This is a genomic window from Variovorax sp. AC103 (genome assembly GCF_979254005.1).
In genome coordinates this window covers 1-56,400 of the sequence record NZ_CEEDFC010000030.1, presented here as the reverse complement: position 1 = coordinate 56,400, position 56,400 = coordinate 1, and the positions used below count along the sequence as shown (strand labels likewise).

Below are 56,400 nucleotides of genomic sequence, written 5' to 3'. Positions count from 1 at the left end.
ACCACCGCCTCCATGCACAACGCGCGGTCGGCCGCGTCGAGGTCGGAGAACTCCGGCGCATGGTCGCGCCACACCACGCGATAGAAAGCCGGAAAGCCCGCCTCCTCCGCATGAATGACGCGCAGCTTCGCGCCCTCGAACACCAGGCGGCCACCGACGCCTTCGCAGAGCACGCACCCTTGCATCCCCTTCACACCAGCACCCGCTCGATCCCGCCCTGGTTGGCAGCGGCCACGTACGTCGGCATCCAGTCGGCGCCGAGGATCTTGTTGGCCATCTCGACCACGATGTAGTCTGCTTCGAGCAGGCCGTTGTTCAGGTCGTTGCCGTAGCGCGAGAGGCCCTGCAGGCAGCTCGGGCAGCTGGTGAGGATCTTCACGTTGTCCTTCTCGCCGACGGCACCGGCGTCGCGCAACGCGGCCTCGCCCTTCTTGAGCTCCTCTTCCTTGCGAAAGCGGATCTGCGTCGAGATGTCCGGCCGCGACACGCCCAGCGTGCCCGACTCGCCGCAGCAGCGGTCGTTCTTGAGCACGTTGTCGCCGACCAGCGCCTTCACCGTCTTCATCGGGTCCTGCAGCTTCATCGGCGAATGGCAGGGGTCGTGGTACAGGTAGCCGCCACCGCCGGCATCGGCCAGGGTGATGCCCTTTTCGAGCAGGTACTCGTGGATGTCGATGATCCGGCAGCCCGGGAAGATCTTGTCGAACTGGTAGCCCTGCAGCTGGTCGTAGCAGGTGCCGCAGCTCACCACCACCGTCTTGATGTCCAGGTAGTTGAGCGTGTTGGCCACCCGGTGGAAGAGCACGCGGTTGTCCGTGATCATCTTCTCGGCCTTGTCGAACTGGCCGCTGCCGCGCTGCGGATAGCCGCAGCACAGGTAGCCCGGCGGCAGCACGGTCTGCACGCCCGCGTGCCAGAGCATCGCCTGCGTAGCCAGGCCGACCTGCGAGAACAGCCGCTCCGAGCCGCAACCCGGAAAGTAGAAGACCGCTTCGGTCTCCGAAGTCGTCGCCTTCGGATTGCGGATGATCGGCACGTAGTCGGCATCCTCGATGTCGAGCAGCGCGCGCGCCGTCTGCTTCGGCAGGTTGCCCGGCATCTTCTTGTTGATGAAGTGGATCACCTGCTCCTTGATCGGCGCCGGGCCCAGCGTGGCCGGTGGCGCGCCGGTCTGCTTCTTCGCCAGGCCACGCAGCAGGTCGTTGGCCAGGCGCTGCGCCTTGAAGCCCACGCCCACCATGCCCGCGCGCACCGCCTTGATGGTCTGCGGGTTGGTCGCGTTCAGGAAGAACATCGCGGCCGCGTTGCCCGGGCGGAAGCTCTTCTGGCCCATCTTGCGCAGCAGGTTGCGCATGTTCATCGACACGTCGCCGAAGTCGATCTTCACCGGGCACGGCGTCAGGCACTTGTGGCACACGGTGCAGTGGTCGGCCACGTCCTCGAACTCTTCCCAGTGCTTGATGCTGATGCCGCGCCGGGTCTGCTCTTCGTAGAGGAAGGCCTCCACCAGCAGCGAGGTCGCGAGGATCTTGTTGCGCGGGCTGTACAGCAGGTTGGCGCGCGGCACGTGCGTGGCGCACACCGGCTTGCACTTGCCGCAGCGCAGGCAGTCCTTCACGCTGTCGGCAATGGCGCCGATGTCGCTCTGCTGCATGATCAGCGACTCGTGGCCCATCAGGCCGAAGCTCGGCGTGTAGGCGTTGGTCAGGTCGGCATGCAGCGTGACGGCCTCACCTGCCGGCGCGCGAAGCAGCTTGCCCTTGTTGAAGCGGCCTTCGGGATCGACCCGGGCCTTGTATTCGGTGAAGGGGCGCAGCTCTTCGTCGGTCAGGAACTCGAGCTTGGTGATGCCGATGCCGTGCTCGCCCGAGATCACGCCGTCCAGGCTGCGCGCCAGCGCCATGATGCGCACCACCGCGGCATGCGCGGTCTGCAGCATGTCGTAGTTGTCGCTGTTCACGGGGATGTTGGTGTGCACGTTGCCGTCGCCCGCATGCATGTGCAGCGCGACCCACACGCGGCCCTTGAGCACGCGCTGGTGGATGGCCGTGCACTCGGCCAGGATGGGCGCGAACTCGGCGCCCGAGAAAATCTCCTGCAGCGGCTGGCGCAGCTGGGTCTTCCAGCTTGCGCGCAGCGAATGGTCCTGCAGCTGCACGAACTGCGCATCGACGTTCTGCAGCCAGCCGGCCCAGAGCGCCCGCACTTCCTGCACCAGCGTCACAGCCTGCGCCACGCGGTCTTCCAGCAGCTCGGCCGCCGGGATCTCGTGCGCGTCGTCGGTCTTGCCCAAGGGCAGGTTGCCGCGCGTGAGGAAGGTTTCGAGTTCGTCGGTGAGCGCGAGCTTGTTCTGCAGCGACAGCTCGATGTTGATGCGCTCGATGCCGTCGCTGTACTCGGCCATGCGCGGCAGCGGAATCACCACGTCCTCGTTGATCTTGAAGGCGTTGGTGTGCTTGCTGATGGCGGCCGTGCGCTTGCGGTCGAGCCAGAATTTCTTGCGCGCCTCGGGGCTGATGGCCACGAAGCCTTCGCCGCTGCGCGAGTTGGCGATGCGCACCACTTCCGAGGTGACGCGGGCCACATCGTCGGCGTTGTCGCCGGCAATGTCGCCGAACAGCACCATCTTCGGCAGGCCGCCGTGCTTCTTCGACTTGGTGGCGTAGCCCACCGCCTTCAGGTAGCGGTCGTCCAGGTGCTCCAGGCCGGCCAGCAGCACGCCCGAGCGCTTCTGCTCGGCGAACATGAAGTCCTTGATCTCGACGATGCTGGGCACCGCGTCCTTGGCGTTGCCGAAAAATTCGAGGCACACGGTGCGCGTGTGCGCGGGCATCTTGTGCACCACCCAGCGGCAGCTGGTGATCAGGCCGTCGCAGCCTTCCTTCTGGATGCCCGGCAGCCCCGAGAGGAACTTGTCGGTCACGTCCTTGCCGAGGCCCTCCTTGCGGAAGCTGCGGCCCGGAATGTCGAGGCGCTCGGTGCGCAATTTGGTCTTGCCGTCGGCGGCGTAGTACTGCAGCTCGAACACGGCGCGCTCGGCGTCGTGGATCTTTCCGAGGTTGTGGCCGATGCGCGTGACCTCGAGCCACTCGGCCTGCGGCGTCACCATGCGCCACGAGGCGAGGTTGTCCAGCGCCGTGCCCCACAGCACGGCCTTCTTGCCGCCCGCGTTCATGGCCACGTTGCCGCCGACGCAAGACGCCTCTGCCGAGGTCGGGTCGACCGCGAACACGAAGCCCGCGCGCTCCGCCGCGTCGGCGACGCGCTGCGTGACCACGCCGGCCTCCGTCCAGATGGTGGGCACGGGGTCGGCCAGTCCCGGCAGCGGCATGTGCTCGACCTCGGTCATCGCCTCGAGCTTCTCGGTGTTGATGACCACGCTGTTCCAAGTCAGCGGAATCGCGCCGCCGGTGTAGCCGGTGCCGCCGCCGCGCGGAATGATGGTCAGGCCCAGCTCGATGCAGCCCTTGACCAGCAGGGCCATCTCGGCCTCGGTGTCGGGGCACAGCACCACGAAGGGGTATTCCACGCGCCAGTCGGTGGCGTCCGTCACGTGCGACACGCGCGACAGGCCGTCGAACTTGATGTTGTCCTTGGCCGTGAGGCGGCGCAGCACGCGCGTGGCCTTGCGGCGCAGGGCGGCGACGTCGCGGAAGTTGGTGTCGAAGGCAGAGACGGCGTCGCCCACGAGGCGGGTGAGCTCGCCCACGAACTGGTCGCGCGTCAGGTCGCTGTCGGGGGTGCGGCGCTTCTGGACTTCGCCCAGGCGGTGCTTCAGGGCTTCGACCAGCTGGCCGCGGCGGCGCGGGTTGTCGAGCAGGTCGTCGACCAGGTAGGGATTGCGCTGGACCACCCAGATGTCGCCCAGCACCTCGTAGAGCATGCGGGCCGATCGGCCGGTGCGGCGCTCGGCCCGCAGGGTCTGCAGCAGTTCCCAGCCGCGTTCGCCCAGCAGGCGAATCACGATCTCTCGGTCGGAGAAGCTGGTGTAGTTGTACGGGATCTCGCGCAGTCGGACAGGCTCTGCGGCCTGTGCCAACAGCGTGTTCAACGCGGTCGGAGCATTCATCGGGTGGGGCGCCTCGGCCGGGCGCTGCGCACCCATAGCCGGGCTGGGGATTTTAGGGCAGGCCTCGGGGTCTTGCCTCGGGCGGGGCGCTTGCCCTTGTGCCAGGGGCGCCGGCGGGGAGTTGATGCCGCCGCCCTCACCCGACCCTCTCCCCAAAGGGAGAGGGCGCAAGTCAGGGGCTCAGAACAGCACGCGGCTGCGAATCGTCCCGTTCACCTTTGCCAGCTTCTCCAGCGCGAGGTCGGAAGAAGCAGCCTCGATGTCCATCACCACATACCCGACCTTCTCGTTCGTCTGCAGGAACTGGGAGGCGATGTTGATGTGGTTGTCCGAGAAGATCTTGTTGATCTCCGACAGCACGCCCGGCACGTTGCGGTGCACATGCAGCAGCCGGTGCTTGCCCGGGTGCGCCGGCAGCGCCACCTCGGGGAAGTTGACGGACGAGGTCGAGGTGCCGTTGTCGCTGTACTTGACCAGCTTTTCAGCCACTTCCAGCCCGATGTTGGCCTGCGCCTCCATGGTCGAGCCGCCGATGTGGGGCGTCAGGATCACGTTGTCCAGCCCGCGCAGGGGCGACAGGAACTCGTCCTTGTTGCTGCGCGGCTCCACCGGGAACACGTCGATGGCGGCGCCCAGAAGCTTCTTGGCCTTCAGGGCGTCGGCCAGCGCGTCGATCTCGACCACCGTACCGCGCGACGCGTTGATCAGGATGGAACCCGCCTTCATGGCCGCGATTTCGGCCGCGCCGATCATCCATTGCGTGGCCTGCGTCTCGGGCACGTGCAGCGTCACGATGTCGCTCTGCCCCAGCAACTGGTGCAGGTCGCGCACCTGGCGCGCATTGCCCAGCGGCAGCTTGGTGACCACGTCGTAGAAGGCCACGTGCATGCCCAGCGCCTCGGCCAGGACCGACAGCTGCGCGCCGATCGAGCCGTAGCCCACGATGCCCAGCGTCTTGCCGCGGATCTCGAAGGCGTTGTCGGCCGACTTGAGCCAGCCGCCGCGGTGCGCCACCGCGCTCTTCTCGGGCACGCCGCGCAGCAGCAGGATGGCCTCGGCCAGCACCAGCTCGGCCACGGAGCGGGTGTTCGAATACGGGGCGTTGAACACCGCCACGCCGTGCTCGCGGGCGGCTTCCAGGTCGACCTGGTTGGTGCCGATGCAAAAGCACCCGGCTGCCACCAGCTTGTGGGCGGCGGCGAACACCTCGGCGGTGAGTTGCGTGCGGGAGCGAATGCCCAGGAAGTGCACGTCGGCGATCTTGGCCTTCAGTTCCGCGTCGGGCAGCGCGCCCGGCAGCGACTCGATGTTGGTGTAGCCGGCGGCGCGCAGCACCTCCAGCGCCGAGGGGTGGATGCCCTCGAGCAAGAGGAACTTGATCCTGCTTTTGTCGAGGGAAGTTTTGCTGCTCATGGCGGTCTCGCGGAAGCCCCGGCCGTGGCGACAAGCTGGGCCAAAAAAGGGAGGGCGATGCTAGCATGGTGCGCTGCACCATGCAGGGCCGCGGGCCGCCCCGGGCTTGATGCAAACAGGGCCAAAGGGGTTTCCCCGATTGGAAGAAACCCGTGGTCCGTGCGCCAATGTGACGCGGCTGTGTCACGCACATGCCCTAGCATCCGCGCTTTCTCTTTTCCCTTCAGGAGTCTTCATGCGATTCAAGACGCTCGCGCTGGCATCGGCGCTGGCTGCGACCACGCTGTTCAACGTGGCACACGCCCAGACCGAAATCCAGTGGTGGCATTCCATGACCGCCGTCAACAACGAGTGGGTCAACGACCTGGCCAAGCAGTTCAACGAGAGCCAGAAGGAATACAAGATCGTCCCGACCTTCAAGGGCACGTACGACGAATCCATGACCGCCTCCATCGCGGCCTTCCGCGCCGGCAACGCACCGCACATCCTGCAGGTGTTCGAAGTGGGCACCGCCACCATGATGGCCAGCAAGGGCGCGATCATTCCCGTCGGCCAGGTCATGAAGGACGCCGGCGAGAAGTTCGACCCGGCCGCCTACATCCCCGCCGTGGCCGGTTACTACACCGCCCCCAACGGCCAGATGCTGAGCTTCCCGTTCAACAGCTCGACCACCATCTTCTATTTCAACAAGGACGCCTTCAAGGCGGCCGGCCTGCCCACCGACAAGGCCCCCTCGACCTGGCCCGAAGTGGTGGCCGCGGCCGCCAAGCTCAAGGCCAGCGGCCACAAGTGCCCGTTCACCACCGCTTGGCAGAACTGGACGCAGGTCGAGAGCTTCTCGGCCTGGCACAACGTGGAATTCGCGAGCAAGGCCAACGGCCTGCAGGGCCTGGACGCACGGCTGAAGGTGAATTCGCCGCTGCACCAGCGCCACATCGAGAACCTGGCCAGCATGGCCAAGCAGGGCCTGTTCGTCTACAAGGGCCGCGGCAACGTGCCTGAAGCCTCGTTCGTGTCGGGCGAGTGCGCCATGATCAACACGTCGTCGGGCTTCTACGGCAACGTGGCCAAGAACGCCAAGTTCGCCTACGGCCTGGCTCCCCTGCCCTACTACCCGGACGTGCCCGGCGCACCGCAGAACACCGTGATCGGCGGCGCCAGCCTGTGGGTCATGTCGGGCAAGAAGGCCGCCGAATACAAGGGCGTGGCCAAGTTCTTCAGCTTCATCTCGACGCCTGAAGTGCAGTCCGCCAGCCACAAGCGCACGGGCTACCTGCCCGTGACCACGGCGTCGTACAAGCTCACCGAAGACTCGGGTTTCTACAAGCAGAATCCCGGCACCGACGTGGCCGTGACGCAGATGATCCGCAAGGTCACCGACAAGAGCCGCGGCATCCGCCTGGGCAACTACGTGCAGATCCGCGCCATCGAGGACGAAGAGCTGGAACAGGTCTGGAGCGGCAAGAAGACGGCCAAGGAAGCCCTGGACGCCATCGTGACCCGCGGCAACGAGCAGCTCGAACGCTTCCAGAAGGCAAACAAAAGCTAACGATTGAAGTTCGGGCCTCCGTGTCCGGCTAATATCGCCCGCCCGCGTCCACTCTTGTAGAAGAGTGGACCCGGCGGGATTTTTTACGTAGAGGGGTACGAGGGGCTCATGGAAAAACGCGTCTTCTTTCGCTCGGGCTGGTTGCCCTGGCTGCTGCTGACACCGCAAATGGCGGTGATCCTGGTGTTTTTCTTCTGGCCGGCGGGGCAGGCCGTGCTGCAGTCGCTGCAGCAGCAAGACGCGTTCGGCACATCGGTCGAGTTCGTCGGGTTCGACAACTTCAGGCACTTGTGGGGCGACTCGAGCTACGCCGAGTCGTTCAAGACGACGGCCGTGTTCTCGGTGCTGGTGGCCAGCATCGGCATCAGCCTGTCGCTCGTGCTGGCCGTGTTCGCCGACCGCATCACGCGCGGCGGCACCTTCTACAAGACCATGCTGATCGTGCCGTACGCCGTGGCGCCCGCCGTGGCGGCCGTGCTGTGGGTCTTCATGTTCTCGCCCTCGCTGGGCGTGGTGGCCTATGCGCTGGGCAAGATCGGCATCAACTGGAACCACCTGCTCGACTCCGGCCACGCCATGACGCTGATCGTCATGGCCTCGGTGTGGAAGCAGATTTCCTACAACTTCCTGTTCTTCCTGGCCGGCCTGCAGTCGATTCCGAAGTCGCTGATCGAGGCCGCCGCCATCGACGGCGCGCGCCCGTGGCGCCGGTTCTGGACGGTGCAGTTCCCGCTGCTGTCGCCCACCACGTTCTTCCTGCTGGTGATCAACGTGGTCTACGCCTTCTTCGACACCTTCGCGATCGTCGATGCGGCCACCCAGGGCGGCCCGGGCCAGGACACCACCATCCTGGTCTACAAGGTCTACCACGACGGCTTCAAGAGCCTGGACCTCGGCGGTTCGGCCGCCCAGTCGGTCGTGCTGATGGTGATCGTGGTGGCGCTGACCGTCATCCAGTTCCGCTACGTCGAGAAGAAGGTTCAGTACTGAAGATGAAACAACAACAGAAAACCCCAACCGGCGGAGCGCGACATGGTTGAACGACGCGGCACCCAGGGCATCCTGGCCCATGTGGTGATGATCCTCGGCGTCCTGATCGTCGCCTTCCCGCTGTACCTGGCGTTCGTGGCTTCCACGCACACCGCGCAGGAGATCGTGCAGGCGCCCATGCCGCTGCTGCCCGGCTCGAACATGATCGACAGCTACAAGGGCGCGCTCTTCGGGCGCGAGAACAGCGCGGGCTCCAACGCCCCGGTGGCGCACATGATGTGGGTGAGCTTCGTGACGGCCATGGTGATCGCCATCGGCAAGATCTCGATCTCGCTGCTGTCGGCCTTCGCCATCGTGTATTTCCGCTTCCCGTTCAAGAAGATCTGCTTCTGGGCCATCTTCGTGACGCTGATGCTGCCGGTGGAGGTGCGCATCCTGCCGACCTACAAGGTGCTGTCGGACCTGAACATGCTGAATTCGTACGCGGGCCTGACGGTGCCGCTGATCGCGTCGGCCACGGCGACCTTCCTGTTCCGCCAGTTCTTCCTGACCGTGCCGGACGAGCTCACCGAAGCTTCTCGCATGGACGGCGCGAGCCCCATGCGCTTTTTCTTCGATGTGCTGCTGCCGTTGTCGAAGACCTCGATTGCGGCGCTGTTCGTGATCCAGTTCATCTACGGCTGGAACCAGTACCTGTGGCCGCTGCTCGCGACCACGAGCGAAGACATGTACCCCGTGGTGGTCGGCATCAAGCGAATGATTGCCGGCGGCGACGGGCAGAACGAATGGAACGTCGTGATGGCCACCGCCATTCTCGCGATGCTGCCACCCGCGCTGGTGGTGATCCTGATGCAAAAGTGGTTCGTCAAGGGCCTCGTGGACACTGAAAAATAACTATGGCTGCTCTCTCTCTTCGCAACGTCATCAAGCGCTACGGCCACGGGCCGAAAGCCAACCAGGTCATCCACGGCGTGAGCGCCGAGATCGCCGACCATGAATTCATCGTGATCGTGGGCCCCTCGGGCTGCGGCAAGTCGACGCTGCTGCGCATGGTGGCCGGCCTGGAAGAAATTTCCGCCGGCGAGATTGCCATCGGCAACAAGGTCGTCAACCAGCTCGAACCCTCCGAGCGCGACATCGCCATGGTGTTCCAGAACTACGCGCTGTACCCGCACATGAGCGTGTTCGCGAACATGGCCTACGGCCTGAAGATCGCCAAGGTGCCGGTGCCCGAGATCAAGGTGCGGGTCGACAAGGCCGCCAAGATCCTCGAACTCGGCCACCTGCTGGAGCGCAAGCCGCGCGAACTCTCCGGCGGCCAGCGCCAGCGCGTGGCGATGGGCCGCGCCATCGTGCGCCAGCCGCAGGTGTTCCTGTTCGACGAACCGCTGTCCAACCTGGACGCCAAGCTGCGCGCGCAGACCCGCCTGGAAATCCAGAAGCTGCACCGCGAGCTCGGCATCACCTCGCTGTTCGTCACGCACGACCAGGTCGAGGCCATGACGCTGGCGCAGCGCATCATCGTGATGAACGGCGGCGTGATGGACCAGTTCGCCACGCCCGAGGAGGTGTACAACCGCCCCGCCACCACCTTCGTGGCCAGCTTCATCGGCTCGCCGCCGATGAACCTGCTCAGGCAGGCGCCGGGCGTGCGCCCGGGCCAGATCCTGGGCATCCGCCCCGAGCACATGAAGCTCGACGAAAGCGGCTGGACGGTGCAGGTCGAGCAGGTCGAGCTGCTGGGCGCCGAGCGCCTGGTGTACGGCCGCATCGGCGAGGAACAGATCATCATGCGCACCGACGAGGGCGACCGTCCGCCCGTGCCGGGCGACACCGTGAAGATCGCGGCGCGCGAAGAAAAACTGCACTGGTTCGACGCCGGTTCGGGCAAGCGCGCGGACTGAGCGATGGCCTTGTCTACACCCTGGCCCTACCCCCGCTGGGTGGCCCACCGCGGCGCCGGCAAGCTGGCGCCCGAGAACACGCTCGCGGCGTTCCGCCTCGGCGCCTCGCACGGCTACCGCATGTTCGAGTGCGACGCCAAGCTCAGCGCCGATGGCGTGCCGTTCCTGATGCATGACGACAAGCTCGAGCGCACCACCGGCGCCAAGGGCACCGGCGGGGCCCAACCCTGGAGCGCGCTGTCGCAACTGGATGCGGGCAGCTGGCACTCGCCCGGCTACGCGGGCGAGCCCTTGCCCACGCTGGAGAACCTCGCACGCTTCTGCCTGGCGAACGACCATCTGCTCAACATCGAGATCAAGCCCACGCCCGGCACCGAGCGCCAGACCGGCGAGGTGGTCGCGCAGCAGGCCGCGCGGTGGTGGCAAGGCGCGGCCGTCCCGCCGCTGCTGACCTCCTTCAAGGTCGAGTCGCTCGAAGGCGCGCAGGCCGCGCAACCCGAGTTGCCGCGCGGGCTGCTGCTCGACACCCTGTGGGCCGGCTGGCTCGAAGCCGCGCAACGACTGGGCTGCGTGGCCATCGTGTGCCAGCACACGCTGTGGGACGCGGCCGTGGTCGCGCTGGTGCACGGCGCGGGCATGCGCGCGCTGAGCTACACCGTCAACGAGGAGGCGCACGCGCAGCGGCTCATCACGCTGGGCACCGACGGCATCATCACCGACCGGGTCGACCTCTTCAGCCCGGCAGGCTGAGGCACACGTCTCTTACAGGCGCTTACCTCATGGCCGCTTCTATGATGCGGCCATGAAACGGACCTATCGCCTGGCGAGCTACTGCCTCGCCACCCTGCTGGCCCTGTCGATGTGCGGCCTTGCGCTGGCCCAGCCCGACGCCAGCATGAACGCCGGCAGCGGCAACCCCAACAACGCAGCCAACACAGCCACGGTGGCGCCCCCAGCGCCCACGGTGGCGGAATTGCGCACGCAGTTCAACAAGATCACGACCGAGGCGGCACGCGGCGACGGCACCGACGAGGACGCGCGCAAGCAGCTCGGGCTGATCAACGACATCGGCGCGCAGGCCGACAAGTTCGTGGCCGCACGCACCAGCGACCTCGCCGACCTCAATGCACGGCTGGGCGAACTCGGCAACGCCCCCGGCGCCGGCGCCACCGAAGACCCCGACATCACCCGCCAGCGCGCCAGCCTGACCAAGGAACGCAATGCGCTCGACGCGGACATCCGGCTCGCCAAGCTGCTGTCCATCGACGTGCGCCAGCGCGGCGCAGACCTCGTCGCGCAGCGGCGCGAACTGTTCGAGGCCCAGCTCACCGAGCGCGCGGCCTCGCCGCTCACCGGCGCCTTCTGGACCGCCCTGCGAGAGGCCTGGCCCGACGACATGGAGCGGCTGCAGGCCATGGGCTCGGCGCTCGACGACGGCTTTGCGCAGGCCCTGGCGCCCGCGTCGCGCACGCTGGTGATCGCCACGCTGGTCGGCGCGCTGCTGCTCGCCTTCGGGGGCATCTGGGGTGCCGAGCACGCGCTCACGCGCCTGGCGATGCGGGTGCTGCCTGCCGGACGGCTGCGGCGCTCGTTGCTGGTGATTGCCATCGTCGCGAGCCACATTCTGCTGGTGGCGGTGGCCGCGCACGGCTTCGTGGAAGTGCTCAAGGCCCACGCCACATGGGACGCGCAGGCGCGCAAGGCGCTGCAGTCGACCGCGCAGGCGCTGACGTTCATGGCCTTCGTCATCGGCCTGGGCCGCGCGCTGCTGGCCACCTCCCGCCCTTCGTGGCGGTTGCCGCCCATTCCGGACGCCACGGCCAGCAAGCTCGCCGTGCTGCCGTGGCTGGTGGCGCTGGTGGCGGCGCTGGCCTGGACGCCGGCCGAGATCAATGCGCTGGTCGACGCCAGCTTTGCAGCCGTGGTGGCCACGCACGTGCTGACGGCGCTCGTCCTCACCGCGCTGGTAGGCACCGTGATCTACCGGCTCAAGGCGCTGCGCGCCAACGCGCCGGAGGCCGGACTGCCCGAGCGGCCGATGTGGGTCGGCCTGCTGGTCGCGCTGATCGGCGTGCTGATGATCGCCATCTGGGTGCTGGTGGCCCTGGGCTATGTGGCGCTGGGCAGCTTCCTGGCCTCGCAGCTGACCTGGACCGGCATCGTGGCCGCGGCCTTCTACGTGCTGTTCAAGTTCGCCGACGACGTGTTCACGGCCGTGGTGTCGTCGCGCAGCGCCTTCGGCCAGAAGCTGCAGAAAAGCTTCGGGCTCGCGCCGCAGACGCTGGACCAGGCGGCCACGGTGCTCTCGGGCATCAGCCGGGTGGCGCTGTTCGTGTACATGCTGATCGCGCTGGCCGCGCCCCTGGGCACTTCGCCGGGCGAGGTATTCCAGCGCAGCGGCAAGCTGGGCTCCGGCGTGAAGGTGGGCGAATTCCAGCTGGTGCCGGGCGCCATCCTGAGCGCCCTTGCGGTGGCGGTCATCGGGTTCATCGTGCTGCGGGTGTTCAAGCGCTGGCTCGAACGCAGCTACCTGCCCAACACGCAGCTCGAGCCGGGCATGCAGAGCTCAATCACCACGCTGCTGGGCTACGTGGGCGGCATTCTGGTGGTGGCCTTCACGCTCTCGGCGATGGGCATCGGCATCGAGCGCATTGCGTGGGTGGCGAGCGCACTGTCGGTGGGCATCGGCTTCGGCCTGCAGGCGATCGTGCAGAACTTCATCTCGGGCCTGATCCTGCTGGCCGAACAGCCGGTGAAGGTGGGCGACTGGGTGGTGCTGGGCACAGCCGAGGGGGACGTGCGGCGCATCAACGTGCGGGCCACGGAAATCGTGCTGGGCGACCGTTCGACGCTGATCGTGCCGAACTCGGAGTTCATCACCAAGACCGTGCGCAACATGACGCTGTCCAACGCCGAGGGCCGCGTCCTGATCCGCCTGCCGATGCCGCTGACCACCGACGCGCAGCGCGTGCGCGAACTGATCCTCACTGCCTGCAGGGCGCACGAAGGCGTGCTGGAAACGCCGGCGCCCTCGCTCACCCTCGAAGGCATCGAGAACGGGCTGCTGATCTTCCAGGCCATCGCCTACGTGGCAAGCCCCCGGCTGGCGGGCGGCGTGCGCAGCGACCTGCTGTTCGTGATCCTCGACGAGCTGAAGAAGGCCTCGCTGCCGCTGGCGGTTCCGACGATGGTGATGGCGGCGACGGCGGCCGCACCGGAGCCGCTGGCCACGCCCACCGTGCCTTCTTCGACGGCGTCTCCGATTCCGGGCGTGCAAGGTTGAAAGGCGGCGCTGAAGCCATGGGCGCAGCTGGGGCCCTTGTCGTGCGCGCCATGCACGTGCACGACCTCGACGCGGTGCTGGCGATCCAGCTGGCCTGCTACGGCGCGGGGTTCGTGGAGGACGGCGCGTTGATCGCGCGCCGTCTCGCGGCCGCGCCGCACACGGGCTGGGTGGTGGAACACGGGGAACACGGGGGTGGGGTGCGGGCCTATCTGACGGGCTACCCGTCGGTGGTGGGCAAGCTGACGCCGCTGCACGGCGAGTTCGAGGTGGCCGCCGCGGCCGATACGCTGTACCTGCACGACTTGGCCGTGCACCCCGAAGCCTCGGGGCTGGGCCTCGGGCCGCGGCTGGTGCGCCATGCCTGGGCCCATGCGGCGCAGGCCGGCTGGCGGCATTCGACGCTGGTGTCGGTGCAGTCTTCGGTGGGTTTCTGGCTGCGCCAGGGCTACGGGGCCGGGCAACCCGCCGGCCCCGACCAGCAGGCCCGGCTCGCCACCTACCCTGGCGATCCGGTCTACATGGTCCGGGCGCTGGACTGAGCGGCTGTCAGCGGCGCCAGCCGCGCATCGCCAGCCACTGCACCGTGCCGCAGACCGCCACCAGCACGGCATAGGTCGCCATCGTCCCGTCGCGACCGGACACCACGAGACCGGCCACCGACACGACCACCCCGGCCAGGAAGGTGAAGGCGCATTGCACCCACCAGCGCGGCACGCCGACGCGCCGCCCGCCCAGGAAACGCCCGGCCAAGGCCAGCACCAGGGCCAGGAAAGCCGCGGGTGCCACAAAATTGAGCATGTGATTCAGGAGGGCCAGCAGGTCCATCGGGAGGGGGTATGCATGCGTCGGGTCATGCGGGCAGTGTTATGGCCGTCATAGGGAAAGCCATTTGTCCCTGCGCAAGCCAGGCGCGGCTGCTGATTTTATAATCACGCGCATGTCAGTCTGGGCTCTCGGCTTGAACCACACGACCGCGCCGCTTGATCTGCGCGGTCGTTTCGCGTTCGCGCTCGATCAGATCGCCCCCACGCTGCAGAGCTTGCGCAGCTCTTTCGGCACCGGCCGCCACCCCCAGGTCGAAGCCGCGATCATCTCCACCTGCAACCGCACCGAGATCTACTGTGCCTCGGAGCACATCGCGCTCGACCACACCTTCGGCTGGCTGGCGCAAAGCGGCGGCGTGGCCCCGGCCCTGCTGCGCTCGCATGCCTACACCCTGCATGACGACGAGGCTGCGCGCCATGCCTTCCGCGTGGCCAGCGGGCTCGACTCCATGGTGCTGGGCGAGGCGCAGATCCTCGGCCAGATGAAGGACGCCGTGCGCGCCGCCGAAACCGCCGGCGCGCTCGGCAGCACGCTCAACCAGCTGTTCCAGCGCTCGTTCGCCGTGGCGAAAGAGGTGCGCACCGCCACCGAGATCGGCGCCCACTCCATCAGCATGGCCGCCGCCGCGGTGCGCCTGGCCGGCCAGCTGTTCGAAGACCTGCGCAAGACGCGCGTGCTGTTCGTCGGCGCCGGCGAAATGATCGACCTCGCGGCCACGCACTTCGCGGCCAGGGAACCCAAGTCGATCGCCATCGCCAACCGCACGCTCGAACGCGGCGAAAAGCTGGCCTCGCGCTTCGGCGGCGAAGCGATGCGGCTGGCCGACCTGCCCGCGCGGCTGGCCGAGTTCGACATCGTCGTGAGCTGCACCGCCAGCACGCTGCCGATCATCGGCCTGGGTGCCGTGGAGCGCGCGCTCAAGGCGCGCAAGCACCGCCCGATGTTCATGGTCGACCTGGCCGTGCCGCGCGACATCGAGCCCGAAGTGAAGGCCCTCGAAGACATCTACCTCTACACGGTGGACGACCTCGCCCAGGTCGTGCAGCAGGGCCAGGCGAATCGCCAGGCCGCGGTGGCGCAGGCCGAAGTCATCATCGACGCCGGCGTGCAGAGCTTCATGCACTGGCTGGACCAGCGCGGCACCGTGCCGCTGATCCAGCAGCTCAACGCGCAGACCGACGAATGGCGCGCCGCCGAGCTGGCGCGCGCCCGCAAGCTGCTGGCCAAGGGCGAATCGGTCGAAGCCGTGCTCGAAGCCATGTCGCGCGGGCTCACGCAAAAAATGATGCATGGCGCCATGGCCGAGCTGCACGCGGGCGACGCCGCCTCGCGCGAGCAGACGGCGCAGACCATCTCGCGCCTGTTCCTGCGCAAAGAGCGTTAGCGACGCGGGCCACCGCCCGGCCCCGTGGCCGCAGCTTCCTTGCGCCCTGCAATCGCACGGCCGCAACCCCTCATTTTTCCGAGTCCCCTTCCGCCGTGAAATCCTTTCTGCGCCATCAACTCGAACGCTACGTCCAGCGCCTGGGCGAACTCGACTTCCTGCTCTCGCGCGAGGACATCATGAGCGACATGGCGCAGTACCGCACCATCTCGCGAGAGCACGCCGAGATCACGCAGATCGCCGGCCGCTACGAGCGCTACAGGCAGCGCGAGGCCGACATCGCCGGTGCGAAGGAGATGCTCGACGACCCCGACATGGCCGAGATGGCGAAGGAAGAAATTTCAGGCGCCGAGGCCGAGCTGCTCCAGCTCGAAGAGGAGCTGCAGCGCCTGCTGCTGCCCAAGGACCCCGACGACGCGCGCAACGCCTTCATGGAAATCCGCGCCGGCACCGGCGGCGACGAGTCGGCCCTGTTCGCGGGCGACCTGCTGCGCATGTACACGCGCTACTGCGAGCGCGCCGGCCTGCGCTGCGAGGTCGTGAGCGAGAGCGCGAGCGAGCTCGGCGGCTACAAGGAAGTGGTGATCCGCATCGTCGGCGACGACGTCTTCGGCAAGCTGCGCTTCGAATCCGGTGGCCACCGCGTGCAGCGCGTGCCGGCGACCGAGACGCAAGGCCGCATCCACACCAGCGCCTGCACCGTCGCCGTGCTGGCCGAGCCCGACGAGACCGTGGCGGTCCAGATCAACCCGGCCGACCTGCGCATCGACACCTATCGCGCGAGCGGCGCGGGCGGGCAGCACATCAACAAGACCGACTCGGCCGTGCGCATCACGCACATCCCGACCGGCATCGTGGCCGAGTGCCAGGACGACCGCAGCCAGCACCGCAACAAGGCCAAGGCGCTGCAGGTGCTGTCGGCGCGCATCCAGGAAAAGGACCGCAGCGAGCGCGCCGCCAAGGACGCGGCCATGCGCAAGGGGCTCATCGGCAGCGGCGACCGCTCCGACCGCATTCGCACGTACAACTTTCCGCAGGGGCGGCTCACCGACCACCGCATCAACCTCACGCTCTACAAGCTGCTGTCCATCATGGAAGGCGACCTGGGCGACGTGCTGGACGCGTTGCGGGCCGCGCGCGAGGCCGAGCAGTTGGCCGAGCTGGAATCGAGCCTGCCGGCGTGATGGGCACCGAAAACCCGTTGCCCTCGACCGTGGCGCAGGCGCTCGCGGCGGGCGTCGCGCTGGGCGTGGACCGGCTCGACGCACAGCTGCTGCTTCTGCACGCCCTGGGCCGCGCCCCGCACGACCGCGCCTGGCTGCTCGCGCACGACACCGATGCAATGCCCAGTGCCGCGTGGTCCGCACTGGCCGCGCAGCTGTCGCGCCGCCTGGCGGGCGAGCCGGTGGCCTACCTGCTGGGCGAAAAGGAATTCCACGGGCTCGACCTGCGGGTCGATGCGCGCGTGCTGGTGCCCCGCCCGGACACCGAGACGCTGGTCGAATGGGCCCTGCAGTGCCTCGAAGGCCGCGCCGCGCCGCGCGTGCTCGACCTGGGCACGGGAAGCGGCGCGATCGCGCTGGCCCTGCAGCACGCCCGCCCCGACGCACAGGTCGATGCGGTCGACGCCAGCGCCGACGCGCTTGCGGTGGCGCTGGCCAATGCCCGGCGCCTCGGCCTGCCGGTGCGCTTCGCCCAGGCGAACTGGCTCGATGGCGCGGGCAGCGGCTACACGGTCATCGCCAGCAACCCGCCTTACATCGCCGCTGGCGACCCGCACCTGCCCGCCTTGCGCCACGAGCCGGTTTCCGCGCTGGTGGCGGGGGCCGACGGCCTCGACGACATCCGCCGGATCGTGCAGCACGCCCCCGATCACCTCGCACAAGACGGCTGGCTGCTGCTCGAACACGGCCACGACCAAGCCCCGGCGGTGAGGCAGCTGCTCGCCGGGCGCGGTTTTGCCGAGGTGCAAAGCCGCGACGACCTTGCCGGCATCCCGCGCTGCTCGGGCGGAATCTGGCGCGCGGTGAAATAATCCCCTCAGCCCACTTTTCAGGAGTTCCCCATGTCCGACGCTCAGCAACGCATCGACGATCTCGTCAAAACCAACGAACTCGTGCTCTTCATGAAGGGGAATGCGAGTTTCCCGATGTGCGGTTTCTCGGGCCGCGCCATCCAGATCCTGAAGGCGGTCGGCGTCGACACCAAGGCGCTCAAGACCGTCAACGTGCTCGAAGACGACGGCATCCGCCAGGGCATCAAGGAATACAGCAACTGGCCCACCATTCCGCAGCTGTACGTGAAGGGCGAGTTCATCGGCGGCTCGGACATCATGATGGAGATGTACGAATCCGGTGAGCTGCAGCAAGTGGTGAACGGCAGCCCCGCCTGATTTCACGAGGACTGCAATGAGCCACGATCACGGCCATTCGCACACTCACGACGACCATCCGGGCGATTCGGCCGAACCGGCCTGGAAGCACGACGGCGTGCGCGTGGTCGCGGCCAACCAGCTCGACGTCAATACCGCGCAGACGCCCGGCATGAACCGGGCGGCAGCCATCAACTTCGCGCGCGTCGGCGCACAGAAGCTGTGGGCCGGCACGGTGACCATCCACGCCGATGCCAAGACCGGCGCCCACCACCACGGCCACCTCGAATCGGTGATCTACGTGGTGCGCGGCCGGGCTCGCATGCGCTGGGGCGAGAAGCTTGAGTTCACGGCAGAGGCCGGACCCGGCGATTTCATCTACGTGCCGCCTTTCGTGCCGCACCAGGAAATCAACGCGAGCGCGACCGAGTCGCTGGAATGCGTGTTGTGCCGCAGCGATGGCGAAGCGGTGGCTGTGAACCTCGACATCGAACCCGTCGAAAAGCCCGAATCGGTGCTGTGGGTCGACCCCACGCACCCGCACGGCGGCGTCTGAGCGCTTTTCCGGGGCCGAGTCATGGCACCATGGCGCTCTTCGCCGTGCCACCATGAACCTGACCCAAAGCCTGCTCATCATCGTCTTGCTGATCGCGTTGAGCGCGTTCTTCTCCCTCGCCGAAATCACGCTGGCCGCCTCGCGCCGCCTGCGCCTGCGCCAGATGGCCGACGAAGGCGACCCGCGGGCGGAAAAGGTGCTGCGCGTGCAGGAGCAGCCAGGCCACTACTTCACGGTGGTGCAGATCGGCCTGAACGCCGTGGCCATCCTCGGCGGTGTGGTCGGCGAGGGCTCGCTCAGCCCCTACTTCGCGGTGTTCTTCGAGCGCTGGTTGAGCGTCGAGGCCTCCGCCAACTTCGCGTTCCTGTGCTCGTTCGTCATCGTCATCGCGGTGTTCCTGGTGTTCGCCGACCTGTTCCCCAAGCGCCTGGGCATGAGCAATCCCGAACAGCTCGCGGTGCGCATGGTCGGGCCGATGCAGGTGCTCATCACCACCTTCAAGCCGCTGGTGTGGTTCTTCACCCGCTCGACCGACATGCTCTTCAAGCTGCTGGGCATGCCGCTGGTTCGCGACGACAAGATCACCTCGGCCGACATCCTGGCCATGACCGAAGCCGGCGCGCGTGCGGGCGTGCTCGCGGTGCGCGAGCAGCAGGTGATCGCCAATGTGTTCGAGCTGGAAACGCGCCTGGTGAGCAGTGTGATGACGGCCCGCGAGAGCATCGCCTGGTTCCTGCACGACGACCCCGAGTCGGTGCTGCGTGCGCGCATCGTGGCCGAGCCCTTCTCGGCGTATCCGGTGTGCGACGGCGACATCGACCACGTGCTGGGCTATGTCGACGCCAAGGACATGTTCCAGCGCGTGCTCAGCGGCCAGCCGCTGGCCTTCGACCAGGGGCTGCCGCTGCACAAGGCGCTGGTCATTCCCGACCGGCTCTCGTTGACCGAGGTCCTCGAGCAGTTCCAGCAGGCGCATGAAGACTTCGCGATCATCGTCAACGAGTACAGCCTGGTGGTGGGCGTGATCACGCTCAACGACGTGATGAGCACGGTGATGGGCGACCTGGTGACGATGCCCGACGAAGAGCAGATCGTGCGACGCGACGAGAACTCATGGCTCATCGACGGCATCACGCCCATCCAGGACGTGCAGCGCGCGCTGCACATCGACGAGTTGCCGCATTCGGAGGAATACGAAACGCTCGCGGGCTTCCTGATGGTGATGCTGCGCCGCGTGCCCAAGCGCACGGACAACGTGACCTGGGGCGGCTACACCTTCGAGGTGATGGACGTGGACAGCTACCGCATCGACCAGGTGATGGTCACGAAGGGCTCGGGCACCGCGAAGGCGCCGGCCGCCTGACGGGCGCTACAGGTTTCAGGCCGCCGAGCGGTCCTTGTCTTTCTCGCGCTCGCGTTCCTTGTCGTTGAACGCCCAGAGCCGCTGGTTCGCGAACACCGCGTTCGGGTACGGCGACTTGCCACGGCTGCCGTTGTAGCGGCCCAGCGTCATGTAGAGGTCGCCGTTCTCGCGGTCGAGGTAGTGGCGCAGGATCACGCAGCCGAAACGCAGGTTGGTCTGCATGTGGAAGAGCTTGGCCGAATCGCTGTCGCCGATCACGCGCGTCCAGAACGGCATGACCTGCATGTAGCCGCGCGCACCGGCGCTCGACACCGCGAACTTGCGGAAGTTGCTCTCGACCTGAACCAGCCCGAGCACCAGGCTCACCTCCAGCCCGGAGCGCTTGGCCTCGTACCACGCGGTTTGCAGGAACTCGATGCGCGAGGGCGCATCGGCCACCTTCTTCTTGAGCCGTTCGCTCATCTCGCCGAGCCAGCGCAGGTACGCCAGGCGAGCCTCGGTGTTCGCAAACTGGGGAACCGGGGGCGCCTTGTTGTGGATGGCCGAACTCAGCGCGGTGCGCACCGAGTCGATGAGCGGCTCCTCGATCTGCGCGCCGGCCAGGGCGGTCCGTGGCAGCGACAGCACCGTCAGGGCGCCCGCGCTCACGGCGCCGCCCAGGCACTGGCGCCGCGAGAGGCCGCCCTCAAGGCTCATGCAGCGAGCTTGCCGGTGATGAAGTCGGCGACGCCGGCCGACGGCACCTTGGTGGCTGCCGTGTCACGGCGGTGCTGGTATTCGAGCTGGCCCTCTTTCAGGCCGCGGTCGGAGATGACCACGCGGTGCGGCACACCGATGAGTTCCCAGTCGGCGAACATCGCGCCGGGGCGCTCGCCGCGGTCGTCGAGCAGCACGTCGACGCCCTTGGCGAGCAGCTCTTCGTAAAGCGCCTCGGCGGCGGTCTTGACCTCCGCGCTGCGGTCCATGCCGATCGGGCAGACCACCACGGTGAAGGGCGCGATGGCGTCGGGCCAGATGATGCCGCGCTCGTCGTGGTTCTGCTCGATGGCGGCGGCAGGCAGGCGCGTGATGCCGATGCCGTAGCAGCCCATCTCGAGAAACTGCGGCTTGCCGCCTTCGTCGAGATAGGTGGCATTCATGTCCTTGCTGTACTTGGTGCCGAGCACGAACACGTGGCCCACTTCGATGCCGCGCTCGATGGCCAGCACGCCCTTGCCGTCGGGCGAGGCGTCGCCGGCGACCACGTTGCGCAGGTCGGCCACGAGTTCGGGCTCGGGCAGGTCGCGGCCCCAGTTGACGCCGGTCATGTGGAAGTCGACCTCGTTGGCGCCCGTGATCCAGTCGGCCATGACGGCCACCTCGCGGTCGGCCACGAGCTTGACCGGCTTCTTCAGGTTCAGCGGCCCGAGGTAGCCGGGCTTGCAGCCGAAATGCTCGTCGATCTCGGCCAGGGTGGCGAAGCGGAAGCCCTTGTCCAGGCCCGGCAGCTTTCCGACCTTGATCTCGTTCATCTCGTGGTCGCCGCGCAGCAGCAGCAACCAGACCTGCGCGCCCTTGATGTTGCCGGCGGCGTCGACGATGTCGGTGGCCAGCACGAGCGACTTCACGGTGGTGGACAGCGGCACGCCGAGCAGCACGGCGACGTCCTCGCAGGTGCTCTTGGCCGGCGTGGGGGTCTTCTCGAGCGCCTTGGCGGCGGCGGGGCGCGGGCCGGCCGGTGCCAGCGCCTCGGCCTTTTCCATGTTGGCGGCGTAGTTGCTGTCGGGGCAGTAGACGATGGCGTCCTCGCCCGTCGCGGCGATCACCTGGAACTCTTCGCTCAGGTCGCCGCCGATGGCGCCGCTGTCGGCGGCCACGGCGCGGTAGCGCAGGCCGAAGCGATCGAAGATGTTGCGGTAGGCCTGCGCCATGACCTGGTAGCTGGCCTTGGCGGCGTCGAGGTCGCGGTCGAAGCTGTACGCGTCCTTCATGATGAACTCGCGTCCGCGCATGAGGCCGAAGCGCGGACGGCGCTCGTCGCGGAACTTGGTCTGGATCTGGTAGAAATTCCTGGGCAGCTGCTTGTAGCTGCGGATTTCCTGGCGCGCGATGTCGGTCACCACCTCTTCGCTGGTGGGCTGGATCACGAAGTCGCGGTCATGCCGGTCCTTGATGCGCAGCAGCTCGGGGCCCATCTTCTCGAAGCGGCCGGTCTCTTGCCAGAACTCGGCCGGCTGCACGACGGGCATCGCCATCTCGACGGCACCGGCGCGGTTCATTTCCTCGCGCACGATGGCCTCGACCTTTCGGATCACGCGCAGGCCCATGGGCATGTACGTGTAGATGCCCGTGCCGAGCTTCTTGATCATGCCGGCACGCGTCATGAGCCGGTGGCTCGCGACCTCGGCGTCAGCGGGCGCTTCCTTGAGGGTGGAGACAAAAAATCGGGAAGCTTTCATCGGGATCGTTCGGATGGATTCGCTGGACTCGAAAGTGGGAAGTGGGGGACTGCTCCCCCGGAGAGACCCTGAGAGCCTGGCATCGGCAGCTTGCCGGGGACACCCCGGCATGCATAATCGACTCAGTTCAAAAATTGGGGTTTGATTATGCTCGACCGGGACGGCTTCAGGCCCAACGTCGGCATCATCCTGCTCAACCAGAGAAACCAGGTTTTCTGGGGCAAGCGCATACGTACGCATTCCTGGCAGTTTCCGCAAGGCGGCATAGACCGCGGCGAAAGTCCCGAGCAAGCCATGTTCCGGGAACTGCACGAGGAGGTGGGTCTCCATCCGGAGCATGTGCGCATCGTTGCCCGTACCCGTGACTGGTTGCGCTACGAGGTGCCGGATCGGTTCATCCGCCGTGACGCACGGGGCCACTACAAAGGCCAGAAGCAAATCTGGTATTTGCTGCAACTTGTCGGTCACGACTGGGATCTGAACCTGCGTGCCACCGACCATCCCGAATTCGACGCTTGGCGCTGGCACGACTACTGGGTGCCGCTCGACGTGGTCGTCGAGTTCAAGCGCGGCGTCTACGAGATGGCGCTCACCGAGCTTGCTCGCTACCTGCCACGGCAGGATTTCCGAAATCGCTTCCTGCGCAGCAACGTGCGTGCTCGAGAGTTCGAGCGCCATTCGCTGGACGCCGGGGCGCCCCCCGGACTGGACCTGCCGCCCGGCGGCAGTTTCGATCCGCATCCCGACATTCCTTCCGCGAGCGATGAACCTCCTTCCCACCACAAAGCGCCCTTCCTTCCGACGCAACGCTGAACGGGTGCTTCTGCTTGCCTGCCTCGGCATCCTGGCTGGATGCGCATCGGGTCAATACGACACGGACAACCCCGATTGGGCCCAGTCGGGGATGCCGCTGCCGCCCAAGCGCTACGGCACCGAGAAAGAGTGGCAAGAAACCGCCGTGCCGCCGCCGCCGGCTTTCAGCGAAAACCGCCTGCTGCACATCCAGATGCCGCCGTACATGAGCCTGACCTTCGGTGTAGACCCCAGCACGATCGTCATCACGGACGACGGCATCGTGCGCTACGTGGTGGTGGCGCACAACCGCAGCGGACGTGCAGTCAATGCCTTCTACGAGGGTGTGCGCTGTTCGACAGCCGAAATGAAGAGCTATGCGCGCTTCAACAACGGCATCTGGCAAGAGACAGCGGCGCCGGAGTGGAAGCAGATCAACGCCATGAACTCCAGCTACACCCGTGCGCTGTCTACCCAGGCACTGTGCCGCGGCAATGCGCCGCGCTCCTCGGTGGGAGAAATGGTCCAGAACATCCGCAACCCGATTCGGGAAGTGCAGTAAACCGCGCTGCGCCGCGTCAATGAAAAACGGGGCCTCGCGCCCCGTTGTCGTTTTCAGCTCGGCATCAGCACCATGTTGTCGCGGTGGACCATTTCAGGTTCGGCGACATAGCCCAGCAAACGCTCGAATTCGGCCGAGGGCTTGCGGCAGAGCAGGCGCGCTTCCACGCTCGAATAGTTGGCCAGGCCCCGAGCCAGCTCGACGCCGTCGACATCGCGCACCGCGATCACGTCGCCGCGCGAAAACTCTCCCGACACGCTGGTCATGCCGATCGGCAACAGGCTCTTGCCTTCGGCGCGCACCTTGGCTGCGGCCCCCGCATCGACGACGACGGCGCCGCGCAATTGCAGATGGTCGGCCATCCAGCGCTTGCGGGCCTGGTGCTTGGCAGTTTGCGCCACCAGCAGCGTGCCGATGGACTCGCCGCGCGACAGGCGCAGCAGCGCGTCGGGCTCGCGGCCCCAGGCGATGACAGTGGAAGCGCCCGAACCGGCAGCGCGCTTGGCCGCGAGGATCTTGGTGATCATGCCGCCGCGGCCGATGCTGGAACCCGAACCACCGGCCATCGCCTCGAGCGCTGGATCGCCGGCGGCGGCCTCGTGCACGAACTTCGCGTCAGGGTCCTTGCGCGGATCGGCGGTGTACAAACCCTTCTGGTCCGTCAGGATCACCAGCGCGTCGGCCTCGACCAGGTTGGCCACGAGCGCACCGAGCGTGTCGTTGTCGCCGAACTTGATTTCGTCGTTCACGACCGTGTCGTTCTCGTTGATGACGGGCACGACCCCCAGCTTGAGCAAGGTGACCAGCGTCGAGCGGGCATTGAGGTAGCGCTCGCGATCGGCCAGGTCGGCGTGGGTCAGCAGCACCTGCGCGCTGCCGATTTCGTTCTCGCGCAGCTTGGTCTCGTACATCTGGGCCAGGCCCATCTGCCCGACGGCTGCTGCCGCCTGCAGCTCGTTGATTTCGTGCGGCCGCGTGCGCCAGCCGAGCCGCTTCATGCCCTCGGCAATCGCGCCGCTCGACACCATGACGACCTCGCGCCCGTCGCGCACCAGCGCCGCCAGTTGCCGACACCATTCGCCGATGGCCGCCTCGTCGAGACCACGGCCCTCGTTGGTCACGAGGCTGGAGCCCACCTTGACGACGATTCGGCGGGCATCCCGCAAGGCAGTGGATCCGGAGTTCGTGGTCATTTCTGGCAGTGCGATCTTGAATGCTGCGAGTTGTGCTGCTGTCTGTGTTTATGCAGCATCAGAGGGGCGATGCTGTGTTGTCGCTCAGGCGCTCTCGGGCGGCAACGGCGTGAAGCGCGGATCGACGACGACCGGCACCTGTTCGGCCAAATGCTGCGCCTTGACCTGCTGATAGACAGCCTGCACCAGGTGCTCGCAGCCTTCGCGCGTGAGTGCCGAGATTTCGAACACGGGCCCCTTGAAGCGCAGACGCTTCACGACGTCCTTGACCCGCGCCTGGCGCTCGTCGAGCGGCACCATGTCGAGCTTGTTGAGCACGAGCCAGCGCGGCTTTTCGTAGAGTGCGGCGTCGTACTTCTTGAGTTCGCCGACGATGGCCTTGGCCTGGGCGACCGGGTCGACAGCGTCGTCGAACGGCGCCATGTCGATCACGTGCAGCAGAAGGCGCGTGCGCTGCAGGTGGCGCAGGAAGAGATGGCCGAGGCCGGCGCCTTCGGCAGCACCTTCGATCAGGCCGGGAAGGTCGGCCACGACGAAGCTCTGTTCCGGACCGACGCGCACCACGCCAAGGTTCGGGTGCAGCGTGGTGAAGGGGTAGTCCGCAATGCGCGGGCGCGCATTGGAGATGGCGCTGATCAGCGTCGACTTGCCGGCATTCGGCATGCCGAGCAGACCGACGTCAGCCAACACCTTCAGTTCGAGCTTGACACTGCGCTTCTCGCCAGGCCACCCAGGCGTCTTCTGACGCGGTGCGCGGTTGATGGCGCTCTTGAAACGCATGTTGCCAAAGCCACCATCGCCGCCCTTGGCGATGGTGATGACTTCGCCTTCCTCCAGCAGCTCGAACAGGACCTCGCCCGTTTCCGCGTCGGAGATGATCGTGCCGACCGGCATCTTGAGCGTGATGTCGTCACCGGCGGCGCCGAACATGTCGGAGCCCATGCCGTGCTCTCCGCGCTTGGCCTCGTGGCGGCGCGAGTAGCGGAAATCGACCAGCGTGTTCAGGTTCGAATCGGCCACTGCGAAGACGTGGCCGCCGCGGCCGCCGTCACCGCCATTGGGGCCGCCGAATTCCTTGTACTTCTCATGACGGAACGACACGCAGCCGTTGCCGCCATCGCCGGCAGCGATGTCGATGAAGGCTTCGTCGACGAACTTCATGGGATGTCCAGTTTACAAATGAAGAAGCCCCGGCAATGCGGGGCCTCGGGTGATCGAAATGACTGCGAGGCTTACGCCGCGGGAGTCACGTTGACCGTGTGCTTGTTCAATGCACCCTTGAAACCGAACGACACATGGCCGTCGACCAGGGCAAACAGCGTGTGGTCCTTGCCCAGACCGACGTTCACGCCGGGGTGGAACTTGGTGCCGCGCTGGCGCACGATGATCGAGCCTGCGCTGATCAGTTCGCCGCCGAACGTCTTCACGCCGAGCATCTTGGGCTTGGAATCGCGCCCGTTTCGCGTTGAGCCGCCGCCTTTTTTCTGTGCCATGGAATGTGCTCCTTAGCCGGCGATCGCGCCGATTTGCAGTTCGGTGAACTGCTGGCGATGGCCTTGACGTTTCTGATAGTGCTTGCGACGGCGCATCTTGAAGATGCCAACCTTGTCGTGCTTGCCGTGCGACAGTACCGTGACTGTCACCGTTGCGCCGGACACCAGGGGCGTGCCAACCTTGATTTCAGCGCCGTTTCCGACAGCCAGAACCTGATCGATCACGATTTCCTGGCCTACGTCCGCAGCAATCTGTTCTACTTTAATTTTTTCGCCGGAAGCAACGCGATATTGCTTGCCGCCGGTTTTTATGACCGCGTACATGTAAACCTCTTAGAAATTGAGTCCCCACGGCGAATTCCGCAGAGCCCAAGATTATAGCGCGGTTTGCACTCGCCGCCCAGCCACAGGCCCGGCAGCATGGGGAAGCCACGGCGGCTCCCTATAATTTGGCATTTCCGGCCCTCCCTTCATAGAAGGGGGCCGCCATCATTTCCAGCAGCGCCCCGCGCCCACGCTTTGCCAGTTCCCGCCGCCGACACCTCCCCCACCGCCACTGTGCTGGACCTGATTGCAGGCGACATGGTCGAAGTCGACCGTGTGATTGCCCACCGCCTCGACACGGGCGTGCCGCTGGTCAGCCAAGTCTCGAAATACATCATCTCCGCGGGCGGCAAGCGCCTGCGGCCTGCGCTTTTGCTGCTGATGTCGGGGGCGCTGGGCTACACCGGCGAGCAACGCTTCAACCTGGCGGCTGTGGTGGAGTTCATTCACACGGCCACCCTGTTGCATGACGACGTGGTCGACGAGTCGACCCTTCGGCGCGGCCGGGCGACAGCCAATGAGTCCTTCGGCAACCCAGCGAGCGTGCTGGTCGGCGACTTCCTCTATTCGCGCGCTTTCCAGATGATGCTGGACGCCGACAACATGCGCGTGATGCAAATCCTGGCCGAGGCCACCAACATCATTGCCGAGGGCGAGGTGCTCCAGCTGATGAACATGCACGACGCGTCGCTGGACGAAGAGGCCTATCTGCGCGTGATCCGCTCGAAGACCGCCAAGCTTTTCGAAGCCAGCACCCGGCTCGCCGCCGTGCTCGCAGGCGCCTCTGCAGACACGGAGCAGGCATGCGCCACCTACGGCCAGGCGCTGGGTACCGCTTTCCAGGTGATCGACGACGTGCTCGACTACGCGGGCGATGCCCAGGAAACCGGGAAGAACGTGGGCGATGACCTGCGCGAAGGCAAGACCACGCTCCCACTCATCTTCGCGATGCAGCGCGGCACCCCTGCGCAGAGCGCACTCGTGCGTGCAGCCATCGAGGCTGGAGACACCGCCCAACTGGGAAAAATCGTCGAAATCGTTCGCGAAACGGGGGCGCTGGATGCGTCGCGTGCAGCGGCTGCCGCCGAGGCACAACGCGCGATTCACGCATTGAAAGACTTTCCGTCCAATTTGTACGCTTCAGGTTTGCTACAATTGGCGGCTCAGTTGCTTGAGCGACGTACCTGAACACCTCACTGAGTTGGCATCTAGGGCGATTACTTTTTTCTTGCAACCATCGGGGTGTAGCTTAGCCTGGTAGAGCGCTACGTTCGGGACGTAGAGGCCGGAGGTTCGAATCCTCTCACCCCGACCAGCCTTTGGCTGGCATAAATAAATGGCCGCGCCTGTTGCTGTATGGCGATTTACAGCGCAGGAGTGTTCAGCGATGATCGTGAAGCATTTTTTCACATCTTTTGCATTCGCTGAATGGCCGCTGCCGAACTTCCCGTCAAAGAACCTGCGCAGATTGCGCTCCCAGGGCTCGCACGTGCCCTGGTTTCGGCCGGCAAGCTTCCCGCCAAGTCCGCTGAGGACATTTATCAGAAGTCGCTGAGCGGGCGCACCAGCTTCATCGCCGAGCTCACCGGCTCTGGCGCCGTCTCGGCGGCCGATCTGGCCCACACGCTCTCGAGCGCCTTCGGCGCTCCGCTCCTCGACCTCGATGCGATCGATCCGCAGCGTCTGCCCAAGGACCTGCTCGACGTCAAGCTGTGCCACGCGTACCGCATCGTCGTCCTGAGCAAGCGCAACAACCGTCTGATTGTTGCAACAGCCGACCCGTCGGACCAGCAAGCGGCGGAAAAGATCAAGTTCGCATCCCAGATGGGCGTCGACTGGGTCATTGCGGAATACGACAAGCTTTCTCGAATGATCGAAGCCGCTGCAGTGAGCGCGGCGGAGACCATCAACAACATCGTCGGCAGCGAGTTCGAGTTCGACGAAGTCACTTCCGAAACTTCGAGCGAAGCCTCCGACCAGGCGATTGCCGAAGTCGAAGACGCGCCGGTCGTGCGCTTTCTTCACAAGATGCTGCTCGACGCGATCGGCATGCGGGCGTCGGACATCCATTTCGAGCCCTACGAGCACCAGTACCGCGTGCGGTTCCGGATCGACGGCGAGCTGCGCGAAATCGCCAGCCCGCCCACCGTCATCAAGGACAAGCTGGCGTCGCGCATCAAGGTCATCTCGCGGCTCGACATCTCCGAGAAGCGCGTGCCGCAAGACGGCCGCATGAAGCTCAAGATCGGCCCTGACCGCGTCATCGACTTTCGCGTGAGCACCCTGCCCACGCTGTTCGGCGAAAAGATCGTCATCCGTATTCTTGACCCCAGCAGCGCTCGCCTGGGCATCGATGCACTGGGCTATGACGCAGACGAAAAGGCGCGCCTGCTTCACGCCATCGGCCGCCCCTACGGAATGGTGCTGGTGACCGGCCCCACGGGCTCAGGCAAGACGGTGTCGCTGTACACCTGCCTGAACCTGCTGAATCAGCCGGGCGTGAACATCGCGACCGCGGAAGACCCCTCGGAAATCAACCTGCCCGGCGTCAACCAGGTCAACGTGAACGAAAAGGCGGGGCTCACCTTCGCGGCCGCGCTGCGCGCCTTCCTGCGCCAGGATCCGGACATCATCATGGTCGGCGAAATCCGCGACCTGGAAACTGCGGACATCTCGATCAAGGCCGCGCAAACAGGCCACCTGGTGCTCTCCACGCTGCACACCAACGACGCGCCGACCACGCTCACGCGGATGCGCAACATGGGCATCGCGCCATTCAATATTGCGTCCAGCGTGATCCTGATCACTGCGCAGCGCCTGGCCAGGCGGCTGTGCACCGTGTGCCGCGTGCCCACCGAAGTGCCGCGCGAAGCGCTGCTCGAAGCCGGATTCCAGCAAGAACAGCTGGACGGAACGTGGAAGCCCTATCGCCCCGTCGGCTGCTCCGCATGCAGCGGCGGCTACAAGGGGCGCGTGGGCATCTATCAGGTGATGCCGATCACGGAGGCGATCCAGGAAATCATCCTGCGCGACGGCAGCGCGCTCGACATCGCCCAGCAGTCCGAGGCCGAAGGCGTGCGCTCGCTGCGCCAGTCGGGGTTGCGCAAAGTCATGCAAGGTCTCACTTCGCTCGAAGAAGTGGTCGCCTGCACCAACCTGTAACGAACACACCGAGAAACCGGAGATCGAATGGCAACAGTGGCATCCCCCCGCTCCAAGCCCACGCACAAGGAGTTTGTCTTCGAGTGGGAGGGCAAGGACCGCAATGGCAAGATGGTGCGCGGCGAACTTCGGGCCGCCGGCGAGAACCAGGTGCAGGCGGCGTTGCGCCGCCAAGGCGTGCTTGCGTCGAAGATCAAGAAGCGCCGGATGCGCTCGGGCAAGGCCATCAAGCCCAAGGACATCGCGATCTTCACGCGCCAGCTGGCAACGATGATGAAGGCCGGCGTGCCTTTGATGCAGTCCTTCGACATCGTCGGACGCGGCAACGCGAACGCCAGCGTGGCCAAGCTGCTCAACGACATTCGCACCGACGTGGAAACCGGCACTTCGCTGTCGGCGGCCTTCCGGAAGTTTCCGAAGTACTTCGACAACCTTTACTGCAACCTGGTGGAAGCCGGCGAAGCCGCCGGTATTCTGGAAGACCTGCTGGACCGCCTTGCCACGTACATGGAAAAGACCGAGGCGATCAAGTCCAAGATCAAGTCGGCGCTGATGTACCCGACCTCCGTGGTCGTCGTGGCCTTCGTGGTGGTGGCCATCATCATGATCTTCGTGATTCCGGCGTTCAAGCAGGTGTTCACTTCTTTCGGCGCCGATCTGCCTGCGCCCACGCTGTTCGTGATGGCCATCAGCGAATTCTTCGTCTCGTACTGGTGGCTGATCTTCGGCGGCATCGGCGGAGGCCTCTACTTCTTCATCCAGGCGTGGAAACGCAATGAGCGTTTCCAGAAGGTCATGGACCGCGTCCTGTTGCGCATTCCCATCTTCGGCACATTGATCGAAAAATCCTGCGTGGCCCGCTGGACCCGAACGTTGGCAACCATGTTCGCCGCCGGCGTCCCCTTGGTCGAAGCCCTCGACTCGGTGGGCGGGGCCTCGGGCAACAGCGTCTACGGCGACGCCACGGCGAAGATCCAGCAGGAGGTTTCCACCGGCACCAGCCTCACCGCGGCCATGACCAATGCCAACCTCTTTCCCTCGATGGTCATCCAGATGACCGCCATTGGCGAAGAGTCCGGCTCCATCGACCACATGCTGGGCAAGGCGGCCGACTTCTACGAGTCCGAGGTGGACGACATGGTCGCGGGCCTGTCGAGCCTGATGGAGCCCATCATCATCGTGTTCTTGGGCACCATCATCGGCGGCATCGTGGTCTCGATGTACCTGCCCATCTTCAAGCTCGGCCAGGTCGTCTGATGCTCGTGTCGAGGGAATTCGACACCGCGTTCGCCGGTGTGCTGGGGCTATTGATCGGCAGTTTCCTCAACGTCGTCATCTACCGCACGCCGGTGATGATGTACCGCGACTGGCTCGCCGACGCCGTCGCGAACCTCATGTCGTCGAAGGATGCCCCCTCGCTGTGGTCGCTGGCCTTCGGTTCGAAGGTCGCGCCCCCCGCCGGGCTGGAGGCAGCGGCCGACAAGGCCGCGGCGGTCATCGAAGCGCAGCCCCCTTTCGACCTGGCGCGTCCCGCCTCGCGCTGCGGCGCCTGCGGCCACAGGATCCGCTGGTACGAGAACATCCCCGTGCTGAGCTACCTGGTGCTGCGTGGCCGCTGCGGCGCCTGCAAGACCGCCATCAGCCCGCGCTACCCGTTGGTCGAGCTCGTCACGGGCGCCCTGTTCGCCCTGTGCGCCTGGCGCTTCGGTGTCACGCCCGCGGGCGCGCTCTGGGCCGCCTTCGGCGCCTTGCTGGTCTGCCAGTTCCTGATCGATTTCGACACCCAGTTCCTGCCCGATTCGCTCAACTACCCCCTGCTGTGGCTTGGCCTGATCGGCGCGGCGGCGGGCTGGACCGGGGTGCCTTTGAGTTCAGCCGTCTGGGGCGCCGTGTTCGGCTACCTGAGCCTGTGGCTTGTGTACCATGCCTTTCGCCTGGTCACGGGCAAGGAGGGCATGGGCTATGGAGACTTCAAGCTGCTGGCTGCGCTGGGCGCCTGGCTCGGCGCCGACTACCTCATTGCGATCATCCTCGTCTCTTCGCTGGTGGGCGCCGTGATCGGCGTGACGCTGCGCGTGGCCGGCAAGCTGGCGCACAAGGACATCCCGATCGCCTTCGGCCCCTTCCTGGCCGGCGCGGGCCTCATCTGTCTGGTGGCGGGCCCGGGGGTCGTGAGGCAATGGATTCCGTTCGCCTTCCCACTGGGCGCGTGGGTCCGTTGACGCCGGCCATGGTGCGGCGCATCGGCCTGACCGGCGGCATCGGCAGCGGCAAGAGCACGGTGGCCGGCCTGCTGGTGCGGCAGGGAGCCGTGCTGGTGGACACCGACGCCATTGCGCGTGCCATCGCACAGCCCGGGGGCGTCGCGATGCCTGCCCTGGAGGCCGACTTCGGCCCCGGCGTCATCGCCCCGGACGGCGGCCTCGACAGGGCCGCCATGCGCCGGATCGTGTTCGCCGATGCCGGCGCCAAGCGTCGCCTGGAAGCCATCCTGCACCCCCTCATCGGCACCGAAACCGAGCGCCAGGCCGCGGCGGCCGGCGACGATGCGGTGGTGGTCTTCGACGTTCCCCTGCTGGTCGAATCCGGCCGCTGGCGCACCCTCGTCGACCGGGTGCTGGTGGTCGACGCCACCGAGGAAACGCAAATGAAACGCGTGGTCGCACGCTCAGGCTGGGCACCGGAAGCCGTGCAGGCAGTCATCGCCCAGCAGGCCCCGCGCAAGGCGCGCAGGGCGGCCGCGGACGCGGTTATTTACAACGAGTCCCTGACCCTGGAGCAACTCGGGGCGCAGGTGTGGGGTCTCTGGGAACGTTGGGTTGCGGCGGGCACGCGATAATTTGGCATTGACGCCGCAGCGGCGACACGACGGTCACGTCAAACGGCGCACGCCTTAGCGCCCCTCACGATGCTTTTCAATTCGTATCCCTTCATCTTCGTTTTCTTTCCGCTGGTCCTGATCGGCTTCTTCCTGATCGGCGCGCGCAGTCCCCGAGCGGCGGCGGGTTTCCTGGCACTGGCCTCGCTCTTCTTCTACGGCTGGTGGAGCGTCAAGGCGCTGCCCCTGCTGCTGGGGTCGATCTGCATCAACTACTGGTTCGGACTGCGACTCACCCCCTCCCCTAGCCGGGAAGACAAGCACCGCAAGGCCCTGCTGATCATTGCGCTGGTGGTCAACCTCGGGGTGCTGGCGGTCTTCAAGTACGCCAACTTCTTCCTGGAAAACATCGATGCCGGCCTGGCCGCTGCCGGCTTCGCGCAGATCGACCTAGTGCACATCGTGCTGCCGATCGGCATTTCGTTCTACACGTTCACCCAGATCGCCTTCCTGGTCGACTGCTGGCAGGGCAAGGTGCAAGAGCGCAGCTTCGTCCACTATGCGCTGTTCGTGACCTACTTCCCGCACCTGATCGCGGGCCCGGTGCTGCATCACGCGCAGATGATGCCGCAGTTCAACAACCCGGCCACCTACAAATTCAACGCCAACCACATGGCGCTGGGGCTGGGCATCTTCGTCTTCGGCCTGGCCAAGAAGATGCTCATCGCCGACCCGCTGGGGCAGTACGCCGACATGATGTTCAAGGGCGTGCACGAAGGCGTTCTGCCCTCGCTGTACACCGCGTGGTTCGGCGTGCTGGCCTATACGCTGCAGATCTATTTCGACTTCTCGGGCTACTCGGACATGGCGGTCGGCCTGTCGCTGTGCGTGGGCGTGCAGCTGCCGCTCAACTTCCGCTCGCCCTACAAGTCGACCAACATGATCGAGTTCTGGCGCCGCTGGCACATCTCGCTGTCGACCTTCCTGCGCGACTATCTCTACGTGCCGCTGGGCGGCAACCGCAAGGGGCCGGCGCGCCGCTACATCAATCTTTTCCTGACGATGCTGCTGGGCGGCCTGTGGCACGGTGCCGCCTGGACCTTCGTGATCTGGGGTGCGCTGCACGGCGCGTTCCTGATGGTCAACCACTTCTGGAACGCCAAGGTGCGCCGCGGCAAGACCGGCAGCTCGGTGGCGGGCCGCGTGGTCGGCTGGTTCATCACCTTCCTGTGCGTCATGATCGCCTGGGTGGTGTTCCGCGCCGACAGCCTGACGGCCGCCATCGAGATCTACAAGGGCATGCTGGGCCTGCATGGCGCGCCGGTTTCGGCTTTCAGCGAATTCCGCGTGCCGTTCCGCAAGCCCGAGTTCTTCCAGACCCTCCTGGTGGGCCTGGTGATCTGCCTGGCGCTTCCGCCCACCATCACGCTCGACCGCTGGATTCCCAACGTCGCGGGCCTGGCCGGACGGCCTCACCTGCAGCGCGTGGCCACCTGGGTCGCCGGGCTGGGATGCGTCTATCTTTTTGGCCTGTGCGTGTCGAAGTTCGGCAACTACAGCCCGTTCCTCTATTTCCAGTTCTGACATGGAAGACACGACATCGGCCAAGACCTGGCTTCGCATCTTCGCCGCGGGTTTCCTGGTGTGCTGCGCGTTGCTGGTCGTCAGCTTGTTCACTCCCATTCCCTATGGCGACCTGACCCGGATCGGGCGCATCTCCGAACGCGAGTTCGGCTGGCACGCGCCGCCCCCGCCCATTCCGGACGCAGACGTCAAGACCTGGCCCATCAACGAATCCGACGTCCTGGTGATCGGCGACAGCTTCTCGGTGCGCTACGCCTGGCAGGCGTCCCTCGTGGGCGCGGGCTACAAGCTCACGACCACCCACTGGGACAACCTGGGCGGCGTGGTGTGCGGCGACTTCTCGGGATGGCTCGAGAAATCCGGCTTCAAGGGCAAGGTGGTGATCATCGAGAGCATCGAGCGCCTGCTCGAAGACCGCATCGAGAAATCCGAAGGCTGCAAGACGATGACGCACGCCTTCAAGCCCACGCCGCCGCCCTTCGAGAACCCGGCCAAGCCCGCACCCGGCTTCCAGCTGAATTGGGACGCCGAACTGCTCAGCGGCTGGTACACGTACCGCAACACCAAGGCCATCCTGCGCTCCGACAGCTGGACCAACACGCCCGAGCGCTGGGGCCCGCTGATCGATGCGCGCGTGGTACCCGACGGCTGCAAGCAGTTCAGCCACCACGCCTGCGACAAGCTGCTGATGACCGCCGAAGACCGGGTCAACGCCCCGCTGTCGGTCAAGTCCGCGCGCTTCATGAAGAACTTCGAGGACACGGCCGCGCCGTACAAGGTCGTGTGGATGGTGGTCCCCAACAAGAGCACGGTGTATTTGCAACAAAACCATGCCGACGAATTCAGGGCGGCGTTCAACCCGCAGAATATCGGGCCGGACCTTTTCGAGCTGGCGCAACAGCACCGCTTCAAGGTGATGGACCTTTTCCCCGCCAACGAGACCCATGTCTCGACCCGGGGTTACATTCTTTTCGGTCAGCGTATGCTGGAGGCTGTGCGCCAGGTGCTGCCCGCACCGCCTGCCAGACCGCAATGAGCTCGAACCTGACGTGAAAAAACGATACGCGTGATCCTCTACGAGTACCCCTTCAACGAGCGCATCCGCACCTATCTGCGGCTGGAGCACCTGTTTCGCCGGCTCGGCGAGCTGGTGCCCTCTGAATCGCCGCTGTCCCATCACTTCGCCCTTATCACGATCTTCGAGATCATGGACGTCGCCGCGCGGGCCGACCTCAAGGCCGATGTGCTGCGCGACCTGGACAAGCACAAGAACGTCTTCAACAGCTACCGAGGCAATCCGGCCATCGCCGAGGCCGTGCTCGACCAGGTCGTCGGCCAGCTCGAGCGCAACTTCACGACGCTCAACGGCGTGTCCGGCAAGGCCGGCCAGGCGCTCACGGAGAACGAGTGGCTCATGAGCATTCGCAGCCGTGCCGGTATTCCGGGCGGCACCTGCGAGTTCGACCTGCCGGCCTACTACGCCTGGCAGCATCGCCCCGCCAAGGACCGCCGCGCCGACCTTGAACGCTGGTCGAACACCCTGTCCCCGCTGGCCTCGTCGATCTACCTGCTGCTCAAGCTCCTGCGCGATGCCGATGTGCCCTACAAGGTCATCGCCACCCACGGCCAGTTCCAGCAGAACCTGCCGCAGGGCCGCAGCTTCCAGCTGCTGCGTTTGCGCATCGACCCGCGGCTGGGGTTGGTTCCCGAAATCAGCGGCAACCGTCTCATGGTGTCGGTGCGCCTCATGCGCCACGACAAGGACGACCGCCTGCACCAAAGCTCGGACGACGCGCCCTTCGAGCTGACCCTCTGCGCATGAACGCCGCGGTGGGAAGCATGAAGGCAAGCCAATGAGCAAGCTGAACGCGAACGGCGAGCGCATCGTGCGTTGCCCCACGTGCGGCGGCGACAGCATCTACGCGCCGAGCAACGCCTACCGGCCGTTCTGCAGCGCGCGCTGCAAGGGCGTCGACCTCGGCGCCTGGGCCAGCGAAGAGTTCCGCATGCCGGCCGAGGCGCCACCCGACGACGACCCCTTCGGCGATCCGAAGATCCAGTAGCAGCCGCCAGGGCGCGGGCTACTTGCCGTCCGTTCCCTCGTCCAGCAGCGCGGGGTCGATGTACGTCGCGAAGCTGCGCGCATACCGCGGCCGCAGATGCCCGATGTCCTTGTAGGCCGGCGAGCCGTCGTCCGGCATGCTGCGGATGCACTGGCCGTCCGCGCACAAGCTGTCGAACGGCGCAATGACCTGCGCCCCGTTGGCTTCGGCCACCTGTTTCAGCCGCGCATTGAACTGCGCCTGGTCCCGCGGCATCGGCGCTTTCAGCTGCCCGCTGGCGGCCGTCATGCCGCCGAGCCGGCTGCCCTGGATCTGCCCGAGCGGATCGAAATCCATGCCGACCGGATTGCCGAGCACCAGGTAGACCTTCTTGTGCGCCGACAGGCGCTTGAGCACCTCGCCCAGCGACTTCAGCGACAGGTCGACGCCGTCTCCACCGAGGAACGGGTGCACCGCCTTCTTGTCGTCCACGAAATAGTTCACCGTGGGCCCGGCACCGGTGAAGTAGCAGCTCCAGCAGGCCCCGATCACCACCGAATCGATCTCCGGCTTGAGCGCCAGGTCGAGCACCGCCGCACGCCGCTCGTCGCAGCTGGTGTCGCTGCCGCTGAACAGCCCCGGCACCGGCGGGCAGGAGCCCTTGGTCGCGAAGTAGACGGTGCGGGCCTTGCCGGGCTGCGTGCGCATCAGCTCGAGCGCGCGCGGCGCGTACTGCTCGACGTGGCTGTCGCCTATCAGCAGCACGTTGTGCCTGCCGCTGCCGGCGCGGTAGACGAACTGCCCGCCCAGCGCGGACTCCTCGAAGCCGCCGTAGTAGTTGTCTTCGCGCGTGGCATCGGCCACCGCCTGCAGTGCCGGGCTGTCGTTGCGTGGCAGCGGCGTGCCCAGGAACACCAGCACGCCGGCCAGCGCCAGCGCCGCGCCGCCGCCCGCCAGGCCGCGCAGCATGCCCTGCGACAGATGCAGCTTCACGAAGCGCTCCAGGAAGCGGTAGGTGGCCCAGGCCAGGACGACGGACGCCACCACCATCGCGATGCGCATCTGCAGCGAAGGCTCGCCACCCGCGACGATGCGTGCGTACGACAGCAGCGGCCAGTGCCACAGGTACAGCGGGTAGCTGATCAGGCCGATCCACACCATCACCCGGTTCGACAGCAGGTAGCGGTTGAGCACGCCGTTCGGTCCCGCCGCGATGCAGCTTACCGCGCCCAGCACAGGCAGCAGCGCCCACCAGCCCGGGAACGCCTTGGTGCTGCGCGTCATGAAGAGCCCCAGCACGATCAGACCCACGCCAGCCACCGACTGCACATGCTTCGTCCAGGCACGCGAATCCGCGGTGCCCGCCGGCGCACCCGTGGCCTGCAGACGCATGGCCGCCAGCAGCCCGCCGGCCATCAGTTCCCATGCGCGCGACAGCGGCGAATAGAACGCGGCCGCGCGGTGCGGCTGCACCGTGAGCACGTTGACCAGGAAGGAGATCGCGGCCACGGCCAGCGTCAACCGAAGAATCGGCCAGCGCTTGCGCCAGGCCAGGCCCAGCAGCAGCGGCCAGAAGATGTAGAACTGCTCCTCGATGCCCAGCGACCACAGGTGCAGCAGCGGCTTGGTCTCCGCCGTGGCGTCGAAGTAGCCGGCTTCGCCCAGGAAGACCAGGTTGGCGAAGAAGGCGGCCCCGCCGGTGGTCTGCTTGCCCAGCTGGGAGAACTCGCCCGGCAGCAGCACGTACCAGCCGAAGGCCAGCGTGGCCAGCAGCACCAGCACCAGCGCGGGAAAGATCCGCCGGATGCGCCGCGCATAGAAGTCGCGGTAGCTGAAGTCGCCCGCGGCCAGGCTCTGCAGAAGAATGGTCGTGATCAGGAAGCCCGAGATCACGAAGAAGATGTCGACCCCGATGAAGCCGCCCGGCAGCAGGCTCGGAAACGCGTGATACGCCAGCACCGAGCCCACCGCGATGGCGCGCAGGCCGTCAATGTCCGGGCGGTACTTGGGATGCATGGCTCGCAAAGGCGCGCTCAGCGCGCCGGCTGTGGCGCGGCGGCAGGCGCTGCGCGCACCGTCCGGTCGAAGTAGCTGGCCTCTTCCCGCGTGTAGCGCGGGCGCAGGTGGTCGGCGTCCTTGTACGCGGGCGCGCCGTCGGGCAGCGTGCGCAGGCACTGGTCGTCCTTGCACAGCACCGCCATCGCATCGATGGGTTCGGCGCCGGCGGCCAGCGCAATCGCGCGCAACCGGTCGTTGAGCTGCTTCTGGTCGGCCGGCAGCGGCGCGGTCGGCGTCGAGCGCGTGGCTTCCATGTGCGTGAGACGGCTGCCCTCGATCAGGCGCTTGGGCTCGAACTCGGGACCGCCCGGGTTGTCGAGCAGCAGGTAGACCTTCTTGTGCCGTGCCAGCTCGCGCAGCGTGAACTCCATCGAAGCCAGGGCGCGCTCGATGCCGTCGCCGCCCTGGAACGGATGGACCTTGTTGTCGGCGTCGCGGAAGTAGTAAGCCAAGGCACCCTGCCCCACGAAGTAGCAGTTCCAGCAGCCGCCGATCACCACCGAATCGACCTGCGGGCCCAGCGCGTAGGCCAGCATGGCGTCGCGCCGCTCGGCGCAGCCGATGTTCTTGTCCGCATGCACACCCGGTACGGCCGGACATGCGCCCTGGGTGGCGAACCAGGCCGACGTGTCCGCGGGCATGGCCAGCGTGCGCGCCAGTTCCATCACGCGGGGCGCGTACTGCTGGATGTGGCTGTCACCCAGGAGCAGCACCCGCTTCGGCCCGCCCCCGACCTTGTAGATCAGCTGCTCGCCGATCTGGTCGAGCTTGAAGCCGTGGTAGTAGTCGGCGTCCAGCGTGGCATTGGCCACGACCTGCAGCCGGGCGCTGTTGTTGCGCGGCTCGGGCAGGCCGAAGAAGATCGCGGCGCCTGCCACGGCCACCAGTACCATGCCGCCGCCCAGCAGCTTGAGCGTGCCGGTGCCGGGACGGTTTCGCGCGAAGCGCTCCACGAAGCGGTAGGTGGCCCAGGCCAGCAGCACGCTCGCCACCATCGCGCCCGCGCGGTAGACCGGCGACGGATGCAGCGGGTCGGCCTCCACGATGCGCACGAACGCCAGCAGCGGCCAGTGCCACAGGTACAGCGGGTAGCTGATGAGCCCGATCCACACCATCACCCGGTTGGACAGCAGGTACTTGTTCAGCACGCCCGCGGGGCCGGCGGCAATGCAGCTCACCGCGCCCAGCGTGGGCAGCAACGCCCACCAGCCGGGGAACGCCTTGTTGCTGCGGATCATCACCAGCCCCAGAACGATCAGCCCCACGCCCAGCACCGACTGCGCATGGCTGCGCCATGCGTTCGGGGCCGGCGGTTTCAGCCGCATGCAGGCCAGGATGCCGCCCACCATCAGCTCCCAGAAGCGCGAAGCCGGCGAATAGAACGACGCCGCCGGCAGCGGGTGCACCGTGGCCACGTTGATCACCAGCGACACCGCCGCCACGGCCAGCACCACGCGCACGATCGGCCAGCGCTTGCGCCAGGCCAGGCCCAGCAGCAGCGGCCAGAAGATGTAGAACTGTTCCTCGATGCCCAGCGACCACAGGTGCAGCAGCGGCTTGGTCTCGGCGGCCGTGTCGAAGTAGCCCGACTCGCTCCAGAACACCAGGTTGGCAACGAAGGCCGAGCCGCCCACGGTCTGCTTGCCCAGTTCCGCGAACTCGTCGGACAGCAGCAGGTACCAGCCGGCGGCCAGCGTGGCCAGCAGCACCACGATCAGCGCCGGAAAGATCCGCCGGATGCGCCGCGCGTAGAAGTCGCGGTAGCTGAAATCGCCCGCCGCGAGGCTTTGGAGAATGATGGTCGTGATCAGGAAGCCCGAGATCACGAAGAAGATGTCCACGCCGATGAAACCGCCCATCAACGCCGTCGGAAAGGCGTGATACAGCACCACCGAGCCCACCGCGAGCGCGCGCAGGCCGTCGATGTCCGGACGGTACTTGGGATGCATCAATCAGTCGGTCGGCGCAACCACCGGCGGCGCCACGAACGGCAGGCCGCGCTCCTCGCACAGCCACTGCAGCACGGGGAATGCGCCGGGCAACACCGGGCTCACCGCCAGCGGCAACTGCTGCCAGGCCATCTGCTGGCCTTCGCGCATCTCGAAGTCGCCGCTCCACGCCGTCACCTTGCACCAGTGCAGGCGCACCAGCGCATGCGGGTAGTCGTGCTCGGTGACCTTCCAGACCTCGGCGCCCTCGATGGTGATGCCGAGTTCTTCGTGCAGCTCGCGCCGCAGCGCCTGCTCGACCGTTTCACCCGTCTCGATCTTGCCGCCGGGAAACTCCCAGAAGCCCGCGTAGGCCTTGCCTTCGGGACGGGTCGAGAGCAGCAGCGCGTCGTCGTCCAGGCGGATCAGCACGCCGACTGCGACTTCGGTGTGCTTGCGCGAGGCTGGGGCGGCCTGGCTCACGCGGCGCTCCGCCCGGCGGCACGGCCGGCGTAGTCGCGCGCGAACTGGTAGGCCACGCGGCCGCTGCGCGAACCGCGCTCCAGCGCCCACACCAGCGCCTCGGCCCGCGCCGCCTCGATGGCGGCCGGTGTGACGTCGAACGAAGACAGCCACTGGGCGACGATCGCCAGGTACTCTTTCTGGCTGAAGGGATAGAAGCTCACCCAGAGGCCGAAGCGCTCCGACAGCGAGATCTTTTCCTCGATCACCTCGCCGGGATGGACTTCGCCATCGTCGGTGTGGGTGTACGAAAGGTTGTCCTTCATGTACTCGGGCAGCAGGTGGCGCCGGTTGCTGGTCGCGTAGATCAGCACATTGGGCGTCGAAGCGGCAATCGAGCCGTCCAGGATCGACTTCAGCGCCTTGTAGCCCGGCTCGCCCTCGTCGAAGCTCAGGTCGTCGCTGAACACGATGAACTTCTCGGGCCGCTGCGAGACCACCTCGACGATGTCGGGCAGGTCGACCAGCTCGGCCTTGTCCACCTCGATCAGGCGCAGGCCCTGCGGCGCATAGGTCTGCAGGCAGGCGCGAATGAGCGACGACTTGCCCGTGCCGCGCGCACCCGTCAGCAGCACGTTGTTGGCCGGCTTGCCTTCGACGAACTGCTGCGTGTTGCGCGCGATCTTTTCCTTCTGGACGTCGATTTCCTTGAGCGAATCGAGCGACATCGCGGCCACGTGGCGCACCGGCTCCAGCACGCCATGGCCGGAGTTGCGGCGGCGGTAGCGCCAGGCGATGGAGGCGTTCCAGTCGGCCGGCGCCGACAGCGGCTGGGGCAGGACCGATTCGATGCGGGTAATGAGCTGCTCTGCGCGCTCGATCAGCCTCTGGAATTGCTCGTTCATCGACGCCCGCCCGGCCGCCCGAAGGGCGTTGAACGCCCCCTCGGGGGGCAGCGACCACACGAAGTGCGCAGCGTGGGGGTCCTCATGATCTGTAGTCGGCGTTGATGGTCACGTACTCGTGGCTCAGGTCGCAGGTCCACACGGTTTCGCTGGCGTTGCCGCGGCCCAGGCCGATGCGCACCGTGATCTCGCTCTGCTTCATCACGCGCTGGCCGTCTTCCTCGCGGTACGACGGGTTGCGCCCGCCCTTCACGGCCACGTGCACATCGTCCAGGAACAGGTCGATGCCGGTCTGGTCGAGGTCGGCAATGCCCGCATAGCCGACCGCCGCCAGGATGCGGCCCAGGTTCGGGTCGCTGGCAAAGAAGGCGGTCTTCACCAGCGGCGAATGCGCCACGGCGTACGCCACCTGCCTGCACTCGGCCGCATCGCGCCCGCCTTCGACCTGGATGGTGATGAACTTGGTCGCGCCTTCGCCGTCGCGCACGATGGCCTGCGCCAGTTGGCGGGCCACGTTCTGCATGGCGGCCACGAGCGCTTTGCCGTCGGCCGAGTCGAGCGAGGTGATGGGGGCGTGCGCCGCCTTCTGCGTGGCGATGACCACGAACGAGTCGTTGGTCGAGGTGTCGCCGTCGATGGTCACGCGGTTGAACGAGGCGTCGGCCAGCAGCGTGGCCAGCGGCTGGATCAGCGACGGGTCGATCTTCGCGTCGGTGGCCATGAAGCCCAGCATGGTCGCCATGTTCGGGCGGATCATGCCGGCGCCCTTGCTGATGCCGGTGATGGTGACCGTCGCGCCGCCGACCTGCACCTGCTGGCTGAACGCCTTGGGGATCGTGTCGGTGGTCATGATGCCTTCGGCGGCACGGGCCCAATGATTTTCCGATGCATCGGCCAGCGCGGCCGGCAGGCCGGCTTCGATGCGATCGACCGGCAGCGGCTCCATGATCACGCCGGTCGAGAACGGCAGGATCTGCTCGGGCGCGATGTCCAGGTGGCGCGCCAGCGCGATGCAGGTGGAGCGCGTACGCATCAGGCCGTCTTCGCCCGTGCCGGCGTTGGCGTTGCCGGTGTTGATCACCATCGCGCGAATGCCGTAGCTGGCGGCCAGGTGGGCGCGGCAGACCTGCACCGGCGCGGCGCAGAAACGGTTCTGGGTGAACACCCCGCCGACCGCCGAGCCTTCGTCGATCAGCACGACCGTCAGGTCCTTGCGGTTGGCCTTGCGCACGCCCGCTTCGGCCACGCCGATGCGGACGCCGGGCACCGCGAACAAGGCGGCGGGATCAGGGGCGGACAGGTTCACAGGCATGAAGGGTTCTCTTCGGAAGTTACGGGGTCAGGAGAGCTTGCCGTGGCACGCCTTGAATTTCTTGCCACTGCCGCACGGACACGGGTCGTTGCGACCGACGCGCCCGAAGGCCGCGGCTTCGGCGCTGATTGCGCCCGCACCGGCAGCCGCGAGGCGGCGCTGGCTTTCCTCGTCGACACGCACCTCGACCTCGCCGGTCTCGGTGGGCGCGGTGTAGGTGATGTTGGCGACGTTCTCGGCGCGGCTTTCGAGCGCTTCGGCGGCTTCCTCGAGCTGTTCGCCCGACTGCACGCGCACCGTCATCAGCTGGCGCGTGACTTCGTTCTTGACCGAGTCGAGCAACTGGCCGAAGAGCTCGAAGGCTTCGCGCTTGTATTCCTGCTTGGGCTGCTTCTGCGCATAGCCGCGCAGGTGGATGCCCTGGCGCAGGTAGTCGAGCGAGGCCAGGTGTTCGCGCCAGTGGGTGTCGATGCTCTGCAGCAGCACCATGCGTTCGAACTGGGTGAAGTTTTCCTGGCCGATCAGCGCCAGCTTGGCGTCGAAGGTCTCGTTGGCGTGCGCCAGCACCTTCTCGACGATGTCTTCGTCGGCAATGGCGTCCGCGGCTTCCACTTCCTTCTTGAGCGGCATGTCCAGGCCCCACTCGTTGGCGAGGCTCTTCTCCAGGCCGGCCAGGTCCCACTGCTCTTCCACCGATTCGCGCGGCACGTACTGGCGCACGAGGTCGGTGAAGCAGCCTTCGCGCAGCGCCGCGATCTGCGCCGTGAGATCGCGCGCGTCGAGGATGTCGTTGCGCTGCTGGTAGATCACCTTGCGCTGGTCGTTCGACACGTCGTCGTACTCGAGCAGCTGCTTGCGGATGTCGAAGTTGCGCGCCTCGACCTTGCGCTGCGCGCTCTCGATGCTGCGCGTGACGATGCCCGCTTCGATGGCTTCGCCGTCGGGCATCTTCAGGCGGTCCATGATCGCCTTCACACGGTCGCCCGCGAAGATGCGCATCAGCGGATCGTCCAGGCTCAGGTAGAAGCGCGACGAGCCCGGGTCGCCCTGGCGGCCCGAACGCCCGCGCAGCTGGTTGTCGATGCGGCGCGACTCGTGGCGTTCGGTCGCGATGATGCGCAAGCCGCCCAGCGACTTCACGAACTCGTGGTCCTTGACCCACTCGGCGCGGATGTGCGCAATGTCGGCTTCCTTGGCGGCCTCGTCGCGGCCTTCGTCGTTCTCGACCGCCTCGATCATCTTCTCGATGTTGCCGCCCAGCACGATGTCGGTGCCGCGACCGGCCATGTTGGTCGCGATGGTGATCATCTTCGTGCGGCCGGCCTGCGCCACGATGTCGGCTTCGCGGGCGTGCTGCTTGGCGTTCAGCACCTGGTGCGGCAGGCCCGCCTTGGTGAGCAGCGCGTCGATGATTTCGGAGTTCTCGATGGACGAGGTGCCCACCAGCACCGGCTGGCCGCGCTCGTAGCACTCGCGAATGTCCTGGATGGCGGCCTCGTACTTCTCGCGCGTCGTCTTGTAGACGCGGTCGAGCTGGTCGTCGCGCTTGCTGACGCGGTTCGGCGGAATGATCATGGTCTCCAGACCATAGATTTCCTGGAACTCGTAGGCCTCGGTGTCGGCCGTGCCGGTCATGCCGGCCAGCTTGCCGTACAGGCGGAAGTAGTTCTGGAAGGTGATCGAGGCCATCGTCTGGTTCTCGGCCTGGATCTCCACGCCTTCCTTGGCTTCCACGGCCTGGTGCAGGCCGTCGCTCCACCGGCGGCCCGTCATCAGGCGGCCGGTGAACTCGTCGACGATGGTGACTTCGCCGTCCTGCACCACGTAGTGCTGGTCGCGGTGGTACAGGTGGCGCGCACGCAATGCCGCATTCAGGTGATGCATCAGCGTGATGTTGGCCGGGTCGTAGAGCGAGGCGCCCTCGGGCAGCAGCTTGAACTCGCCCAGGATGCGTTCGGCGTTCTCGTGGCCGTCTTCGGTCAGGAACACCTGGTGCGTCTTCTCGTCGACCGTGAAGTCGCCGGGCACCGTGACGCCTTCGCCGGTGCGCGGGTCGGCTTCGCCTTCCTGCTTGGTCAGCAGGGGCACCACCTTGTTGATGGCCAGGTACAGGTCGGTGTGGTCTTCGGCCTGGCCGCTGATGATCAGCGGTGTGCGGGCTTCGTCGATCAGGATCGAGTCCACCTCGTCGACGATGGCGTAGTTCAGCACGCGCTGGACCCGGTCGCCCGGCTCGTAGACCATGTTGTCGCGCAGGTAGTCGAAGCCGTACTCGTTGTTGGTGCCGTACGTGATGTCGCTGGCGTAGGCGGCCTGCTTTTCCTCGCGCGGCATCTGCGGCAGGTTGATGCCCACCGAAAGACCCAGGAAGTTGTACAGGCGGCCCATCCAGGTCGCGTCGCGGTTGGCCAGGTAGTCGTTCACCGTGACCACGTGCACGCCCTGGCCGGACAGCGCATTCAGGTACACCGGCAGCGTGGCGGTCAGCGTCTTGCCTTCGCCGGTGCGCATTTCGGAGATCTTGCCGTTGTGCAGCGCCATGCCGCCGAGCAACTGCACGTCGAAGTGCCGCATCTTCATGATGCGCTTGGAGCCCTCGCGCACGACGGCGAAGGCTTCGGGCAGCAGGGCGTCGAGGCTTTCGCCCTTGGCGACGCGGTCCTTGAACTCCTGCGTCTTGGCACGCAGCCCGTCGTCTGTGAGCTTCTCGAACTCGGGTTCGAGCGCATTGATGCGTTCCACCGTCTTGCGATACTGCTTGAGGAGCCGGTCGTTGCGACTGCCGAAAATCTGGGTCAGGAAGTTGGTTGCCATGGGTGGAGATGGACGGGCACCTGAGACGACAGGCACTTCGACCGGATTCCCTAAGATATGGTGAAAGCAGTTGGGCGCGCTTTCCGTGAAAGCAAGCGGCCCTTTTTCCGGCGCGAACGTCGGCAAACCGGGCATTTTAGCTGTCTTGTTTCTAACCCCTGGATTACCCATGTATCGCCGCACGCCCCCTCCCATCTCGCTGCAACAGGCAGCGGAAGGTTCGCCCACCCTGGGCAGCCTGATGGCGCGCGCCCGCGACACCGCCGAGCGGCTGAAAGCCGTGGAAGGGCTGATCCCGCCGGCCATGCGCGCGGCCATCCAGCCCGGTCCGGCAGAAGGCGACGTCTGGTGCCTGCTGGTCAAGGGCAGCGCCGCGGCCGCCAAGCTGCGCCAGCTGTCGCCGATGCTGGTGACCCGGCTGAAGAACCGGGGCTGGGACGTGGCGACGATCCGGATCAAGGTGCACACCGGGCGCTGAACACCAGGCGCCGATGCGATCGCGGCGTCTTATTTTTGATTTTTTGTCTGGAAGTAGATAATATTTCCAAATGACACTTTCCCATGCTCCCGCGGACGCGCGGCTCCTGCTGCTCGACAAACACCAGGTCGACGCCCTCCTCTCCCCCGACGACGTGCTCCAGGCCGTGCGCGAGGCCTTCGTGCTGCACAGCGAGCGCGAAGGCCGCGTCTTCCCGGTGGTGCGCGAGCCGCTCGCCACGGGCGGCGTGTTCGGCATCAAGTCCGGCGACGTGCAGGCCCAGGGCCTGCTCGGCTTCAAGGCGGCCGGCTTCTGGCCCGCCAACCGCGGGCGCGGCGGCGAGCCGCACCAGGCAACGATCCTGCTGATCGACCCCGCCACCGGCCGGCCGCTGTGCGTCATCGATGGCAACACGGTGACCACGGTTCGCACGGGCGCGGCTGGCGGCCTGGGCCTGCAACAGCTCGCACGGTCCGACAGCACGCGGCTGTGCCTGTTCGGCACCGGCGTGCAGGCGCGCATCCAGCTCGACTTCGCGCTGCGCCTGATGCCCTCGCTGCACGAGGTTCTTTATGTGGGCGTGGACGGCCGGCGCAACACCGCGTTCGAGGCGCAATTTGCCGACCGCTGCAACATCGCCCCCGCGAGCGAGCGCAACAGCGCCGTCGCGCACAGCGACATCGTGATCACCGCCACGCCGGGGGGCGGCGCGCTGTTCGACCTGGACGCCGTGCAACCCGGCACGCACCTGAACTGCGTGGGCGCCGACACGAAGGGCAAGCGCGAACTGCCCGAGGGCCTGCTGTCGTTGTCGAGCGTGCGCCTGGTGGTCGACGACCGCACGCAGGCACTGCAGATCGGCGAAACCCAATGGGCGCCCGGCACGCAGAGCACCGAGCTCGGCGACCTGCTGAGCGGCAAGACGCCCTTCGTGCGCGCCCCGGGCGACATCACCGTCTTCGACATGACCGGCCTCGCGCTGCAGGACCTCACGGTCGCGCGCCGGCTCCACGTGCGCGCGACGGAAACCGGCACGGGCACGCGCATCGCGTGGCCCTGGTAGCGGTTGTCAGGCGGCGCCGGCGGCAGTGCCGCCGAACAGCTCCGTCATGAACTGCGTCGACTTCAATCCCGTGCCGGTCAGCAGCGCGACCGTGGTCTCGCCGGCCCGGATGTCGCCGCGCTGCGCCAGCACGTCGATGGCCGCCGCGGCGGAGGCCGACGTCGGCTCCGCATAGAGACCGCTCGCCGCCAGCTGGCGCACCGCCGCTGCAATCTGCGCCTCGGTCAGCGCCACCGTCTTGCCGTTCGTTTCGCGCAGCGCCTGCAGCATCTCGCGCAGCCGCACGGGGCGCTTGATCGCCGTGCCTTCGGCGATCGTGGGCTGCACGAGGCGCTCCACCGGCGTGTCGACGCCGGCCGTGAAGCTCGCATCGACAGGCGAGCAGTTCAACGGCTGCGCCACGAAGATGCGCGGCAGCCTGCTGATTTGCCCCGCCGCCAGCAGCTCCTTGAAGCCGATCCAGCAGCCGAGCACATTGCTGCCCGCGCCGGTCGGGATCACCACGTTGTCGGGCGCGACGAAGCCCAGGTCTTCCCACAGCTCGTAGGCCAGCGTCTTCGTGCCCTGCAGGAAGAACGGGTGCCAGTTGTGGCTCGCATAGAAGATCGACGCCGACTGGCGCACCGCCTCGTATTCCGACTCCTCGCGAGGCCCCGGCACCAGCTGCACCTGCGCGCCGAAGGCCCTGATCTGCGCCACCTTCGGCGCGGGTGTGTAGCTGGGCGCGAGCACCTTCACCCGCATGCCCGCCGCCGCGCCGGCCGCGGCGATGGCCGCGCCGCCGTTGCCCGAGCTGTCTTCCAGCACCGCGTCGACACCGATCTGGCGCAGGAACGACATCATCACGGCCGCGCCGCGGTCCTTGAAGCTGCAGGTCGGGTTGAACCACTCGAGCTTGAAGTACGGCTCGAGCGCGCCCCAGCGCTTCTGCACCAGCGGCGTGCAGCCTTCGCCCATGCTCGCAGGCCGCTCGATGACCACGGGCAGCGCCGCGCGGTAGCGCCACAGCGAGCGGGTGCGCGAGTCGATGTCGTCGCGCCCGATGCCGGACAGCGGCGTGACCAGCATGGGGTTGCCGTCGTCCGAGCGCCAGCGGCGTTCGGACAGTTCATGGTGCCTGCCGGTGCGGGGATCGACATAGCGGGCGCGTTCTTTCTGGGTCATTCGCGGCTCCTGGAGAAATCCTGACGATTTGGAAGAACTGGATAATACATCCAACACTAGACTTTTCGTATATTCTGGATGCTTCGTCCAGAGCTGGATACATTGGGCGACATGAAAAAGCCGTCGAACAAGCACGTCCTGGAAACGCTGCGCCACCTGGCCCAGGGCCTGGGCGAAACCTTTGCCCCCTTCTGCGAGGTGGTGGTGCACGACCTCGGCAACCCGAAGAACGCCATCTACGCCATCGAGAACAGCCTGAGCGGGCGCGAGGTCGGCCAGTCGGTCACCGAGCTGGGCCTGGCGCGCATCCGCGACCCGGAATTTCCGGCGGTGATTGCGAACTACGCCAACACCTTTCCCGACGGGCGCAAGGTCAAGAGCACCTCCATCGGCATCAAGGACGAGAGCGGCGAGTACGTGGCCGCGCTGTGCCTGAACGTCGACCTCACGCTGTTCCAGAGCTTCCAGGGCGCGATCGCGCAGTTCACGCGCATCGACGACAAGGACGTGCACGAGCACCTGGACACGGGCGGCGCCCATTCGGAGCGCATCCACGCGCGCATCGACGAGTTCGCGGCCGCGCGCGCCACCACCTCGCGCTCGCTGAAGCCGGCCGATCGCAAGCAGCTGGTGCAGGAGCTGAAGAAGGCGGGCCTGCTCGAAGTGCGCCGGGGCGCGGAGATTGCCGCGGCGCACATGGGCGTGTCGCGCGCCACCGTGTACAGCGACGCGAAGTAGCCGAGTCAGGCGGGGCGGTCGGGCCAGCTCGGGTCGCTGGCCGCATTGGCGGTCAGCATCAGCACCACATGCGCATCGGGCGCGACGTCGTTGCTCTCGCGCAGCTGCCGCAGTGCGGCCAGGCCGCCGGCCGCGCACAGCTCGGCGCTGACGCCGGCCGCCGTGAGCAGGCTGCGCGCCTCGCGGGCCTGGTCGTCGTTCACGACCACGGCACCGCCGCCCGTCGCGGTGGCCGCCTGCCACTGCAGGTAGGTGACGGTGGCGCCCGCGGTGGAAAGCTGCGCGGTGTGCCCCGGGTAGCTGCCATTGACGGCCCCGCCTGCCAGCACGCGCGACAGGCGCGGGAACGGCTCCACCAGCCAGAGCCTGGGCAGGCGCGCAATGCGCCCCGCGGCCAGCAGGTCGCGAAAGCCCGCGTAGATGCCCCAGGCCAGATCGCCGCGCCCGGTGGGAATCACGATGTGGTCCGGCAAGCCGCCGTCCGTCAGACATTCCAGCGCGATGGGCTTGTAGCCTTCGATGGCCAGCGGCGCGCTGCCCAGCGCCGGCAGGCGGTAGTTGGTCAGCGCGAAGTAGCCGGGGTGCTGCGCACGTTCGCGCACGAAGGCCCAGCGGGCCGCGTTGTGGGCAAACTCGTAGCGCCGCGCGCCCAATGCATCCAGCTGGCGCGCATAGGTGGCCGGCATGCCTTCGTAGGTGGCCACCTCGCAGCCCAGGCCCGCGGCCCAGGCATAGTGCGCCGCCGACACCGCCGCGTTGCCCGAGGAGGCCAGCACCAGCGTGTGGGCGTCGAAGTCCAGCGCCTGCGCCACGCCCACGGCGGTCATCCGGTCCTTGTGCGAGCCGGTCGGGTTGCACGACTCGTCCTTCAACGCCAGCCGTGCCACGCCGAACTGCCGCGCCAGTTCGGGCATGTCCTGCAGCGGCGTGCGGCCTTCGCCCAGCGTGAGGCCAGCGCTGTAGGGCAGCGGCACCGCATCGACGCTGTCGGGCAGGTAGCTGGCGCGCAAGGCCACGTGAAAGCCGGCCTGCCGGCAGGCCGGACAGCCGTCGTGCGTCAGCGTGACCGGGTAGAGCGCATCGCAGCGCAAGCACTGCAGCCCGCGCAGGTGCGGGTTGCGCAGCGGCTTGGGCGTTCGATCCCTCACCAACCCCAGGGGGTTTCCCGAAGGGTGCGCGTAGACATCCGGGGGAGGGACGGCGAACTTGAAGTCCAGAACGGGCGATGTCATCACAGGGGGTTCACGGGGAATTTGTGAATTGGAGATCGTGCCCAAATTTTATGCAACAGCGCATGACTCAGGCCGCCCGGACGGCTCGACCGGTCCCGAATTTGTCGCTGCGCCCTGCCGAAGCGCGGCTTTCGCGGGGCACAAGGTCACGTTCGATGTACGCGAGACCCGGCGATCACTTCCACGTGAACTCATGGTTCAGCCCGATGACGAAGCCGCGCGTGCCCTGCATGCCCTGGAGCCGGGTTCGCGACGTGCTCACGTCCACGCTGATCAGCGGCGTCAGGCTGAAGCGCCCGCCGATGCGCGAGGTCCACGCGTTCGACGCGCGATTGCGCTCGGCGATGAGCGAGACGGTGTCGTTCAACGCCCACTCCACGGCCGCGCCCACGCGCGAGGTGCGCACACCGGTGCCGGTGGCCCAGTCGGCGCCGACATTGGCATGGACCTGCAGGCTGTCGAGCGGCCGCCAGGTCACCGGCACGACGAACTGTCCGCCCGCGCGGCCGCCGCGCTTCAGGTCGAACACCGCGCCCATCGACACCGCCGCGCTCAGCGACGCGTCGGGCGCCTGGCCGTAGAAATTCCACTTGAGCTGCGGCCCGCCGCTGACCGAATGAAGGCCGTCCACCGAGGCGCGGTCGAAGTTCAGGCCCAGTTCGACCGGGCCGACCCGGCATGCGGGCCCGAAGTGAAACCCCGTGACGGGCTCCACGCCCGTGCGGCCCCACCAGGTTTCGTACTGGCACTGGCCCGCGTCGAGCAGGCTGGCGTCGTCCACGTCGAAATGCCCCGAGGCTCGCGCGCCGGTACCGATGCCCAGGCCCAGAAGCAGGCAGCAAGCCGCAAGCATCCGGCCGCATGACGGCCGGGTCGTCGTTCGTTGGCTGCTGTTGTTTTTCATCGCGCGCATCCCGGAGGCCCTCGGCCCATTCTAGGGACGCGGAAAGTCGGCGCCATGACGCGCCGCAGGGGACCACCAGCGTCAGATCTCGAATTGCGGCTGCAGCTCGCGGATGCGCTTGATGGCCACGCCGGCCGCGGCCGTGCGCGTTTCCACGCCCAGCTTCACGTAGACCCGTTCCAGGTGCTTCTTGGCCGTGGCCGGACTGCTGCCCAGGATCTCGCCGATGTCCTTGTTGGTCTTGCCCTTGACCACCCAGTACAGCACCTCGGCCTCGCGCGCGGTGAGCTTCAGGCTCAGGCTCATCGCCTCGATCACGCCGGTGTCGGACACCTCGCGCATGATGATCATCCACTCGTCGCCGTCGTCGTCGCTGCTGGTCTGCTGGTGCAGCCGCAGCGTGAGGCTGCCCGCACCCTGCGCGATCGACAGCGCCGGCGGCTCGATGCCGCGCTGCCGCGCATCGGGCGTGTGGCGGCGCAGCCACTCGAGCACCGCGGGCGGCGTCTCGGGGGCGCGCGTTTCGCAGTAGCGCTGCAGCAGGTCGCGCGCCAGCGCCGTCTGCCAGATCAGCCGCCCCTCGGGCAGGCGCACGGTGATGCTGGCGTAGCCGAAGGCGTCCAGCGCGTTGCGCGCCTGGCCGGCCTGCCGCGCGTCCTGCCGCGCGCGGCGCGCGCCCTGCAGGTGCACGTTCATGCGCGCCAGCACTTCCTTGGGCTTGATGGGCTTGGTGACGTAGTCCACACCGCCCGCCTCCAGCGCCGCCACGAGGTGCTCGGTTTCGGTCAGGCCGGTCATGAACACGATGGGAATGTGCGCCGTGGCCGCGTCGGCCTTGAGCCGGCGCGCCACCTCGAAGCCGTCGATGCCCGGCATCATCGCGTCGAGCAGCACGATGTCGGGCCGCGCCTGCGCGGCGCGCTGCAGCGCCTGCTCGCCGTTGGTGGCAATGAGCACGGTGTAGCCCGATTCGTCCAGCGCGTCGTGCAGCACCGCGAGGTTGTCGGGCACGTCGTCGACGATCAGCACCAGGTCGCTGTTGGCGCCCTGCTGCTCGCGCAATGTCCGGGCGAGGGGCGAGGTGTCCATGGGGGGTGGCGTCTGGATCGGGGTCATGCGGCGCTTTCAACGGCGGCGGCGAGCGCGCGGCTCATGGCTTCGAACTGGAACTGGCGCGCCAGCACGCGCTGGGCCTCGGACCAGCCCGCGCATTCGGGCTGCGCCGCGTCGATGGCGTCGAGCTGGTTCATGATGCCGCGAAAGTAGCCCAGGCTGACCGCTTCTTCCAGCGCGCGCAGGCGTTCCAGCGAGGGAGCCTGCAGCGCGCGCGGCGCCACCGGCGCGGGCTTGGCGGCCGCGTCGGTCCACTGCAGCCCGAGCCGGCGTTCGAGCCAGTCGAGCAGCTCGGTGTGACGCACCGGCTTGACGAAGAAATCTTCCGGCGCAATGGCCACGTCGTTGTCCAGCCCCTTGTCGAAGGCGTTGGCCGAGACGATGGCCACCGAGGCCTCGGTCAACCCCAGCTTGCGCGCGCGGCGGATGGTTTCCCAGCCGTCGATGCCCGGCATCGCGAGGTCGACGAACATCGCGTCGGGCCGGTAGCCCGCGGCAATCAGGTCCAGCGCGTCGTGCCCGCTGGCCGCGCTGCGCAGCTCGAAGCCCAGCGGCGCGAGCACATGGCCCAGCAGGTCGCGGTCGGCCTCCTCGTTGTCGACCACCAGCAGGCGGCGGCGCGCGCCTTCGTAGCCGCGCCGCGCACGCTGCTGCACCTGCACCGGGCGGTTCGCGCCCGCCACCGTGTCGTGCACGCGCGGCAGGAACAGCCGCACGCAGAAAAGCGAGCCCACGCCCGGCGTGCTGCTCACCTTCATCTCGCCGCCCATCAGGTCGGTCAGCATCTTGGCGATGGTCAGCCCGAGCCCCGCGCCCGGCGCCGACGACGCACCGGCGGAATTGCCGCGCGCAAAGGGCTCGAAGATGCGCTCGATCTCCTCGGCCGGCATGCCAGGGCCGGTGTCCTCGATCTCGACCGACGCGAACTCGCGCGCATAGGCCAGCCGCAGCGTGACCTGCCCGCCCGCCGTGAACTTGATCGCGTTGCCCAGCAGGTTGATGAGGATCTGGCACACGCGCTTCTCGTCCGCGCGCACCACCTCGGGCAAGGGGCCCGCGGCCTCGAAGCGAAACTGCAGCCCTTTCTCCGCCGCCTGCAGCTCGAACATGTCGGCCAGCTCGCGCAGCGTGTCGGCAAAACGCATCGGCTGCGCATGCAGCGTGAGCTTGCCGGCCTCGATGTGCGCAATGGCCAGCGTGCCTTCGATGAGCGACAGCAGGTGTTCGCCGCCGCGCTTGATGACGGCCACCGCCTGCTGGCGGTGCGGCGGCACCGAGTGGTCTTCGCCCATCAGCTGCGCATAGCCCAGGATGCTGTTGAGCGGCGTGCGCAGCTCGTGGCTGATGGCGCTGATGTAGCGGCTCTTGGCCTGGTTGGCCTGGTCGGCGGCCTGCTTGGCCTGTTCGGCCGCGAGCTTGGCGTGCTCCGCGATCTCGCGCGCCTCGTCGGCGGCCTGCTTGGCGGCCTGCAGCGCGCGGTCTGTCTCGCGGTGCAGCTCTATTTCGCGCACCAGCAGGTGCGTCTGGCGGTTCGACTCTTCCTGCGCCACCTTGCGGCTCTGGTGCGCCAGCACCAGCCACCACGCCACGATGCCCGCGATGACCAGCAGCGCCATGTAGGCCTTCAGGAAACCCGAGCGCAGCGACAGCTTCTGCACGCCGGCCAGCGCCGCGGCCACGTCGGCCTGCGAGGCCAGTTCGAGCGCGCCTTCGCCGAACGCACGCAGTTCCTGCTGGTAGAGCACGCCGAACACCACGGCCAGCAGCGGCACGATGATGAGCATCAGCAGCAGGAAGTGCCCCAGGCCGGTGTCCAGGTAGCGCCAGCTGCGCCGCGGCAGCAACCAGCGCAGCACCGCCGACCACTGCGACGACAGGCTCGCATGCGGCTTGCACAGGTCGCCGCAGCGCGCGTCGAGCGTGCAGCACAGCGAGCAGATCGCGCCCTGGTAGGCCGGGCAATGGGCCATGTCGGGCCCCTCGTACTCGCGCTCGCAGATCACGCAGTGCTGCACCTTCAGCCGCTGGTAGCTGCCGGTTTCCACGCGCGCCCAGCGCACCGCGCGCGGGCCCTCGGCGGGCGCGAACGGGACCGCGCCATGGGCCTCGTCGGAGCCGCGCGCCAGGTAGTACTTGCCGCCCGTGGCCCAAGCTAGCAGGGGCGAGGCGACCAGCGCCGTGCCCAGCGCGATCAGCGCCGAGAACGCCTGCGCCAGCGGGCCGAACACACCCAGGTGTGACGTGATCGACAGCACCGAGGCCAGCGCCATCGCGCCCACGCCCACCGGGTTGATGTCCCACAGGTGGGCGCGCTTGAACTCGATGCCCGGCGGCGACAGGCCCAGCGGCTTGTTGATGACCAGGTCGGCCACCACCGCCATCATCCAGGCGATGGCGATGTTGGCGAACAGGCCCAGCACGTCGCCCAGGGCCTCGAACACGTTCATCTCCATCAGCATGAAGGCGATGAGCGCGTTGAACACCACCCACACCACGCGCCCCGGGTGGCTGTGCGCCACGCGCGAGAAGAAGTTGCTCCAGGCCAGCGAGCCGGCATAGGCGTTGGTCACGTTGATCTTCAGCTGCGAGATCACCACGAACAGCGCCGTGGCCGCCACCGCCCAGCCGTAATTCGGGAACACGTACTCGTAGGCCGCCAGGTACATCTGGTTGGGGTCGACCGCCCGGTCGGCCGGCACCATGTGCGTGAGCGCAAGGTACGCCAGCAGCGCGCCGCCCAGCATCTTGCACACCCCCAGCACCACCCAGCCCGGTCCGCCGGCCAGCACCCCGGCCCACCAGCGCCCCGTTGTCGCCTTGGTGCGTGCGGGCATGAAGCGCAGGTAGTCGGCCTGCTCGCCCATCTGCGTGATGAGCGCGATGCCGACCGTGAGCGCTGCGCCAAACAGGTGCAAGTTGAAGCCCTGCGTGCCCGAGCGCACCCCGTTGTAGTGCGTTATGCCTGCAAACGCACCAGGATCGCGCACCAGCACATAGCCGAAGGGCACCACCAGCATCAGCAGCCACAGCGGCTGGGTCCACAGCTGCAACCGGCTGATGGCCGAGACCCCGTGCGTGACCAGCGGAATCACCACCAGCGCGCACACCAGGTAGCCCCAGACCGGGGGAATGCCCAGCGCCAGCTCCAGCGCATAGGCCATCACGGCCGCCTCGAGCGCGAAGAAGATGAAGGTGAAGCTCGCGTAGATCAGCGAGGTGAGCGTGGAGCCGATGTAGCCGAAGCCCGCGCCGCGCGTGAGCAGGTCCATGTCGACACCGTAGCGCGCCGCGTACACGCTGATCGGCAGGCCCGCCAGGAAGATGATGAGCCCGGTCGCCAGGATCGCCCAGAACGCGTTGGCAAAGCCGTACTGCACCAGCAGCGTGGCGCCCACCGCCTCCAGGATCAGGAACGACGCCGCCCCGAAGGCCGTGTTGGCCACCCGCCATTCGGACCACTTGCGAAAGCGCTGCGGCGTGTAGCGCAGGGCGTAGTCTTCCAGCGTTTCGCTGGCCACCCAGCTGTTGTAGTCGCGCCGGACCTTGACGATGCGCTGGGGAGCGTCGTCGGGGATGGCGGCTGTGTCAGTGGGATTCACACCGTTTCGGTGCATCTTTCGTGCCATCCGTACGGCTTTTGGCGAACAGGGCACGACTGTTGCAAAGAAGCTTGCTTGCCCATAATGGCCGCCTCCCCCAGCCACTCGATGCCGATCCCATGGAACTGACCCCGCGCGAAAAAGACAAGCTGCTGATCTTCACCGCGGCGCTGCTGGCCGAACGCCGCAAGGCCCGCGGCCTGAAGCTCAACTACCCCGAAGCCATCGCCCTGATTTCCGCCGCCGTGATGGAAGGCGCCCGCGACGGCAAGAGCGTGGCCGAGCTCATGAGCGACGGGCGCGCCGTGCTCACGCGCGCCGACGTGATGGACGGCATCGCCGAGATGATCCCGGACATCCAGGTCGAGGCCACCTTCCCGGACGGCACCAAGCTCGTGACCGTCCACCAGCCGATCGTCTGAACCTCCGCCAAAAAGAAGAAAGACCTTTTCATGCGCCTCGCCCACCCCCTCAAGCTGTCTCTTATACACATCTCCGAGCCCACGAGACGA

At 66.9% G+C, this 56,400-nt stretch carries 49 protein-coding genes and 1 tRNA gene (1 of these 50 only partly in view); 29 read left to right on the top strand and 21 right to left on the bottom strand.

Going from position 1 to position 56,400, the window contains the following annotated elements; all coding sequences use genetic code 11:
* From AC0IYU_RS31515 to serA, 3 genes are all read right to left on the bottom strand, one after another.
* On the bottom strand, positions 1-185 hold the beginning of the coding sequence (locus tag AC0IYU_RS31515) for an HIT family protein (RefSeq protein ID WP_472125389.1). The gene continues 247 nt to the left of window position 1, outside the view; only the first 185 of its 432 coding nucleotides appear in the window; it begins with the start codon at positions 183-185; the stop codon falls past the left edge of the window.
* Between the two features lie 5 nt (positions 186-190).
* Positions 191-4,069 carry a DUF3683 domain-containing protein gene (locus AC0IYU_RS31510; RefSeq protein WP_472125386.1) on the bottom strand — a complete coding sequence of 1,293 codons (3,879 nt, stop codon included), beginning with the start codon at positions 4,067-4,069 and terminating at the stop codon, positions 191-193.
* Positions 4,070-4,249: 180 nt separating this feature from the next.
* Positions 4,250-5,482 carry a phosphoglycerate dehydrogenase gene (serA, locus tag AC0IYU_RS31505; RefSeq protein WP_435485247.1) on the bottom strand — a complete coding sequence of 411 codons (1,233 nt, stop codon included), beginning with the start codon at positions 5,480-5,482 and terminating at the stop codon, positions 4,250-4,252.
* 235 nt (positions 5,483-5,717) lie between these two features.
* Between serA and ugpB the strand changes: the two genes are divergently transcribed.
* The 7 genes from ugpB (at position 5,718) to AC0IYU_RS31470 (ending at position 13,750) form a co-directional block, all read left to right on the top strand.
* On the top strand, positions 5,718-7,031 hold the full coding sequence (ugpB, locus tag AC0IYU_RS31500; RefSeq protein WP_435437257.1) for a sn-glycerol-3-phosphate ABC transporter substrate-binding protein UgpB: 1,314 nt from the start codon (positions 5,718-5,720) through the stop codon (positions 7,029-7,031).
* A gap of 108 nt (positions 7,032-7,139) precedes the next feature.
* On the top strand, positions 7,140-8,021 hold the full coding sequence (gene ugpA, locus AC0IYU_RS31495; protein ID WP_435485246.1) for a sn-glycerol-3-phosphate ABC transporter permease UgpA: 882 nt from the start codon (positions 7,140-7,142) through the stop codon (positions 8,019-8,021).
* A gap of 42 nt (positions 8,022-8,063) precedes the next feature.
* Positions 8,064-8,915, top strand: coding sequence for a sn-glycerol-3-phosphate ABC transporter permease UgpE (ugpE, locus tag AC0IYU_RS31490; protein WP_435437255.1), 852 nt, complete (start codon positions 8,064-8,066; stop codon positions 8,913-8,915).
* A 2-nt stretch (positions 8,916-8,917) separates the two neighbouring features.
* Positions 8,918-9,925, top strand: a complete 1,008-nt coding sequence (ugpC, locus tag AC0IYU_RS31485) for a sn-glycerol-3-phosphate ABC transporter ATP-binding protein UgpC (RefSeq protein WP_435437254.1) — start codon at positions 8,918-8,920, stop codon at positions 9,923-9,925.
* 3 nt (positions 9,926-9,928) lie between these two features.
* The gene (ugpQ, locus tag AC0IYU_RS31480) at positions 9,929-10,675 is read left to right on the top strand and encodes a glycerophosphodiester phosphodiesterase (RefSeq protein ID WP_472125383.1); all 747 of its coding nucleotides are present in this window, start codon (positions 9,929-9,931) and stop codon (positions 10,673-10,675) included.
* Positions 10,676-10,727: 52 nt separating this feature from the next.
* Positions 10,728-13,208: a DUF3772 domain-containing protein gene (locus tag AC0IYU_RS31475; RefSeq protein WP_472125380.1), complete on the top strand. Its 2,481-nt coding sequence runs from the start codon at positions 10,728-10,730 to the stop codon at positions 13,206-13,208.
* A gap of 17 nt (positions 13,209-13,225) precedes the next feature.
* Positions 13,226-13,750, top strand: a complete 525-nt coding sequence (locus AC0IYU_RS31470; protein WP_472125378.1) for a GNAT family N-acetyltransferase — start codon at positions 13,226-13,228, stop codon at positions 13,748-13,750.
* A 7-nt stretch (positions 13,751-13,757) separates the two neighbouring features.
* On the opposite strand, the gene AC0IYU_RS31465 is transcribed toward AC0IYU_RS31470, so the two are convergent.
* A complete protein-coding gene (locus tag AC0IYU_RS31465; RefSeq protein WP_472125375.1) occupies positions 13,758-14,036 on the bottom strand; it encodes a hypothetical protein in 279 nt (92 codons plus the stop codon).
* Between the two features lie 112 nt (positions 14,037-14,148).
* On the opposite strand from AC0IYU_RS31465, the gene hemA reads away from it, so the two are divergent.
* The 6 genes from hemA to paeA all read left to right on the top strand — a co-directional run bounded on the left by hemA (position 14,149) and on the right by paeA (position 19,710).
* Positions 14,149-15,420 (top strand): glutamyl-tRNA reductase, encoded by a 1,272-nt coding sequence (hemA, locus tag AC0IYU_RS31460; RefSeq protein ID WP_472125372.1) that lies wholly within the window; start codon positions 14,149-14,151, stop codon positions 15,418-15,420.
* Positions 15,421-15,515: 95 nt separating this feature from the next.
* The gene (prfA, locus tag AC0IYU_RS31455; RefSeq protein ID WP_472125369.1) at positions 15,516-16,604 is read left to right on the top strand and encodes a peptide chain release factor 1; all 1,089 of its coding nucleotides are present in this window, start codon (positions 15,516-15,518) and stop codon (positions 16,602-16,604) included.
* On the top strand, positions 16,604-17,455 hold the full coding sequence (prmC, locus tag AC0IYU_RS31450) for a peptide chain release factor N(5)-glutamine methyltransferase (protein ID WP_472125428.1): 852 nt from the start codon (positions 16,604-16,606) through the stop codon (positions 17,453-17,455). Before prfA ends, prmC begins: the two co-directional genes overlap by 1 nt.
* Before the next feature lie 30 nt (positions 17,456-17,485).
* The gene (grxD, locus tag AC0IYU_RS31445; RefSeq protein WP_093134857.1) at positions 17,486-17,812 is read left to right on the top strand and encodes a Grx4 family monothiol glutaredoxin; all 327 of its coding nucleotides are present in this window, start codon (positions 17,486-17,488) and stop codon (positions 17,810-17,812) included.
* A 16-nt stretch (positions 17,813-17,828) separates the two neighbouring features.
* Positions 17,829-18,347: a cupin domain-containing protein gene (locus tag AC0IYU_RS31440; protein ID WP_472125367.1), complete on the top strand. Its 519-nt coding sequence runs from the start codon at positions 17,829-17,831 to the stop codon at positions 18,345-18,347.
* A gap of 52 nt (positions 18,348-18,399) precedes the next feature.
* Entirely contained in the window at positions 18,400-19,710 is a 1,311-nt protein-coding gene (gene paeA, locus AC0IYU_RS31435; protein ID WP_472125365.1) for a polyamine export protein PaeA, read from the top strand.
* Positions 19,711-19,725: 15 nt separating this feature from the next.
* Here paeA and AC0IYU_RS31430 read toward each other — a convergent pair whose 3' ends face one another.
* Positions 19,726-20,406, bottom strand: coding sequence for a lytic transglycosylase domain-containing protein (locus tag AC0IYU_RS31430; protein ID WP_472125362.1), 681 nt, complete (start codon positions 20,404-20,406; stop codon positions 19,726-19,728).
* Positions 20,403-22,148 carry a proline--tRNA ligase gene (locus AC0IYU_RS31425; protein WP_472125359.1) on the bottom strand — a complete coding sequence of 582 codons (1,746 nt, stop codon included), beginning with the start codon at positions 22,146-22,148 and terminating at the stop codon, positions 20,403-20,405. Before AC0IYU_RS31425 ends, AC0IYU_RS31430 begins: the two co-directional genes overlap by 4 nt.
* Positions 22,149-22,295: 147 nt before the next feature.
* On the opposite strand from AC0IYU_RS31425, the gene AC0IYU_RS31420 reads away from it, so the two are divergent.
* Together AC0IYU_RS31420 and AC0IYU_RS31415 are read left to right on the top strand one after the other, a co-directional pair.
* Positions 22,296-22,961 (top strand): RNA pyrophosphohydrolase, encoded by a 666-nt coding sequence (locus tag AC0IYU_RS31420; protein ID WP_435437289.1) that lies wholly within the window; start codon positions 22,296-22,298, stop codon positions 22,959-22,961.
* A complete protein-coding gene (locus tag AC0IYU_RS31415) occupies positions 22,912-23,502 on the top strand; it encodes a CNP1-like family protein (protein WP_472125357.1) in 591 nt (196 codons plus the stop codon). Before AC0IYU_RS31420 ends, AC0IYU_RS31415 begins: the two co-directional genes overlap by 50 nt.
* 53 nt (positions 23,503-23,555) lie before the next feature.
* Here AC0IYU_RS31415 and proB read toward each other — a convergent pair whose 3' ends face one another.
* The 4 genes from proB to rplU form a co-directional block, all read right to left on the bottom strand.
* On the bottom strand, positions 23,556-24,695 hold the full coding sequence (gene proB, locus AC0IYU_RS31410; protein ID WP_472125354.1) for a glutamate 5-kinase: 1,140 nt from the start codon (positions 24,693-24,695) through the stop codon (positions 23,556-23,558).
* An 84-nt stretch (positions 24,696-24,779) separates the two neighbouring features.
* The gene (gene cgtA, locus AC0IYU_RS31405; protein WP_472125351.1) at positions 24,780-25,856 is read right to left on the bottom strand and encodes an Obg family GTPase CgtA; all 1,077 of its coding nucleotides are present in this window, start codon (positions 25,854-25,856) and stop codon (positions 24,780-24,782) included.
* Positions 25,857-25,927: 71 nt separating this feature from the next.
* Positions 25,928-26,188, bottom strand: coding sequence for a 50S ribosomal protein L27 (gene rpmA / locus AC0IYU_RS31400; RefSeq protein WP_435437239.1), 261 nt, complete (start codon positions 26,186-26,188; stop codon positions 25,928-25,930).
* Between the two features lie 12 nt (positions 26,189-26,200).
* Positions 26,201-26,512 (bottom strand): 50S ribosomal protein L21, encoded by a 312-nt coding sequence (gene rplU, locus AC0IYU_RS31395; protein WP_042578903.1) that lies wholly within the window; start codon positions 26,510-26,512, stop codon positions 26,201-26,203.
* 195 nt (positions 26,513-26,707) lie between these two features.
* On the opposite strand from rplU, the gene AC0IYU_RS31390 reads away from it, so the two are divergent.
* The 10 genes from AC0IYU_RS31390 (at position 26,708) to AC0IYU_RS31345 (ending at position 36,139) form a co-directional block, all read left to right on the top strand.
* Positions 26,708-27,700 (top strand): polyprenyl synthetase family protein, encoded by a 993-nt coding sequence (locus tag AC0IYU_RS31390; RefSeq protein WP_435485231.1) that lies wholly within the window; start codon positions 26,708-26,710, stop codon positions 27,698-27,700.
* Positions 27,701-27,750: 50 nt separating this feature from the next.
* Positions 27,751-27,827: transfer RNA gene (locus AC0IYU_RS31385), tRNA-Pro, on the top strand.
* A 113-nt stretch (positions 27,828-27,940) separates the two neighbouring features.
* Entirely contained in the window at positions 27,941-29,674 is a 1,734-nt protein-coding gene (gene pilB / locus AC0IYU_RS31380; RefSeq protein WP_472125349.1) for a type IV-A pilus assembly ATPase PilB, read from the top strand.
* 27 nt (positions 29,675-29,701) lie between these two features.
* Positions 29,702-30,931, top strand: coding sequence for a type II secretion system F family protein (locus tag AC0IYU_RS31375; RefSeq protein ID WP_472125346.1), 1,230 nt, complete (start codon positions 29,702-29,704; stop codon positions 30,929-30,931).
* The gene (locus tag AC0IYU_RS31370) at positions 30,931-31,896 is read left to right on the top strand and encodes a prepilin peptidase (RefSeq protein ID WP_472125344.1); all 966 of its coding nucleotides are present in this window, start codon (positions 30,931-30,933) and stop codon (positions 31,894-31,896) included. The genes AC0IYU_RS31375 and AC0IYU_RS31370 overlap by 1 nt, the downstream gene beginning before the upstream one ends.
* Positions 31,897-31,904: 8 nt before the next feature.
* Positions 31,905-32,513 carry a dephospho-CoA kinase gene (coaE, locus tag AC0IYU_RS31365; protein WP_472125341.1) on the top strand — a complete coding sequence of 203 codons (609 nt, stop codon included), beginning with the start codon at positions 31,905-31,907 and terminating at the stop codon, positions 32,511-32,513.
* Between the two features lie 69 nt (positions 32,514-32,582).
* On the top strand, positions 32,583-34,076 hold the full coding sequence (locus tag AC0IYU_RS31360; RefSeq protein ID WP_472125338.1) for an MBOAT family O-acyltransferase: 1,494 nt from the start codon (positions 32,583-32,585) through the stop codon (positions 34,074-34,076).
* A gap of 1 nt (position 34,077) precedes the next feature.
* Positions 34,078-35,112, top strand: coding sequence for a hypothetical protein (locus tag AC0IYU_RS31355; protein WP_472125336.1), 1,035 nt, complete (start codon positions 34,078-34,080; stop codon positions 35,110-35,112).
* Positions 35,113-35,142: 30 nt separating this feature from the next.
* Positions 35,143-35,898, top strand: coding sequence for a cell division protein ZapD (gene zapD, locus AC0IYU_RS31350; protein ID WP_435485227.1), 756 nt, complete (start codon positions 35,143-35,145; stop codon positions 35,896-35,898).
* 31 nt (positions 35,899-35,929) lie between these two features.
* Positions 35,930-36,139, top strand: coding sequence for a DNA gyrase inhibitor YacG (locus AC0IYU_RS31345; RefSeq protein ID WP_472125334.1), 210 nt, complete (start codon positions 35,930-35,932; stop codon positions 36,137-36,139).
* Between the two features lie 18 nt (positions 36,140-36,157).
* On the opposite strand, the gene AC0IYU_RS31340 is transcribed toward AC0IYU_RS31345, so the two are convergent.
* The 6 genes from AC0IYU_RS31340 to secA all read right to left on the bottom strand — a co-directional run bounded on the left by AC0IYU_RS31340 (position 36,158) and on the right by secA (position 45,597).
* Positions 36,158-38,134, bottom strand: a complete 1,977-nt coding sequence (locus AC0IYU_RS31340) for an acyltransferase family protein (RefSeq protein WP_472125331.1) — start codon at positions 38,132-38,134, stop codon at positions 36,158-36,160.
* A gap of 17 nt (positions 38,135-38,151) precedes the next feature.
* Complete coding sequence (locus AC0IYU_RS31335) at positions 38,152-40,125, bottom strand: acyltransferase family protein (RefSeq protein ID WP_472125328.1); 1,974 nt, start codon at positions 40,123-40,125, stop codon at positions 38,152-38,154.
* A 3-nt stretch (positions 40,126-40,128) separates the two neighbouring features.
* Positions 40,129-40,587, bottom strand: a complete 459-nt coding sequence (locus AC0IYU_RS31330) for an NUDIX domain-containing protein (protein WP_472125326.1) — start codon at positions 40,585-40,587, stop codon at positions 40,129-40,131.
* Positions 40,584-41,471, bottom strand: a complete 888-nt coding sequence (locus AC0IYU_RS31325; protein WP_472125323.1) for an ATP-binding protein — start codon at positions 41,469-41,471, stop codon at positions 40,584-40,586. Before AC0IYU_RS31325 ends, AC0IYU_RS31330 begins: the two co-directional genes overlap by 4 nt.
* Positions 41,472-41,553: 82 nt before the next feature.
* Positions 41,554-42,783: a bifunctional glutamate N-acetyltransferase/amino-acid acetyltransferase ArgJ gene (gene argJ / locus AC0IYU_RS31320; RefSeq protein ID WP_435496962.1), complete on the bottom strand. Its 1,230-nt coding sequence runs from the start codon at positions 42,781-42,783 to the stop codon at positions 41,554-41,556.
* 27 nt (positions 42,784-42,810) lie between these two features.
* Complete coding sequence (gene secA, locus AC0IYU_RS31315) at positions 42,811-45,597, bottom strand: preprotein translocase subunit SecA (protein WP_472125320.1); 2,787 nt, start codon at positions 45,595-45,597, stop codon at positions 42,811-42,813.
* 169 nt (positions 45,598-45,766) lie between these two features.
* On the opposite strand from secA, the gene AC0IYU_RS31310 reads away from it, so the two are divergent.
* Both AC0IYU_RS31310 and AC0IYU_RS31305 read left to right on the top strand, forming a co-directional pair.
* Entirely contained in the window at positions 45,767-46,075 is a 309-nt protein-coding gene (locus tag AC0IYU_RS31310) for a hypothetical protein (RefSeq protein ID WP_435485219.1), read from the top strand.
* Positions 46,076-46,145: 70 nt separating this feature from the next.
* Complete coding sequence (locus AC0IYU_RS31305; RefSeq protein WP_472125318.1) at positions 46,146-47,138, top strand: ornithine cyclodeaminase family protein; 993 nt, start codon at positions 46,146-46,148, stop codon at positions 47,136-47,138.
* Positions 47,139-47,144: 6 nt separating this feature from the next.
* Here AC0IYU_RS31305 and AC0IYU_RS31300 read toward each other — a convergent pair whose 3' ends face one another.
* A complete protein-coding gene (locus tag AC0IYU_RS31300) occupies positions 47,145-48,302 on the bottom strand; it encodes a threonine synthase (protein WP_472125315.1) in 1,158 nt (385 codons plus the stop codon).
* Positions 48,303-48,413: 111 nt separating this feature from the next.
* Between AC0IYU_RS31300 and AC0IYU_RS31295 the strand changes: the two genes are divergently transcribed.
* A complete protein-coding gene (locus AC0IYU_RS31295; protein WP_472125312.1) occupies positions 48,414-49,040 on the top strand; it encodes a helix-turn-helix transcriptional regulator in 627 nt (208 codons plus the stop codon).
* Between the two features lie 5 nt (positions 49,041-49,045).
* Here AC0IYU_RS31295 and AC0IYU_RS31290 read toward each other — a convergent pair whose 3' ends face one another.
* The 4 genes from AC0IYU_RS31290 to AC0IYU_RS31275 all read right to left on the bottom strand — a co-directional run bounded on the left by AC0IYU_RS31290 (position 49,046) and on the right by AC0IYU_RS31275 (position 55,903).
* Positions 49,046-50,272, bottom strand: a complete 1,227-nt coding sequence (locus AC0IYU_RS31290; RefSeq protein WP_472125309.1) for a threonine synthase — start codon at positions 50,270-50,272, stop codon at positions 49,046-49,048.
* A 175-nt stretch (positions 50,273-50,447) separates the two neighbouring features.
* Positions 50,448-51,176, bottom strand: a complete 729-nt coding sequence (locus AC0IYU_RS31285; RefSeq protein WP_472125306.1) for a hypothetical protein — start codon at positions 51,174-51,176, stop codon at positions 50,448-50,450.
* Positions 51,177-51,257: 81 nt separating this feature from the next.
* Positions 51,258-52,265 carry a response regulator transcription factor gene (locus AC0IYU_RS31280; RefSeq protein WP_435485213.1) on the bottom strand — a complete coding sequence of 336 codons (1,008 nt, stop codon included), beginning with the start codon at positions 52,263-52,265 and terminating at the stop codon, positions 51,258-51,260.
* A gap of 23 nt (positions 52,266-52,288) precedes the next feature.
* The gene (locus AC0IYU_RS31275) at positions 52,289-55,903 is read right to left on the bottom strand and encodes a hybrid sensor histidine kinase/response regulator (RefSeq protein ID WP_472125303.1); all 3,615 of its coding nucleotides are present in this window, start codon (positions 55,901-55,903) and stop codon (positions 52,289-52,291) included.
* A gap of 104 nt (positions 55,904-56,007) precedes the next feature.
* Between AC0IYU_RS31275 and AC0IYU_RS31270 the strand changes: the two genes are divergently transcribed.
* A complete protein-coding gene (locus AC0IYU_RS31270) occupies positions 56,008-56,310 on the top strand; it encodes an urease subunit gamma (RefSeq protein WP_116909187.1) in 303 nt (100 codons plus the stop codon).
* Positions 56,311-56,400 lie beyond the last annotated feature (90 nt).

What these genes read in the sequence shown, in the direction of transcription:
- rplU (WP_042578903.1), bottom strand. Translation starts at nt 26,512, where the DNA reads ATGTACGCGGTCATAAAAACCGGCGGCAAGCAATATCGCGTTGCTTCC.
- AC0IYU_RS31440 (WP_472125367.1), top strand. Translation starts at nt 17,829, where the DNA reads ATGAGCCACGATCACGGCCATTCGCACACTCACGACGACCATCCGGGC.
- ugpA (WP_435485246.1), top strand. Translation starts at nt 7,140, where the DNA reads ATGGAAAAACGCGTCTTCTTTCGCTCGGGCTGGTTGCCCTGGCTGCTG.
- AC0IYU_RS31375 (WP_472125346.1), top strand. Translation starts at nt 29,702, where the DNA reads ATGGCAACAGTGGCATCCCCCCGCTCCAAGCCCACGCACAAGGAGTTT.
- AC0IYU_RS31295 (WP_472125312.1), top strand. Translation starts at nt 48,414, where the DNA reads ATGAAAAAGCCGTCGAACAAGCACGTCCTGGAAACGCTGCGCCACCTG.
- grxD (WP_093134857.1), top strand. Translation starts at nt 17,486, where the DNA reads ATGTCCGACGCTCAGCAACGCATCGACGATCTCGTCAAAACCAACGAA.
- AC0IYU_RS31425 (WP_472125359.1), bottom strand. Translation starts at nt 22,148, where the DNA reads ATGAAAGCTTCCCGATTTTTTGTCTCCACCCTCAAGGAAGCGCCCGCT.
- AC0IYU_RS31475 (WP_472125380.1), top strand. Translation starts at nt 10,728, where the DNA reads ATGAAACGGACCTATCGCCTGGCGAGCTACTGCCTCGCCACCCTGCTG.
- AC0IYU_RS31510 (WP_472125386.1), bottom strand. Translation starts at nt 4,069, where the DNA reads ATGAATGCTCCGACCGCGTTGAACACGCTGTTGGCACAGGCCGCAGAG.
- AC0IYU_RS31370 (WP_472125344.1), top strand. Translation starts at nt 30,931, where the DNA reads ATGCTCGTGTCGAGGGAATTCGACACCGCGTTCGCCGGTGTGCTGGGG.
- AC0IYU_RS31465 (WP_472125375.1), bottom strand. Translation starts at nt 14,036, where the DNA reads ATGGACCTGCTGGCCCTCCTGAATCACATGCTCAATTTTGTGGCACCC.
- AC0IYU_RS31280 (WP_435485213.1), bottom strand. Translation starts at nt 52,265, where the DNA reads ATGGACACCTCGCCCCTCGCCCGGACATTGCGCGAGCAGCAGGGCGCC.
- pilB (WP_472125349.1), top strand. Translation starts at nt 27,941, where the DNA reads ATGGCCGCTGCCGAACTTCCCGTCAAAGAACCTGCGCAGATTGCGCTC.
- AC0IYU_RS31310 (WP_435485219.1), top strand. Translation starts at nt 45,767, where the DNA reads ATGTATCGCCGCACGCCCCCTCCCATCTCGCTGCAACAGGCAGCGGAA.
- argJ (WP_435496962.1), bottom strand. Translation starts at nt 42,783, where the DNA reads ATGCCTGTGAACCTGTCCGCCCCTGATCCCGCCGCCTTGTTCGCGGTG.
- paeA (WP_472125365.1), top strand. Translation starts at nt 18,400, where the DNA reads ATGAACCTGACCCAAAGCCTGCTCATCATCGTCTTGCTGATCGCGTTG.
- AC0IYU_RS31290 (WP_472125309.1), bottom strand. Translation starts at nt 50,272, where the DNA reads ATGACATCGCCCGTTCTGGACTTCAAGTTCGCCGTCCCTCCCCCGGAT.
- AC0IYU_RS31285 (WP_472125306.1), bottom strand. Translation starts at nt 51,176, where the DNA reads ATGAAAAACAACAGCAGCCAACGAACGACGACCCGGCCGTCATGCGGC.
- AC0IYU_RS31305 (WP_472125318.1), top strand. Translation starts at nt 46,146, where the DNA reads ATGACACTTTCCCATGCTCCCGCGGACGCGCGGCTCCTGCTGCTCGAC.
- AC0IYU_RS31355 (WP_472125336.1), top strand. Translation starts at nt 34,078, where the DNA reads ATGGAAGACACGACATCGGCCAAGACCTGGCTTCGCATCTTCGCCGCG.
- AC0IYU_RS31335 (WP_472125328.1), bottom strand. Translation starts at nt 40,125, where the DNA reads ATGCATCCCAAGTACCGTCCGGACATCGACGGCCTGCGCGCGCTCGCG.
- AC0IYU_RS31270 (WP_116909187.1), top strand. Translation starts at nt 56,008, where the DNA reads ATGGAACTGACCCCGCGCGAAAAAGACAAGCTGCTGATCTTCACCGCG.
- AC0IYU_RS31275 (WP_472125303.1), bottom strand. Translation starts at nt 55,903, where the DNA reads ATGCACCGAAACGGTGTGAATCCCACTGACACAGCCGCCATCCCCGAC.
- AC0IYU_RS31345 (WP_472125334.1), top strand. Translation starts at nt 35,930, where the DNA reads ATGAGCAAGCTGAACGCGAACGGCGAGCGCATCGTGCGTTGCCCCACG.
- AC0IYU_RS31360 (WP_472125338.1), top strand. Translation starts at nt 32,583, where the DNA reads ATGCTTTTCAATTCGTATCCCTTCATCTTCGTTTTCTTTCCGCTGGTC.
- AC0IYU_RS31470 (WP_472125378.1), top strand. Translation starts at nt 13,226, where the DNA reads ATGGGCGCAGCTGGGGCCCTTGTCGTGCGCGCCATGCACGTGCACGAC.
- AC0IYU_RS31415 (WP_472125357.1), top strand. Translation starts at nt 22,912, where the DNA reads ATGAACCTCCTTCCCACCACAAAGCGCCCTTCCTTCCGACGCAACGCT.
- serA (WP_435485247.1), bottom strand. Translation starts at nt 5,482, where the DNA reads ATGAGCAGCAAAACTTCCCTCGACAAAAGCAGGATCAAGTTCCTCTTG.
- AC0IYU_RS31340 (WP_472125331.1), bottom strand. Translation starts at nt 38,134, where the DNA reads ATGCATCCCAAGTACCGCCCGGACATTGACGGCCTGCGCGCCATCGCG.
- cgtA (WP_472125351.1), bottom strand. Translation starts at nt 25,856, where the DNA reads ATGAAGTTCGTCGACGAAGCCTTCATCGACATCGCTGCCGGCGATGGC.
- rpmA (WP_435437239.1), bottom strand. Translation starts at nt 26,188, where the DNA reads ATGGCACAGAAAAAAGGCGGCGGCTCAACGCGAAACGGGCGCGATTCC.
- ugpQ (WP_472125383.1), top strand. Translation starts at nt 9,929, where the DNA reads ATGGCCTTGTCTACACCCTGGCCCTACCCCCGCTGGGTGGCCCACCGC.
- ugpC (WP_435437254.1), top strand. Translation starts at nt 8,918, where the DNA reads ATGGCTGCTCTCTCTCTTCGCAACGTCATCAAGCGCTACGGCCACGGG.
- ugpE (WP_435437255.1), top strand. Translation starts at nt 8,064, where the DNA reads ATGGTTGAACGACGCGGCACCCAGGGCATCCTGGCCCATGTGGTGATG.
- AC0IYU_RS31325 (WP_472125323.1), bottom strand. Translation starts at nt 41,471, where the DNA reads ATGAACGAGCAATTCCAGAGGCTGATCGAGCGCGCAGAGCAGCTCATT.
- secA (WP_472125320.1), bottom strand. Translation starts at nt 45,597, where the DNA reads ATGGCAACCAACTTCCTGACCCAGATTTTCGGCAGTCGCAACGACCGG.
- proB (WP_472125354.1), bottom strand. Translation starts at nt 24,695, where the DNA reads ATGACCACGAACTCCGGATCCACTGCCTTGCGGGATGCCCGCCGAATC.
- AC0IYU_RS31430 (WP_472125362.1), bottom strand. Translation starts at nt 20,406, where the DNA reads ATGAGCCTTGAGGGCGGCCTCTCGCGGCGCCAGTGCCTGGGCGGCGCC.
- ugpB (WP_435437257.1), top strand. Translation starts at nt 5,718, where the DNA reads ATGCGATTCAAGACGCTCGCGCTGGCATCGGCGCTGGCTGCGACCACG.
- hemA (WP_472125372.1), top strand. Translation starts at nt 14,149, where the DNA reads ATGTCAGTCTGGGCTCTCGGCTTGAACCACACGACCGCGCCGCTTGAT.
- prmC (WP_472125428.1), top strand. Translation starts at nt 16,604, where the DNA reads ATGGGCACCGAAAACCCGTTGCCCTCGACCGTGGCGCAGGCGCTCGCG.
- AC0IYU_RS31300 (WP_472125315.1), bottom strand. Translation starts at nt 48,302, where the DNA reads ATGACCCAGAAAGAACGCGCCCGCTATGTCGATCCCCGCACCGGCAGG.
- coaE (WP_472125341.1), top strand. Translation starts at nt 31,905, where the DNA reads ATGGTGCGGCGCATCGGCCTGACCGGCGGCATCGGCAGCGGCAAGAGC.
- AC0IYU_RS31420 (WP_435437289.1), top strand. Translation starts at nt 22,296, where the DNA reads ATGCTCGACCGGGACGGCTTCAGGCCCAACGTCGGCATCATCCTGCTC.